This window comes from Clostridium sp. Marseille-P2415, from assembly GCF_900155545.1.
Taxonomy (GTDB): Bacteria; Bacillota; Clostridia; order Lachnospirales; family Lachnospiraceae; genus Lacrimispora.
This window is the reverse complement of record NZ_LT732526.1, coordinates 2,556,434-2,598,933: the sequence shown is the minus strand read 5'-3', so window position 1 is coordinate 2,598,933 and position 42,500 is coordinate 2,556,434. Positions and strand designations below refer to the sequence as shown.

Below are 42,500 nucleotides of genomic sequence, written 5' to 3'. Positions count from 1 at the left end.
GCGGGACTGATAACTGGGGTGAAGTCGTAACAAGGTAGCCGTATCGGAAGGTGCGGCTGGATCACCTCCTTTCTAAGGAAGAAGAAGTAGGCATTGAACACTTAACGAGGTATTACCGAGTTTAGTGTGAAAGCCCACCCGAACACTTAATGAAGCGAAGCTGAATTTAGTGAGAGTGGTGAGGGTTTTAGATACTGTTGAGTCTTATGTTCGCAAAGTGAGGAATGATTGCGGAGAAAGGTACAGAATGGAGTACGGGAAAGTTTACTTTTACGGACGGAAGGCTGTGACTTACTCCATAAGCATCGCAGATGCGACCGAGAAAACCGTAGGTTTTGGAGGTGCAATCATGGACCAGGCTAACTAAATAAAGAACACCAAGAAGACAAAATCTTTCTGGTGCCGATGCGCTTAGGGGAGACACCCGTTCCCATCCCGAACACGATGGTTAAGACTTAAGCGGCCGATGGTACTATGCTGGAGACGGCATGGGAGAGCAGGTGGGTGCCAGATTACATTAAAAAAATCACTCTCAGGAGTGTTTTATATAGAACGGACACGTTCCAATGGGTGGAGAAAAAGGCGAAGCCTGTGTGAAAGAATGTGTTAACCTGATCCAGCAGGGAAATGCTGTTTTATATAGCTGGTTTTTACCAGTGATTCGTGGGTTCAAACAGATTGAGCTTTCGAATGACTGATAAACTTCAGTCACAGTGGTGCTGTTAGAAGCGGCACCGCGCACGTACCTTGAAAACCACATATTGAAATATATCTAGATAGAGTCTTTATATATAAAGACAAAATCAAGACATCCGAGGTGTTACATCGAAAGATGTAACCAAACAATAACTCGTTAAAGTAACCGTAACGTACGGTGAAATAACAACCTAAGACCAGAGATACAACGCTATGTATCTTAGATCCAAGCCCGCACCCGCAGGCGAAGATCGATTGGTTAAGCTAATAAGAGCACAAGGTGGATGCCTTGGCACTAAGAGCCGATGAAAGACGTGATAAGCTGCGAAAAGCTTCGGGGAGGAGCAAATATCCTTTGATCCGGAGATGTCTGAATGGGGAAACCCAGCTGAGCAAACCTCAGCTGTCGTATGGTGAATCCATAGCCATACGTCGGGAACCCGGGGAACTGAAACATCTAAGTACCCGGAGGAAAAGAAAGAAAACTCGATTTCCAAAGTAGCGGCGAGCGAAATGGAAGGAGCCTAAACCGTCATGCGTGCATGGCGGGGTTATGGACTGCAATAAGTGAGACGATTTGTTACCAGAACGGTCCTGGAAAGACCGGCCATAGAAAGTGAAAGCCTTGTATGGGAAAGCAATAGTCAGCGAGCAGGATCCAAAGTACCACGAGACACGAGAAACCTTGTGGGAAGTCGGAGGGACCACCCTCCAAGGCTAAATACTACTTAGTGACCGATAGCGCATAGTACTGTGAAGGAAAGGTGAAAAGGACCCCGGGAGGGGAGTGAAAGAGAACCTGAAACCCTGTGTTTACAAGCTGTGGAACCACATTTTAAGTGGAACCGCGTACTTTTTGTAGAACGGTCCGGCGAGTTACCGTTACTGGCAAGGTTAAGCACTCAAGGTGCGGAGCCGAAGGGAAACCAAGTCTTAATAGGGCGATTANATGGGGTGTAGCTCAGTTGGGAGAGCACCTGCCTTGCAAGCAGGGGGTCAAGAGTTCGAATCTCTCCATCTCCATTCGGTGCTGTTACGAAGCGGCACTTCGAAAAGCTAACGCTTTTCTCAGTCACGGCGTTTTACGCCTATACAATGAAATACAAAACTGCTTATGAAAGCAAGCTTTCAACACAGTTTTCCATTCCATTGTGCACGCTTCTGGTTGCATCGCGCATGTACCTTGAAAACCACATATTGAAATATATCTAGATAGAGTCTTTATTAATAAAGACGACATCAAGACATCCGAGGTGTTACATTGAAAGATGTAACCAAACAATAACTCGTTCAATTACCGTGACGTACGGTAAACGAACAACCTAAGACCAGAGATACAACGCTATGTATCTTAGATCCAAGCCCGCACCCGCAGGCGAAGATCGATTGGTTAAGCTAATNGGAGCTGCCGAAGGCGGGACTGATAACTGGGGTGAAGTCGTAACAAGGTAGCCGTATCGGAAGGTGCGGCTGGATCACCTCCTTTCTAAGGAAGAAGAAGTAGGCATTGAACACTTAACGAGGTATTACCGAGTTTAGTGTGAAAGCCCACCCGAACACTTAATGAAGCGAAGCTGAATTTAGTGAGAGTGGTGAGGGTTTTAGATACTGTTGAGTCTTATGTTCGCAAAGTGAGGAATGATTGCGGAGAAAGGTACAGAATGGAGTACGGGAAAGTTTACTTTTACGGACGGAAGGCTGTGACTTACTCCATAAGCATCGCAGATGCGACCGAGAAAACCGTAGGTTTTGGAGGTGCAATCATGGACCAGGCTAACTAAATAAAGAACACCAAGAAGACAAAAGATTTCTGGTGCCGATGCGCTTAGGGGAGACACCCGTTCCCATCCCGAACACGATGGTTAAGACTTAAGCGGCCGATGGTACTATGCTGGAGACGGCATGGGAGAGCAGGTGGGTGCCAGATTACATATGGGCTTATAGCTCAGCTGGTTAGAGCGCACGCCTGATAAGCGTGAGGTCGGTGGTTCGAGTCCACTTAAGCCCATTGGATTATCACACTGTAGTAAACCAGATAAAAGTAAATATAGGGATTGCCTTTACAGGGTAGACCCGCATCCAAGTATTATGGGGTGTAGCTCAGTTGGGAGAGCACCTGCCTTGCAAGCAGGGGGTCAAGAGTTCGAATCTCTCCATCTCCATTCGGTGCTGTTACGAAGCGGCACTTCGAAAAGCTAACGCTTTTCTCAGTCACGGCGTTTTACGCCTATACAATGAAATACAAAACTGCTTATGAAAGCAAGCTTTCAACACAGTTTTCCATTCCATTGTGCACGCTTCTGGTTGCATCGCGCATGTACCTTGAAAACCACATATTGAAATATATCTAGATAGAGTCTTTATATATAAAGACAAAATCAAGACATCCGAGGTGTTACATTGAAAGATGTAACCAAACAATAACTCGTTAAAGTAGCCGTAACGTACGGTGAAATAACAACCTAAGACCAGAGATACAACGCTATGTATCTTAGATCCAAGCCCGCACCCGCAGGCGAAGATCGATTGGTTAAGCTATAAAGAGCACAAGGTGGATGCCTTGGCACTAAGAGCCGATGAAAGACGTGATAAGCTGCGAAAAGCTTCGGGGAGGAGCAAATATCCTTTGATCCGGAGATGTCTGAATGGGGAAACCCAGCTGAGCAAACCTCAGCTGTCGTATGGTGAATCCATAGCCATACGTCGGGAACCCGGGGAACTGAAACATCTAAGTACCCGGAGGAAAAGAAAGAAAACTCGATTTCCAAAGTAGCGGCGAGCGAAATGGAAGGAGCCTAAACCGTCATGCGTGCATGGCGGGGTTATGGACTGCAATAAGTGAGACGATTTGTTACCAGAACGGTCCTGGAAAGACCGGCCATAGAAAGTGAAAGCCTTGTATGGGAAAGCAATAGTCAGCGAGCAGGATCCAAAGTACCACGAGACACGAGAAACCTTGTGGGAAGTCGGAGGGACCACCCTCCAAGGCTAAATACTACTTAGTGACCGATAGCGCATAGTACTGTGAAGGAAAGGTGAAAAGGACCCCGGGAGGGGAGTGAAAGAGAACCTGAAACCCTGTGTTTACAAGCTGTGGAACCACATTTTAAGTGGAACCGCGTACTTTTTGTAGAACGGTCCGGCGAGTTACCGTTACTGGCAAGGTTAAGCACTCAAGGTGCGGAGCCGAAGGGAAACCAAGTCTTAATAGGGCGAATGAGTCAGTAAAGGTAGACCCGAAACCGGGTGATCTACCCATGTCCAGGTTGAAGCTGCCGTAAAAGGCGGTGGAGGACCGAACGCACATCCGTTGAAAAGGGTGGCGATGAGGTGTGGGTAGGGGAGAAATTCCAATCGAACCCGGAGATAGCTGGTTCTCCTCGAAATAGCTTTAGGGCTAGCCTCGTATTAGTCTGCCGGAGGTAGAGCACTGAATTTCCTAGGGGGCGTCAAAGCTTACCAAAGAATATCAAACTCCGAATGCCGGCCAGATGATGTACGGGAGTCAGACTGCACGAGATAAGTTGGGCAGTCAAAAGGGAAAGAGCCCAGACCACCAGCTAAGGTCCCAAAGTGCGTGTTAAGTGGAAAAGGATGTGGGATTTCAGAGACAACTAGGATGTTGGCTTAGAAGCAGCCACACATTCAAAGAGTGCGTAATAGCTCACTAGTCGAGAGGTCCTGCGCCGAAAATGTCCGGGGCTGAAACACGACACCGAAGCTGTGGAATCAGAAATGATTGGTAGAGGAGCATTCTTAACGCACAGAAGCATTACCGTAAGGAGATGTGGAGTGTTAAGAAGAGAGAATGCCGGAATGAGTAGCGAGATGGAGGTGGGAATCCTCCAGGCCGAATATCTAAGGTTTCCAGAGTAAAGCTGATCTGCTCTGGGTAAGTCGGGGCCTAAGGCGAGGTCGAAAGACGTAGCCGATGGACAACAGGTTGAAATTCCTGTACCGCATATCATCAGAACTGTGGGGACACAGAACCGAGGGAGAACCCGGGAATGAAAAGACCGGGGCAAGCATTGGACTGGTTAAGCCGGAAAATCCGCTTAGCAACAGGAAGGTGTGATGCGTACCGAACAAAAGTAGGGAAGTCTCTGTAGGGGCTGTCAAGAAAAGCCGCTATTGTGTGATATGTGCCCGTACCGTAAACCGACACAGGTGGATGAGGAGAGAATCCTAAGGCCGGCGGGAGAAGCATTGTTAAGGAACTCGGCAAAATGACCCTGTAACTTCGGGATAAAGGGTGCCTGGGAAACCAGGCCGCAGAGAATAGGCTCAAGCAACTGTTTAGCAAAAACACAGGTCTATGCAAAACCGAAAGGTGAGGTATATGGGCTGACGCCTGCCCGGTGCTGGAAGGTTACGAGGAGGGGTTAGCCGTAAGGCGAAGCTCTGAATTTAAGCCCCAGTAAACGGCGGCCGTAACTATAACGGTCCTAAGGTAGCGAAATTCCTTGTCGGGTAAGTTCCGACCCGCACGAAAGGCGTAATGATTTGAGCGCTGTCTCGACAATGCACCCGGTGAAATTGAAATACCAGTGAAGATGCTGGTTACCTGCGCCAGGACGGAAAGACCCCATGGAGCTTTACTCCAGCTTGATACTGGGATTCGGTACTGCATGTACAGGATAGGTGGGAGGCTATGAAGCAAGGACGCCAGTCTTTGTGGAGCCGATGTTGGGATACCACCCTTGCGGTATTGGATTTCTAACCTGCAGCCATGACCTGGCTGGGGGACAATGTCAGGCGGGGAGTTTGACTGGGGCGGTCGCCTCCGAAAGGGTATCGGAGGCGCTCAAAGGTTCCCTCAGAATGGACGGAAACCATTCGAAGAGTGCAAAGGCATAAGGGAGCTTGACTGCGACACCGACGGGTGGAGCAGGTAGGAAACTAGGACTTAGTGATCCGGTGGTATAAAGTGGGATTGCCATCGCTCAACGGATAAAAGCTACCCTGGGGATAACAGGCTTATCACTCCCAAGAGTTCACATCGACGGAGTGGTTTGGCACCTCGATGTCGGCTCATCGCATCCTGGGGCTGTAGTAGGTCCCAAGGGTTGGGCTGTTCGCCCATTAAAGCGGTACGCGAGCTGGGTTCAGAACGTCGTGAGACAGTTCGGTCCCTATCCGGCGTGGGCGTAGGATATTTGAGAGGAGCTGTCCTTAGTACGAGAGGACCGGGATGGACTGACCTCTGGTGTATCTGTTGGCGATCAAAGCCATGGCAGAGTAGCCAAGTCGGGAAGGGATAAACGCTGAAGGCATCTAAGCGTGAAGCCCCCCTCAAGATGAGATATCCCATCGCAAGAGTAAGACCCCTTGAAGACGACGAGGTAGATAGGGCAGAGGTGGAAGCATGGCAACATGTGTAGCTGACTGTCACTAATAGGTCGAGGGCTTAACCAGGTTGGTTTAGGTAAGAGGAAAAGAACGGATGAAGAAGATATATAACAATGTGTGGTTTTGAGGGTATATGCCCGACAAAAGAAGAAGATAAGATGTAATAAGCGCGAGTGGCTCAGTTGGTGGAGTACGACCTTGCCAAGGTCGGGGTCGCGGGTTCGAGTCCCGTCTCGCGCTCTTTAATTTTTTAATGTTTATTGGGAGGTCCAGGTTTTGGACCCCTCTTTTTGTTTACATAAGATAATTTAAACAGATTATGCAGACCGGGCAATGGAAGAAGGCCTTCATGTGATTGGTGGAAAGTGATATTACTGGATCAGAACGGCAAGTGGTAACGGAGCGGTAACGTCTGCACCAGATCATAATGAAGCACTGCAGTATTATGAATTAAAGGATTCAGAATTTTAAAGCATGGATATACTCATTTTCACACCTTGTCTTCCTGTCCCATATAATGTAATGTAATTATAATTGAAAGGGTATGAAATTTATGTGTTGCTTTAATTGCGGATTTTGTAGGTGTAATTGCAGGCGTGACCGTGATTGGGACCGTGATTGGGATCGTGACAGGGACCGTGACAGGGACCATGACTGGGATCGGGACAGAGATAGAGACCGGTGCAAACGGGAGAAAAAAGAAGCTTACTGGGCTGGTTTCAGAGATGGCTGCAGAAATGCTCCATGCCGTCAGTGGAATGAAGACGAAGATGATGACTGTGACTGCGATTAAGACAAGATGGGCTGGAGCCTTCAGGAGATTAAATCGTCCGTCTTGAAATATAGTGGATTAAGAAGGCTTTGGATTAGCGCCACGACAGATGTGCACTTTAATATTAGAACAATGGACAAGAAAATGTGGTAGATAATTTATGGGCAGACATCCTGTGTTTTGAGTACGGCTTTTTAATAAATTCGAGCGTATGGCACGAAGAATAATGTGTTTCACAGGGAAAGCGGCTGCCCTTTTATAGAATATAGAAATACCAGGAAATCACGTATTTACAAGGAATCTCGGTATTTACTGATATTATCGTTATTTCATGATTTCGAGTTCGGGTCCCGTCTCGTGCTCTTATTATTTTAAAAATCAGAAGCGAATTTCCAGGTTGGAGATTCGCTTTTTTAAGTGTGCCAAGCATGGCACTAATCTAGTCAGTGAAAGTCTGACCACGGGTATTTACCGCCAAGTGTAGCGGAGCGCAAGTTGGTGTCAGTAATGGCATAGATGAAGGAAGCGCATAGCAAAGTTCTTGAGCCTACGAACAGAAACTTGATAAGGCGATGAGGTGGGTAAGGTTGCTTAACAAACCGAAGCCCAAAAGGTAAACGTATAACCAAAATTGTAAATCAAGAGGTTGTGGAATGAAAGATTAGTGTCTTACCTTGGGAGACCCTACCCACACATTGAAAGATGTGGTCGAAAAAGGTTTAGGGAGGGAGTCAGATGATGTCATAGTAGGCGTAACAGCTGAAGGACTGAAACGATTTATAGTACAAATCGTTATTAAGAGAATGGTGCATAAACCAGAAATCAGATGGATGGGAAAAGTAGGAACGTAACCGAGGAATACTGTGTATATCGAGAGGGGTGCTATGCATAAATTTTGTAATAATCAGAGGAGTAACAACGAATGGAATTAATAGATGTGATTACATCAAAAGAAAATCTAAACAGAGCCTATAAGAAAGTAGTGGCAAACAAAGGGGCAGGGGGAGTTGATGGAATGATAGTTGAGGAACTTGGTGCATACATCAAGGAAAACAAAGATGAAATTGTCCAGTCAATCAGAAACCGAACCTATATGCCAAAGCCAGTACGCAGAGCTTATATTCCGAAAGATAATGGAAAAATGAGACCATTAGGAATTCCAACAGTCTTAGATAGAGTAATACAACAAGCGATTGCTCAGCCCATTATAGATATCTATGAAGAACTATTCAGTGAGTTTAGTTATGGCTTCAGACCAGGAAGAAGTTGTCATGATGCCATAAAACAAGCACTGGAGTATCTGAATGAGGGATATGAATGGGTAATAGACATTGATATAGAGAAGTTCTTTGATAAAGTAAATCATGACAAATTAATTCAAATTCTTAGAGAAGAAGTAAATGACAGTACTACATTGAACCTGATTCGGAAATACCTGAAAGCGGGAGCAATGGAAAAAGGACTAGAGAAAGCTACAACAAGCGGAGTGCCACAGGGCGGTCCCCTTTCAGTTGTACTATCTAATGTATATCTTGATAAATTAGATAAGGAACTGGAGCAAAGAGGACTTCGTTTTACAAGGTATGCTGACGATACAATGGTGTTCACCAAAAGTGAAATGGCAGCCAATAGAGTGATGAAATCCATCACAGATTGGATAGAAAGAAAACTTTTTCTGAAAGTAAATGCAACCAAAACAAAAGTAGTCAGACCAACAAGAAGTAAATATCTTGGATTCACCTTCCTGAATCACGGTGGTAAATGGAAAGTAAAACCTACCACAGAAAAGAAAAAGAAGCTAAAGCAGAAATTGAGTGAATATCTCAAAAGAAACAAAGCTATCGCACGTCCACTTGCAATAACCATTAAGCGAGTGAATGAAGTAGTCAGGGGATGGATTAATTACTTTAGAATCGGAATGATGAAAATGTTCATGCAAGAGTTTGGAGCATGGCTTAGGCACAAGATAAGAGTGATTGTTATAAAGCAATGGAAAACACCTAAGACAATATATAGAAATCTATGCTATCTCAATCAGAAGAATAAGAATGGATTCGATCATGAATCAATTTACAAAGTAGCAAATTCAAGGCTCGGTTGGTACAGACAAAGCGGAATGAATGTTGTGAACTTTATCATAAGTCCAGATTTGCTTGAAAATAAAATAAAGGACGGAGCTGGTTTGCTCAATCCTTTAAATTACTATCTAAGATAAGTTGGAATATAAGTTGTAGAGCCGTATACGAGACCCGTACGTACGGTTCAATGAGAGGGAGATAATTCTTAGCAATTATTTCTCTACTCTATTAGGATCATTGAATATTGGATTTAACTGTGACCCAGGTATTTGGTGATGTGATGTGCGATATTGTTTCAATTCTTGAAGCAGTAAAAATCCATTTAATTGCCATGTAAATGATTCGGTCTGAATTTTACAGAGAAAGATGGAATTCTGTAAAAAATAATCAGTATACTATAAATAATTGAATTCGTATCATGCTTCCCATTCTTTATCCCATAGTGAGATACCATAATTTCAGGAATTCCATAAATTAATGACCTATGTCCTGTATCTATGAAAGAGTTGGAGGCGTTTTATTTTTTATTTTTAAGAAAATAAATAAGAACAGCCATTAGTAGAATCAGTATTCCCGAAATGAGACAAAGAGGTATAAGGTCTCCCAGTTTTCCAGCGATAAAAATGCTTGTGGGTCCATCTGCCCCTCCAATTATTGAAATAGCCTGATTCTGCCAGTGCCTTTTAATAAAACATAATAGAAGAATCAACGCCAGTAGTGCTGCACCTGTTCCAGAGGTAAATTTATATTTTTTCATTTACGAAAAATCCTTTGAAATTTGTTTTTTCCGTATATTATAACATATACTGGAAATTTCATAAAGCAATAACTGTAAAATAATTCTGGTATGATGAGCATCCGGGAAATGTGGTATACAGGAATTTAAGAATGTGGTAAAATGCAGATGTAACAAGACAGATGAAAACGTATTGGAATCATGGAAGCCCTGCTTCTTAAAGCCCATTTTACAGCTGTGTTGAATGCAAAGAATATGATGGGGGAGATAAAGACGTTTGCTCAATAGAAGATAAGGAGGAGCGTATGTTGGAAAAGGTGATTACAATAAGCCGTGAATTTGGCAGTGGCGGAAGGGAATTGGGCATGAAGCTGGCAGAAAGGCTGGAGATCCCGTTTTATGATAAGGAGTTGATTTCTTTATCAGCGGAAGAAAGCGGTCTGGCAGAGGAGGCATTCCTTCATTATGATGAGCATATCCCGGTTCTGCTGGAGTCTTTGGAACTGAATCTTTATTCTCCATTTTCCTCTATATATGAAGTATCCATGTCGGATCAGGTTTTTCTGGCCCAATCCCGTGTCATCCGGAAGCTGGCGGACCAGGGCCCCTGCATCATTGTTGGACGCTGTGCGGACAGGATACTTAAAAACAGCGTTAACCTGTTTGTATTTGCCAGGCTGGAGGACCGCCTCAGAAGAATGAATTCTCTTGGGACCGGAGTGGAACCTGAGGTGATGGAAAGCAAAATCCGGGAAGTGGATAAAAAGAGAAAAGACTATTATCAGTATTATACCGGAAATGAATGGGGAAAGGCACAAAATTATCACCTGTGTCTGGAAAGCAGTCTGGCAGGAGTGGAAGGATGCCTAAGAGCTGTATTGGCTTATTTGAATTGTCTGCGTTAACGTAAGAGCAAAGGCAGTGTTTCAGATTCAGATTTGAGTAGAAATGTAAGAATATTGTAAATGATGGATTGGAAAATGGATGGTATAATGTTACAAAAAAGGAGTGTTTGGAATAATGACGTGTGCAGGAAAAAGAAATAAATGCCTGATAGCAATGGTATTTGCCATAGTTTTGGCTGTGTCATCTGGTATTACAGGGTATGCGGAACCTGTATCCGGACCTGGGGCAGGCATTGGTACTGCTAAATCCGTTTCGGTCAATGGCGTATCCATATATGTGAGTAAGAGGACCAAGACCCTGACCTTAAAACAGAATGGAGTTTTGATCGCAGAATATCCGGTTTCTCTGGGAGCTTCATCATCGGAAGGAAATAAAAAGGTGGAAGGTGACATGAGAACGCCCAGCGGGGAGTTCTATGTATGCACAAGAAACGATAAAAGCGTAGCTTATCTGGCATTGGGCCTTTCCTATCCTGCCATTAAAGATGCGGAAAGAGGATTTGCAGATGGAATTATTACAGAGGCTCAGCGGGATGAAATTGTAAAGGCCAATCTGGCAGGAGAGCAGCCGCCATGGGATACGCCTCTTGGCGGAGCCATAGAGATTCATGGATGCAGGGTTCCCGACGGAACCACACATGGATGCGTTGCGGTTGATAACGATGCCATGAATGTTTTATGGAGTTACTGCAATTTAGGCGTACCGGTTACGGTAGGACCATAAGAGAAAAATTCCCCAAATATGCGGTTTCAGGCCGTTTTTGGGGAATTTTTTTATGGCTGTCCTTGTATTATAACTGCCTTTGTACTATAATAACAAAGATTATGATAAATTACGGAAAGATAGAGGTGGAGCAGCCCCATGCAGTTTGCTGAAAGAATGGACCGTTTTGGAGAAGGCATCTTTTCAAAGCTGTTGGAAATGAAAAGACAGAAAGAAGAAAAGGGAGAGCTTGTAATTGATTTAGGCGTGGGTGCACCGAATATACCGCCGGCAAAGCATATTACAGATGCTCTGTGCCAGGCGGCGGCAGATCCGAAAAATTACGTATATGCCATCAGTGACCAGAAGGAACTCCTTGAGGCCGTGGCAGCATGGTATCATAGAAGATATGGCGTGGACCTGGATCCGGCTTTTGAAATCTGTTCTCTGCTGGGCTCTCAGGAAGGGCTGGCCCATATTGCTTTATCTGTTGCAGATGAAGGTGATGTGGTGCTTGTTCCGGACCCCTGCTATCCGGTGTTTGCAGATGGACCCATGATAGCAGGAGCCAGCATTTTTTATATGTCTCAGAAAAAAGAAAATGGATATATTATAGATTTTAATGATATTCCGGAAACTGTTGCGAAAAAAGCAAAATTTCTGATTGTTTCCTATCCCAATAATCCTACAACTGTTATGGCTCCGGATTCTTTTTACGAGAAACTTATTGTATTTGCCAGGGCAAATGATATTATCGTTCTCCATGATAATGCTTACAGTGAGCTGGTTTTTGACGGCAGGGAATGCGGGAGCTTTCTTAAATTTCCCGGAGCAAAAGAGGTTGGAGTGGAATTTAATTCCCTTTCCAAAACCTATGGGCTGGCGGGAGCCAGAATTGGTTTTTGCGTTGGAAATAAAGAGGTGGTAGGCAAGCTTAAGACTCTGAAATCAAATATGGATTACGGGATGTTCCTGCCAATCCAGAAGGCAGCCATTGCGGCAATTACGGGTGACCAGTCCTGTGTGGAGGATACCAGAAGAGCGTATGAAAGCCGGAGGGATGCTCTTTGTGACAGCATGACCCGGATCGGATGGAAGATGGAAAAGCCGGAGGCAACCATGTTCGTATGGGCCAGGATACCGGAAGGGTTTCAGGATTCAACTGAATTTGCCGTGGAGCTGGTGGAAAAGGCCGGAATTTTAGTGACGCCGGGAAGCGCTTTCGGACCATCCGGAGAAGGATATGTAAGACTGGCTTTGGTTCAGGATGAAGAAGTGCTGGTCCAGGCTGCTCAAATGGTGGATAAAAGCGGTATCCTGAGGAAACAGTCATGAAAAAGAAATATATCTGGACAGCAGTGACCGTGCTTTATGTACTGTTTGTATTTTCAAACTCCATGAAGCCAGCTACGGTTTCATCGGCAGACAGCGGAAAAGTGCTAAGCTTGGCCCGGGAATTTCTGGCAGCGTCAGGGATAAGCATTCAATGGCTGACGGAGCACATAATCCGCAAAACGGGGCACTTTTCAGAGTACACCTTATTTGGAGTTTTGTTATCCGGTTGTATCCTATCTCATGGTATTGGCGGAGAAAGACGGTGGTTTATCCATTTAACAGCGGGTTATATGGTTCCGTTTGTGGATGAAACCATTCAGCTTTTTGTGAATGGAAGATCCGGCCAGATATCGGATGTATGGCTGGATTGTTCAGGAGTGGCCTTTGGTACGCTGATCGTGGCTGTCATAATGCTGACGAAGAAAAGAATGGAGAAATTATATGATAAAAAATTACCGGATGGTACTGGAATATGACGGAAGCCGCTATGACGGCTGGCAGAAGCAGGGGAATACGGAACAGACCGTTCAAGGAAAAATAGAGAATGTCTTAGAGCGGATGGTCGGACAGCCTGTGGAGGTACATGGCTCAGGGAGAACGGATGCCGGTGTACATGCATTGGCCCAGGTGGCAAATTTCCTTGGGGATGTGCAGATGCCGGAGCCGGAGATTAAGGAGTACTTAAACAAGTATCTCCCGGAGGACATTGCGGTTAAATCGGTGGAGCGTGCACCGGACCGGTTTCACAGCCGGCTTCACGCAGAGGAAAAAACTTATCTATATCGGATCGAAATGGGTGAGAGGAAACAGGTATTTGAAAGAAAATATATTTATGGTCTTTTGAAGGCTCTTGATGTGGAGGCCATGGAACGGGCTGCAGCATTTTTCATTGGAGAACACGATTTTAAGAGCTTTTGTTCCAACCGCAAAATGAAGAAATCCACGGTGAGGACCATAAAAAAAATTGAATTTGAACAGCAGGGAAGCCGCCTCTTTATACGTTATACGGGAAATGGCTTTTTATATAATATGGTCAGGATACTTACAGGGACGCTGATAGAGGTGGGATTAGGACAGCGTAAGGCGGAAGAAATGAAGGAAATTCTGGCTGCAAAGGACCGGAATGCGGCAGGCTGCACGGCACCGCCGGAAGGTCTTTTTCTGGAACAGGTCCATTATAAGGAATAGAAAAAGAGTTGGGAAAGGAGTCGTATGACGGAGTTTTTGGTAAGGACATTTGTCAGGGATTATAAAAATACGGATGACGCACAGGTGCGGACAAGGTATGGACTTATGACCAGCACAGTGGGAATCTGCTGCAATGTGATCCTGTTCGGTGCCAAGCTTTTTATCGGTCTGCTGGTGGGCAGCATCTCCGTAATGGCAGATGCCTTTAACAACCTTTCCGATGCCGCTTCCTCCATTATTGGTTTTATAGGGGTGAAAATGGCCGGAAAGCCAGCGGATGAGGATCATCCCTTTGGCCATGGCAGGGTGGAATACATTTCCGCATTTATCGTGGCATTTATCGTTATTCAGGTTGGATTTTCCCTTTTTAAAACCTCGGTCGGGAAAATGATGCATCCGGAAGAGATGACATTTAAAGCCGTATCCATTGTTATTTTGCTTCTTTCCGTCTGTATAAAGCTGTGGCTTAGTCTTTTTAACAATACGCTGGGAAAAAGAATTCAGTCTGCGGTCATGAAGGCCACGGCAGCGGATTCTCTTGGAGATGTGGTTACCACTTCGGCTACCATACTCTCGATCCTGATTTACGGAATATGGGGACTTAACATTGACGGCATTGTCGGTCTGGTCGTTTCCCTTATCGTTATGTGGGCAGGTGTGAAAATTGCAAAGGATACTCTGACGCCTCTCATTGGGGAACCGATTGACCCGAAGCTGTATGAGGAAATGACTGATTTTGTGGAAAGCTACGATGGAATTATCGGAAGCCATGATCTGATCGTACATAATTACGGTCCTTCCAGAAGCATGGCGTCCATTCATGCAGAGGTGCCGAATGATGTAAATGTGGAGGTATCCCATGAGATCATCGATAACATAGAAAGAGAAGCTTTAAAAAGATTCGGCATATTTCTGGTCATTCACATGGATCCGGTGGAAACAAAGGATTCCAGAGTCAGGGAATTTGGCTGTATGGTGGAAAATGTGTTAGAGGAAATAGATTCCAGGGTTTCATTCCACGATTTTCGTATGATAGAGGGTAAAAATCAAATTAATCTTATTTTTGACCTGGTGGTACCGAGGGAATATGACAGGAAGAAAAGGGAATGGTTAAAGGAAGAAATCACAAAGAGGGTAACTGAAAGGGATAAACGGTGCTGTCTGATCATAACGGCGGAAAGCGGTTTTGGGGTGGAAAAATAAGGAAATAAAAATTTTTCCATATTATGCAATAAGATGACAGTATTCCGCATTAACTTAGTAGAAAGGAAATCGGATCCATGTTATTTATGGGATTGATGAGCCTTGGCAGGCCTGAGGATTACGGCCGTTTGAGCGACGAAGAGCTTCTTAAAAAAGTTGCGGATGGAGACCAGGAGGCCTTTCGGCAGCTATATCAGAATACAGACCGGACAATGTACAGCTTTATCCTGTCCGTTGTTAAGCACCCCCAGGATGCAGAGGAGATCATGCAGGAGGCATATTTAAAGATATGGACTTCTGCATCAGGCTATAAATCCCAGGGGAAGCCTTTGGCGTGGATGTTTACCATTGCACGGAATCTGTGTTACATGAAGTTCCGGGAACAAAAACATGATTCGGATGTTACATTAGAGGATTTAACAGGATCAGAAACAGGAGAAGTCTGTCCGGAGATTGAGATGGCGGCGGATAAGATGGTGCTTCTTGCCGCACTTCAGCTTCTTAAGGAAGAGGAAAGAGAGATTGTTCTGCTTCATACCTCTGCGGGGATGAAGCACAGAGAAATCGCTGCCAGCCTTAAGATCCCTTTGGCTACAGCTCTTTCCAGATATAACCGTGCTATGAAAAAATTGGAAAATTATTTGAGAGAGGAGTAGGCTTTGATATGGCAGAATTTAATGGCAGACAATTGAATAGACAACAGATCGAAGCCTGCCTAAAGTCTGCGGTCTGCGACTTGACTCCCAATGTTCTTGAACGGATCGATTTAAGCACACCACAGAAAAAGGAAGAGACAGCCAGAGTGGTTTTCGCCATCAGGCGAAGGGTGATCGGTGTACTGACTGCTGCATGCCTCTGCATGATTGCGCTGGCCGGCGGAACGTATACGTACCAGAATGGAAGAGTGGACTCGGTAATTGGAATCGATGTAAATCCCAGTGTGGAATTGACCGTGAACAGAAAGAATAAGATCCTGGCAGCAGAGGCCCTGAATGACGATGCAGAAAGCATTATGAAGGATATGGATTTAAAGGGTGTGGATTTAAATGTTGCGGTCAATGCCGTGATTGGCTCCATGGTTACCCATGGTTATCTGGATGATCTGGATAATGCCATTCTCGTAACAGTATCCAATGACAGCATCAAGAAGGCTTCAAGCCTTCGTTCCGAAGTGGTAAGTGACATTCAAAATACACTGGAGGAAAAACAGCTGAAGGCGGTCGTATATGACCAGCAGGTGATTGAAGAAGATGAGGTAAAACAGCTGGCAGGTGAATATAAGATTTCTTATGGAAAGGCTTATTTCTTAAAGGAGCTGATTGCGCAGAATTCTTCTTTAACTATAGAAGACATGAAAGAACTGGCACCTCTGACCATGGAGGAGATTGCAAAAGTAATCACAGAGCGCTCTTATGCGGTGGGCGGAAAGAAGAGCGTAACGGAGGAGACAGCCCAGACACATACATCGCTGTCTGCGGCCACGGCAGAATCCAAGACGGAGGTTTCTACGACGGTGGAAGAATCTGTTACAGAAGTGCTTCCGGCCGTGACGGAAAGTCAGACCGCCTTACAGCCCTCCCAGTCTCAGATCCAGCCGACAGCCGCAACTCCTGCTGCAACAGCACAGGAGACCTCTTCGGATCAGGAGGCCGTATCGACAGAAAAAATAAAAATTGATTATGTGGATTATGAGAACGGAGTCATAATGGTTCATTTTAAGACCAAGGTGAAGTGGAAAAATCCTACTGTATCTGTAAAGGATGGAGATGGAAATACCTATTCTGCCAAGGTTGGTGATACGGATTCCGATTATTGTGAAATCAATGTGACCGGGCTTGAGGGAGCTACGGAATATACCTTTGTCCTGGGGGGCATTTCTCCCAAAATCGGGAAACAGACAACCGTAAAGGGAGTTTTTGAAACCCCTGTGATCGGAGACGGAAATGCAGATCCGGATATGACGGAAGAAGAGAGTGAAGAGACGACGCAAGCGGAGCAGACGGACCCTGCCAGGGAAAGCTCGTCTGAGACGGCGGAGAATGTGACGGAGACCGGAAAAACCGTTTCCCAGGAAGAAACCCATACAACAAAAAATCAGGAAGAGCCTGCGAAAGCGGGAAGCTCTTCCTGATGAGCTTTTTGGGAAATAAATTGTAATAAATTGTAGAAAATGCTTGACCGGAATAAAAAGCTATAGTATAATACATTCGTTGCACTGATGGGCTATCGCCAAATGGTAAGGCAACGGACTCTGACTCCGTCATTTTCAAGGTTCGAATCCTTGTAGCCCAGTGATAAAAAAACCAGTAATTACAAGAAAAATCTTGTGTTTATTGGTTTTTTGTTAATTTATATGTCAAATTAATGCTTTGATAAGTGAAATCAGAGCTAATGCTTGTCCATAGGTCATGGTGCGGATGGCTATAAAGAGGAATATATTTTATGGGCAGAGAAATCGACTTAAAAAAGGCTTGACTAATGTAGAAAGATCTTGTATAATCTTTCTTGTTGTATTGATGGGCTATCGCCAAATGGTAAGGCAACGGACTCTGACTCCGTCATTTCAAGGTTCGAATCCTTGTAGCCCAGTATCAAAACGGAACCTTTCAGGTTCCGTTTTTTGCATTATCAAGAACTGTTAAATTACTGTTAAAAGCCGGGTTTTTGATAGAATTTCTCCGGAAGACGGGGGCAGGTCTTTCGGGTTAGTATGGACAAGAGCATGAAAATGCTTTATAATGTTATATAATTTTGATGAGAGGTGTGGAATGTATACATTTGGCAGCAGGGTACGTTATAGTGAGACTGATGAATATGGAAGACTGACATTGACAGGCATCATGAATTATCTGCAGGATTGCTCTACGTTTCAGTCAGAGGATAACGGTCTGGGGATATCCTATTTGACGGGCTGCCATAAGGCTTGGTGGCTTTCCTCCTGGCAGATTGTGGTGGATCGCTACCCGGTGCTGGGCGAGGAAATTGAGATCAGTACCTGGCCCTATGATTTAAAGGGCTTTTACGGATACCGGAATTTTACGATATGCGATAAGGCAGGAGAATATCTGGTAAGAGCCAATTCGGTATGGTTTCTGTTTGATACGGAAAAGGGGCGTCCGGTAAAAATCAGGCCGGAAGATATCCGGGGATATGGGTTTGGCAGGGAAGAGCAGCTGGAAATGGATTATGCTCCGCGTAAGATCGGGATGTCTGCAGTATATGATACAAAAGAGCCGGTTATGATTGGAAAGCATCATATAGACACCAACCATCATGTCAACAATGCCAAGTATGTGGAGATTGCCAGGGAGGTACTTCCGGATGAAGTGGAGGTGACGGAACTGAGGGTTGAATATAAGAAAGCGGCAGTCTTTGGAGATGCAGTTTATCCCTGTGTAAGTCGGACAGAGGAAGGGTACACCGTTTCCCTGTGTGATGAACAGGGGGCAGCTTACGCAGTCATCTGGCTGCGGGGAACAACAGAGAGGATATAAGATGATAGAATTAGGAAAGATGCAGACCCTGACCGTGCAGAGGGTCAAAGAGTTCGGCGTGTATGTGGGAGAGGAGGAAGGCAGTGAAGTATCCGTGCTGCTTCCTAAAAAGCAGGTACCGGAAGGAGCAAAGCCTGGAGATAAGGTTGCCGTTTTTATCTATAAGGATTCCGAAGACCGGCTGATCGCCACTACTGCAGCCCCCAGGCTTCAGGTGGGTGAAACCGCTGTACTTAACGTAAAAGAAGTGGGAAAGATCGGTGCATTTCTCGATATGGGGCTTGAGAAGGATTTACTGCTTCCTTTTAAGGAACAGACCCATAAGGTCCGGCCGGGGGAGAAGGTACTGGCTGCCCTGTACATTGATAAGAGCAAGCGCCTGGCGGCTACGATGCGGGTCTATTCCCATATGAGCAACCAGTCTCCATATAAGAAGGATGATCAGGTGACCGGAATCATTTATGAAATCAATGATACTCTGGGAGCCTTTGTAGCGGTAGATAATAAATTTTACGGACTGATTCCGAAAAAAGAAGTTTTTGAAAACTACCGGGAAGGCGATGAGGTTACTGCGCGGGTCACCAAGGTAAGGGAAGATGGGAAACTGGATTTAAGCCCCAGACAGAAGGCCTATATTCAGATGGATGCCGATTCCAGCCGGGTTCTTGAGATAATTGAAACACAATTTGACGGCAGTCTGCCGTTTACGGACAAGGCAGATCCGGAGATGATCAAGCGGGAGTTTTCCATGAGCAAGAATGCATTTAAACGGGCGGTGGGACATCTTCTGAAAGAAGGTAAAATTAAGATATCGGAAAACAAGATCGAAAAGATTAAATAGCGGGAAAGCGGAAAACAGGAGGATTATTTTGGACTCGATAGACTATTATAATAAGTATGCGGCAAAGGAATTTGAAGAAACAGTAAATCAGGATATGTCAGAGATCAGGAAGGAATTTCTGGATCTCCTGGAAGAAGGTGATACCATCCTGGATTTGGGCTGCGGATCAGGCAGGGACAGCCTGGCTTTCTATGACCTGGGATACGATGTAACGCTGCTTGACGCATCGGAGGAGATGTGCAAGCTGGCAGAAATCCATACCGGTCTGGAAGTGCTTCAGATGACATTTGAAGAAATGGATTTTGACAATGTTTTTGATGGAATCTGGGCATGCGCATCCTTACTTCATATTCCGAAAAAGGAACTGTCTGACATTCTTACAAAGATAGCAAGGGCCTTAAATGATAAAGGAATCCTTTATATGTCTTATAAGCTTGGGGATTTTGAGGGATTTCGTGGAGAACGGTATTTCAGCGATTTTACGGCGGATTCCATCACGGAGCTATTGAGGGATAACGGCCGCTTTGAAATAGTAAAGCTTTGGGAAACAGAGGATATGCGTTCCGGTCATTCTGACGTCAGGTGGCTGAACGCTTTGGTGAGAAAACAATAAAATGACATAAAAATCAACAAGGCGGAGTCAGCAATTTCGACACCGCCTTGTGGTTTATGACCAAAACAGAGGAGTATCCGTCATAGGCTATCGAATATAGACAGAAATGTCCGAGCCATTCTCTTGATATTTTGACGTTTCAGTCATTTTTTTTGATGGTTATACAAATTAGCCAAAAGGCCGAAATGGATTTTGGTAAATAACAATATGGTAAAAAAAAAACAATTCGGGTATGATGATTTCAGAAACAAGGAGCCGCAGCTGTGGGGGCTGTTGGTTCAGAACAGAGAATATACACTTTATTTTTAGGAGGATTAGTAAGATGGCTAGTTTATCACTGAAAAACATTGTCAAGAGATATCCGAACGGATTTGAAGCAGTTAAGGATTTCAATCTGGACATCGCTGACAAAGAGTTTGTTATTTTCGTTGGACCATCCGGATGCGGTAAATCTACAACCCTTCGTATGATTGCAGGCCTGGAAGACATTTCTTCCGGTGAACTTTACATTGACGGCAAATTAATGAACGATGTAGAGCCAAAGGACAGAGATATCGCAATGGTATTCCAGAACTACGCCCTGTATCCGCATATGACTGTATATGATAATATGGCGTTTGGCTTAAAGCTGAGAAAAACCCCAAAGGATGAGATTGACAAGCTGGTTCATGAAGCTGCAAGGATCCTTGATCTTGAGCATCTGTTAGACCGTAAGCCAAAGGCTTTATCCGGCGGACAGAGACAGCGTGTTGCTATGGGACGTGCTATCGTACGTAATCCGAAGGTGTTCTTAATGGATGAGCCGTTATCCAACCTTGATGCAAAGCTGAGAGGACAGATGCGTATTGAGATTTCCAAATTACACCAGAGACTGCAGGCAACCATCATTTACGTAACACATGATCAGACAGAGGCTATGACCCTTGGTACCAGAATCGTAGTTATGAAGGATGGCGTTATCCAGCAGGTTGACTCTCCTCAGAACTTATACGACAAGCCGGGCAACAAGTTCGTTGCCGGATTTATCGGTGCACCTCAGATGAACTTGATCGAAGCAGCCGTTGCTAAGAGCGGAAGCGATGTCACTTTAACCTTTGGCGGCAATACAATCGCTCTTCCGGAAGCAAAGGCCAAGAAGCTGGAAGGTGCCGGATATGTTGGAAAGACTGTTGTCTTAGGCATTCGTCCGGAAGATTTACATGATGAAGAGGCTTTCATTGAAACCTCTCCGGCAAGCGTAATCGACGCTACCATCAGAGTTTACGAGCTGTTAGGTGCTGAAGTTTATTTATACTTCGATGTAGAGGATGTAAACTTTACAGCAAGAGTAAATCCTCGTACGACTGCAAGACCTGGCGATACCATCAAGCTCGCCCTTGACTTAACAAAGATTCATGTATTCGATAAAGATACAGAGAACGTTGTTTTAAACTAAATTTTATGAAATTTTAAGCAAGCGGGTACTATACTCGCTTGCTTTTTTTTTATTTTTGCATTAATATAGAATAAGGTAAATTTACGAAAAAGGAGAATATGCCATGATTTCGAATCAAATACTTCAAACGACCATTGAAGGATTAAAAGGGATAACAAGAATTGATCTGTGTATTTGTGATACAGAAGGAAAGGTTTTGGCAACCACATTTCCTGATGCGGAAGATTATGAAAGTTCAATCCTGGCGTTCGTGGATTCTCCGGCCGACAGCCAGGTAATCCAGGGATATCAGTTTTTTAAAGTTTTCGATGAGCACCAGTTGGAATACATCCTCCTTGCCAAGGGAGGAAGCGATGATGTCTATATGGTCGGTAAACTTGCCGCTTTCCAGATACAGAGCCTGTTAGTTGCGTACAAAGAGAGATTTGACAAGGATAATTTCATTAAAAACCTCTTGCTGGACAACCTGCTTTTAGTGGATATCTATAACAGGGCAAAGAAGCTTCACATTGAAACAAACATCAAGCGGGTCGTATTCATTATTGAAACCCAGCATGAGAAGGATGTGAATGCACTGGAGACGGTCCGCAATTTATTTGCTGCCAAGACCAAAGATTTTGTTACTGCCGTGGATGAGAAGAATATCATCCTGGTGAAAGAGGTAAAGGAAGGCGAGACCTACGAAGAGCTGGAGAAGACTGCCAATACGATTCTGGACATGCTCAATACCGAGGCCATGACTCAGGTCAATGTGGCATTTGGTACCATTGTCAGCGAGATCAAGGAAGTTTCCAGATCTTATAAGGAAGCTAAAATGGCTATGGATGTAGGTAAGATTTTCTACAGCAATAAGAATGTAGTCGCTTACAGCAAGTTGGGAATCGGACGTCTGATCTATCAGCTTCCGCTGCCTTTATGCCGCATGTTCATCAAAGAGATTTTTGATGGAAAGTCACCGGATGAGTTTGATGAGGAGACTCTGACCACCATTAATAAATTCTTCGAAAACAGTCTAAACGTATCCGAAACTTCCAGACAGCTTTACATTCACAGGAACACACTTGTGTACCGTTTGGATAAGCTTCAGAAGAGTACCGGCCTGGATCTGCGTGTATTTGAGGATGCCATCACCTTTAAGATTGCGCTGATGGTAGTAAAATATATGAAATATATGGAAAACCAGGACTATTAGCGCCAGCCATGAGCAGTGTGAAAAGAGGCAGTAATGCATTTGCGTTGCGCTTGCGCAAAAGCAAATGTATTGCTGACTCTTTTCATAGGGCGAAGCCCGTAAACCGAGATGAAGCGAAGCGTAATCGAGGTTTCACTGCGGGGCAGAGGAAAACATCAATAAGATTCCCGGCGGTATAAAAAAACGCAACTCCTTCCTCCCCGCAGCACCCCTCCAAGCAAAAGTACGTAAAGCACAAAGAGTTAGAGGACTAAGATGATAGAACTTTGGAATGTAAGTAAAACATATGAGGCCGGAAACAAAGCGCTGCGCAATGTCAGTATGACCATTCAGGACGGTGAATTCGTATTTATCATTGGCCGCAGCGGCTCAGGCAAGTCCACTCTTTTAAAGATGTTATTAAAAGAAGTGGAGCCTACTTCCGGTAAGATTGTTGTCAATGACATGAATTTAAGTAAGATGCCGGGAAGATTTGTACCCAAATACCGCAGGAAGCTCGGTATGGTTTTTCAGGATTTCCGGCTCTTAAAGGATCGGAATGTTTACGAAAATGTGGCTTTTGCACAGCGGGTTATCGGAGCATCAACAAGAAGCATAAAAGAATCGGTTCCCGCCATGCTGAAGATGGTGGGACTTTCTTCAAAATACAAGTTTTTCCCTCAGCAGTTGTCCGGCGGAGAGCAGCAGCGTGTTGCCATAGCCAGGGCTCTGATTAACCGTCCGGAAATCCTTCTGGCGGATGAACCCACAGGTAATCTGGATGGGCACAATTCCATGGAGATCATGAAACTCTTAAATGAGATCAATAAGCTGGGGACCACGGTAATCGTAGTTACCCATAGCCAGGAAATTGTAGACAGGATGAAAAAACGGGTTATCGCGATGGATCGCGGAACCATTGTAAGCGACGAGAAAAAGGGCGGTTATACATATGAGGATTAGTACATTTTGGTATTGCCTGAAGCAAGGTGTAAATAATATATGCAGGAACATTTTGTTTTCTCTGGCATCCATTGCGACAGTTTCCGCCTGCATTTTTCTGTTCTGCCTGTTTTTTTCCATTGTCATTAATGTGCAGTATGTAGTCAAAAATACAGAAAGCACCGTAGGAATTACAGTATTTTTTAACGAAGGGCTGGACAATAACAAAATCAGGGAAATTGGCAATGAGATCAAAGCCAGAGAAGAAGTGAAGGAAGTGGAATTCACGTCAGCAGAGGAGGCGTGGGCGGAAGCGAAGAAGGAATACTTTGGCGATATGCAGGATCTGGCTGAGGGATTTGAAGAAGATAACCCCCTTGCCAATTCATCCTCTTATACGGTATTTTTAAAAGACTTAGTGGATCAGGATCAGATTGTCAACTGGTTAAAGGGAATCGAGGGAGTCAGAAAAGTCAATTATTCCAAGACAGCAGCAGAGGGAATGAACAGCTTGAGCAAGGTGATCGGTGTTCTTTCCATGTTGATTATCGGTGTGCTTCTGGCGGTTGCTATTTTCCTGATCAGCAATACCATTTCGGTGGCTGCTGCTTTCCGGAAAAATGAAAACCAGATCATGAAGCTGATCGGTGCAACCAATTATATGATCCGGGCGCCTTTTGTTGTGGAAGGAATCATCATTGGTCTGGTAGGAGCTTCAATTCCGTTGATTGCCATTTATTTTCTTTACCGCTCTACGGTCGAGTATGTGGTCACGAAATTCAGTATTTTATCGGGGCTGTTTCAGTTCCTTCCGGTAGAAGCCATTTTCCCGTATATGGCGTTAACAGCACTGGCTCTTGGCGTAGGGATCGGGTTCTTTGTGAGTTTCTTTACCATTCGGAAACATCTGAAGGTATAAGGGGAGATGTCCATGAGATTTGGAAAAAAGCTGTTTGCAGCAGGACTTGGTTTCCTGCTCGCCGTATCATGCATATTTCCTTCCTATGGTACAAAAACTGATATGGATGAGGCGAAGGAGAAAGCTTCTTCTCTGGAAGAGGAAAAGAAGGAGATCGAGACGACTTTAAAGGAGCTGGAAGGATTAAAGAACGATGCAGCAGCATATATAAATGGACTCGATGCGAATTTGGGTTCCCTGGAAAAGCAGTTGACTGCTCTTAATTCCCAGATCGCGGGGAAGGAAGCAGAGCTTGAAGCTGCAAATGCGGATCTGGAGGCGGCGAAGGAGGCGGAAAGCCGCCAGTACCGGAATATGAAGCTGAGAATTCAATATATGTATGAAAAGGGTGAGACGAATTATCTTGACTTGTTGTTTAAGTCAGCCGATCTCACCCAGCTTTTTAACCGGGCGGAATATATCAGCAGCATTGCTGCATATGATAGGAAAATGCTGGAGAGCTATGAAAGGTCCAGGGAAGAGGTAAGAGAAAGAGAAGAAAAGCTGTCGGCAGAGCATGCAGAGCTGGCCGCCTTTCAGACTGCTGCTGAAGAAAGGCAGCAGGATGTGGAACGCCTGGTAAGGGAGAAAAACTCGGAGCTTGCCAATTATCAAAAGCAGATCGCAGCGAATCAGGGTAGCTTATCCGAACTTCAAAAGGACATAGATGCTCAGGAACAGCGGATAAAGGCCATGGAAGCCGAAATGCGCCGGAAAGAGGAAGAGGCCAGGAAAGCGGCTGAACAGGCCGGAAAAACGTATAATACGGTGTCTATCGGGAATATTAATTTTATATGGCCCTGCCCATCCGGAAACAGGATCACCTCGAGCTTCGGTGACAGGGAGTCTCCTACGGAAGGGGCTTCCTCCAATCATCAGGGTATTGATATCAGCGCTTCCACAGGGAGCGGCATCGTGGCGGCAGCCTCCGGTACCGTGACGATATCTACATACAGTTATTCTGCCGGCAACTATATTATGATTCATCATGGCGGAGGTGTTTACACCGTTTATATGCACTGTTCGGAGCTTCTGGTATCGGCCGGACAGGAAGTGTCGCAGGGGCAGGTAATTGCAAAAGTGGGTTCTACCGGATATTCGACTGGGCCGCACCTTCATTTTGGAATCAGGGTAAATGGCAGTTATGTAAATCCGGCGAAATACGTTAGCCCATAAAGAGCTAGATAGGAGAATAACAGTGGAAAGTAAGAATAAATTTTGGAAGGGTGCTCTGGTCGGAGCGCTTCTGACCACTTTGGCAGGTCTTGTTATTGTAGGTATGTCATTGGGGATATTTCTGATTGGCAGAACCGCCATGGATGGGAACGGGCAGACGGCCGAATCCGCACGTGCGGAGAATCAGGAAGGAAGCTTAGACCTAAAACGGATTTCAGCGAAAATCCAGACAATTCAGGGAGTGATCGATAAGTATTATCTTTTTGATGAAGACACGAAAAACGTGGAGGACTGGATATACAAGGGGATGCTGTATGGGTTAGAGGATCCTTACACGGTTTACTATACCGCTGACGAGTATGATAAGTTAATGGAAGATACGGCCGGAGAATATTGCGGAATCGGTGTCATGGTCAGCCAGAGCGCTACCACCGGTATTATTACGGTTACCAAGGTATTTGAAGGAACGCCCGGCGCGGAAGCAGGGATGCTGCCGGGAGACCTGATCTACAAGGTCGGCGATGAAGAAGTAACCGGAATGGATTTGGAGCTGGTGGTGAAGGACCATATCAAGGGGGCGGAAGGAACACCGGTAACTGTTACGGTTTTGCGCCAGGATACGGGTGATTATGTGGATATGACGATGGAGCGCCGTCAGATCACTGTTCCTACCGTTGAGCATGAAATGCTGGCAGATCATGTGGGTTATATTTCCGTCAGTCAGTTTGATACGGTTACAGCGGATCAGTTTAAGAGTGCCATTGATGACCTGGAAAAACAGGGCATGGAGAAGATGGTTGTGGATTTAAGAAATAATCCGGGCGGAGTTGTGGATGCAGTTGTTTCCATGTTGGATTATATTCTTCCGGATGATCTGGTAATTGAGGGAGACCCGAACCTTGTAAGGACCAAGAAGAATAAGACACTTCTGGTTTATATGGCGGATAAGAATGGGGAAGGGGAGCAATATTACGCTTCCGACGGACACGAGCTTGATATACCGATTTCAGTTTTGGTCAATGGACAGTCTGCCAGCGCATCGGAGGTATTTTCCGGAGCCTTAAAGGCTTATGACAGAGCGAAGCTGGTGGGGACAAAAACCTTTGGAAAGGGGATCGTCCAGACGCTGTTTCCTCTTGATAACGGAACCGCGATTAAGATGACGGTGGCCCATTATTATACTCCAAGCGGGTTTGACCTTCATGGAAAAGGCCTGGAACCGGATGTTGCGGTGGAATTAAATGAGGATTTGAAAACAAAGATCAAGATAGAACATGAGGAAGATAATCAGCTCATGGAAGCCATAAAGGCATTAAAATAACGTATCATGATTGTAGAAAGCCCTCTGAGGGTTGGTGTATTTTACCGCCGGCCGTCAGCGGGCTTTTTAAATTAAATACCGGATTAACTGGAACAAACGGGAGGTTATGGCAAAGAAAATTTTTTCCCTTTTGGTCAATGGAATGACAGGGACTTTGTCATTTGATTCCAGGGAACCGTCTGGCTCCACCTTTAAGGAAGATGCGGCAAGGACGTCAATACAGGCTCCCAGCTGTCTGTTTAGTTCTTCTCCGTCGATTACGATTATGGTTTCGGTGTCAAGATATGTGCTACGCATGTCCAGATTGTAGGAGCCGATGAGGGATAAACGGTCATCTATAAGGAAGGATTTCCCGTGGGAAGACCGGTCTCCGAAATATTCGTACAGGGAGACTCCGGTATTCAGAATCTTTTTGCGGTTTCTTGTGTAGTCAGATGAGGCCATAATATTGTCCCCCACAGAAGTGGCGTTAAGCAGTAGCTTTACCGAGGGAACGTTTGATGCAATGGCTTCCATACCCTGATACATATCACGGCTTAATGCGGCATAAGGAGTGTGGATCATAACCTTGTTTTCGGCATGTTCCATCAGATACTGGACCTGATACCATACCCAGGGCTCTTTGGCAAAGATATGGATGGGGTTGGAGATCAGGGTAGCTTTGTTAATGGGGACGGTTTCTTTGGTATAATCTTTTCCCGGAGAAGTGAGGTCTGGATTTTTTGCAGCCAGAACGCGGTAATGGTCTTCTAATTGGTTCAAAGCTCCGGGGATCTTTTGTTTCATGAACCAGGAGGGATTTTTAAATACTGTCTTACAGTATTCGGAAGTCCAGATCTCTTCAAAATAGCGGTACGTCTGAGACAGTACGCCCGATTGGCCGGAGTTTTCTTTTCCTGGGGCATGATAAATGAGGACATCCCGGTCATAGCTTAATTTGTCCTGATTGTATTCTCCGAGAAAATAGTCATAAGTGTTACGGCCGCCTAAGAGCAGGAGGCTGTTGTCAATAATCAGGTATTTGTCATGCATCCTTCCATTAAAGGTCCAGGGCTTTAATGGATTGGGCACATTATAAAATTTAATCTCAATGCCCGGATGGGATCCTGCTGCATAGAAAACAGGATTCCCGCTCATATGGGCAACTCCGCTTAGTCCATCCACTAAAATCCGGACCTTCACTCCACGGTCCGCCGCTTCGACCAGGGAGGAGAAGATGTCCCGGCAGCTTTCTCCATCCCGGATGTCAAATGTGGTCAGGACGATGCGGTCTTTAGCCTGATGAATCATCTGGATCCGCGTATCCAGCGCATCCTGGCTGTCTTCCACAATGCGGGCCCTGTCTGTGCACGGGGAGCTGCCATAGAACGTTTCCGGCCGGAATCTCTTCTTAAAGTCTTCTCCTACCTGCCTGGTATGCATAAATGGCAGCAGGGCGCCAAGGATTATATAGGCCGGCAGAAGAAGGAGCAGTTGTTTAAAATGATATCGTCTCAGCATGCTTCCAGGTCCTTAATAAACTGACGGCAGGCTTCTTCGCCGGTAGCCCAGGAGGTGACCAGCCGGATGACGGTATGGCTGTCATCGATCCGTTCCTGAATGGAGAAAAGATAGTCTTTGTCCAGTTTTGCAATGACCTCGTCGGGGAAGATGGGAAAAAGCTGGTTTGTCATGGATTCAGAATGAAAAGCATAGCCGCATTTTTCAATTCCTTTCCTCAGGATGGCTGCCATCTCGTTGGCATGAGAAGCCAAATCATAGAAAAGATTGTTCTGAAACAGTTCTTCAAACTGGATTCCCAAAAGCCAGCCTTTTGCCAGCAGGGCACCGCGCTGCTTGATCATAAAGCGGAAGTCCGGCTTTAGATCCGGGTTGCAGATCACCAGAGCTTCTCCGAACAGGGCGCCGCCTTTTGTCCCCCCGATGTAGAATACGTCTGTAAGTCCGGCGATGTCTTCCAGGGTTAAGTCATTTACGGGACTTGTGAGAGCAGAGCCGATGCGGGCACCATCCAGAAACAGGTATAGATCCTTTTGACGGCAGATGCGGTGAAGGGCTTCAAGCTCTGCCTTGGTGTACTGGGTTCCGACCTCAGTGGAGTTGGAGATATAGACCATTTTAGGCTGAACCATGTGTTCATCGGTGTGGAGATCCAGAGCATTCCGGATGTGGGCAGGAGTCAGCTTTCCATCCCTGCATGGCATGGCTAAAACTTTATGACCGGTGGCCTCGATGGCACCTGTTTCATGGACATTGATATGTGCCTTGTCGGCGGAGATAACCGCCTGCCATGGACGAAGGGCAGTGCCTATGGTGATTAAGTTGGTTTGAGTGCCGCCTGCGAGGAAATGGACATCCACATCCTTTCGCCCGATTTCCTGTTTGATAAGTTTTTCGGCACGGATGCAGTGGTCGTCCAATCCATATCCGCTATTCTGGATTAAGTTGGCATTTATCATGGCCTCCAGGATTTTCGGATGTGCGCCTTCGCTGTAATCATTATTAAAGCTGTACATAGTAATTCCTCCTGCTGTTTGGTAGTCTAGGATGTATAATATACCAAATGCGGTTAAAATACAATATGATTTGAGAATGCAGGATTTCCTGTGTTATTTTGTAAAAGCTATGAGGATTGCCGGTTTAAGGAGTATTATGCCAAACAGTGGTACAGAGGGTATACGAATCTTCGGGCAGAACAGGAAACAGAACAGATGTTCCCTGAATGGCTATACATTTCAGCACATATATGATATAATTGGCGATAACAGTCAATGATATCATATATCAGTAGGAATCATCTGGTCCTACGGAGTGAGAAATGCTTTAGGTGGCCTTCTTATGGTCACCTCGGAGGTGAAATGATATGGAATTTAAATTACATTCGGAATATGCTCCTACCGGTGACCAGCCGCAGGCCATAGAGCAGCTTGTAAAAGGCTTTCAGGAAGGAAACCAGTTCCAGACATTGCTGGGAGTCACCGGTTCGGGAAAGACGTTTACCATGGCAAATGTCATACAGAAATTACAGAAGCCGACCCTTATTATTGCCCATAACAAGACACTTGCAGCCCAGCTTTACAGCGAGTTCAAGGAATTTTTTCCGGAAAATGCGGTGGAATATTTTGTTTCCTATTATGATTATTACCAGCCGGAAGCTTATGTCCCGTCTACGGATACGTATATTGAGAAGGATTCCGCCATTAATGACGAGATTGACAAGCTCCGCCATTCCGCGACGGCTGCTCTTTCGGAACGGGACGATGTGATTATCGTGGCATCGGTATCCTGTATCTATGGTCTGGGAAGCCCCATTGATTATAAGGAGATGGTTATTTCCTTAAGGCCCGGCATGATAAAGGACCGGGATGAGATCATTCACAAGCTGATCGATATCCAGTATGACCGGAATGATATGGACTTCAGGCGCGGGACCTTCCGGGTCAGGGGAGATGTGGTGGAGATATTCCCGGCCTATTCCGGCAGCGAGGCATACCGGGTTGAATTCTTTGGCGATGAAGTGGACCGGATCACAGAGATCGATACCCTGACCGGAGAGATCCGTGCAGAGCTTGGCCATGTAGCCATTTTTCCGGCTTCCCATTACGTTGTTTCCAAGGAAAAGATGGAGCTGGCTGCTCAGACGATCCTGGCGGAGTTAAAAGAGCAGGTGGCATATTTTAAGAGCGAAGACAAACTTTTGGAAGCGCAGAGGATTTCCGAACGGACGAATTTTGATGTGGAGATGATGAAGGAGACCGGTTTTTGTTCCGGAATTGAGAACTATTCCAGGCATTTGACCGGAAGCAGGCCGGGAGATCCCCCGTGCACCCTCATCGATTATTTTTCGGATGATTTTCTGATTATTGTGGACGAGTCCCATATTACGCTTCCTCAGGTCCGCGGCATGTTTGCAGGGGACCGTTCCAGGAAAACCACCCTTGTAAATTTTGGTTTCCGTCTTCCTTCCGCTCTCGATAACCGTCCTTTGAATTTTGAGGAATTCGAAACGAAGATCAATCAGATGATGTTCGTGTCCGCAACTCCTTCCGTTTACGAGGCAGATCATGAACTTTTGAGGGTGGAGCAGATCATCCGCCCTACGGGACTTCTGGATCCTGAAATTGCTGTAAGGCCTGTGGAGGGACAGATCGATGATCTGGTCTCCGAGGTAAATAAGGAAGTGGCTAAGAAAAACAAGGTGTTAATTACCACCCTGACCAAGCGGATGGCGGAAGATCTGACGGATTATATGAGAGAAGTGGGAATTCGGGTAAAGTATCTCCACTCCGATATCGACACCCTGGAACGTTCCGAGATCATTCGGGATATGCGCCTGGATGTTTTCGATGTACTGGTGGGAATCAATCTGCTGCGGGAAGGTCTTGATATTCCGGAGATCACTCTGGTGGCGATCCTGGATGCGGATAAGGAAGGCTTTCTCCGTTCCGAGACCTCTTTGATCCAGACCATCGGAAGGGCGGCCAGAAACTCGGATGGACATGTTATCATGTATGCGGATAAGGTTACGGACTCCATGCGGGTGGCGATCGAAGAAACAAACCGGAGAAGAGCCATTCAGCAGAAATATAATGAAGAGCATGGGATTACCCCCACTACCATCAAGAAATCGGTCCGCGACCTGATCGCTATTTCCAAAGCGGCTATGGAAGAGGAGAGGGACTTTAAGAAGGACCCGGAATCCATGGATGCAAAGGAACTGGAGAAGCTGGCAAAGGAGCTTACGAAGAAGATGCACCAGGCAGCGGCAGAGCTGAACTTCGAAGAGGCGGCAAAGCTGCGTGACCGGATGGTACAGGTGAAAAAGATGCTGCAGGATATGGACGATTGACGGCACCGGACAGCTTAAAAATAATTCCATCGGACGACCGGAATGGTATTGACAATGATTCTCATTAAGAGTAAAATCTCTATGGATGTAATCTATGGTAAGAGCCATAGCATGCCGGAATAAGGAAAGGCTGCATCCAGAGGAGATCATTATGAAGCTTCATGAAGGAGAAATCGGAAAAACCTACATTGTTTACAGTGTGATGGTAAAGGATGCCATCACAAGGCGGCTGGAAGCCCTGGGCGTCAATGAGATGACGCCTGTCACCCTTATGAACAAAAAGGGGAGCGGCACCGTGATCATCAAGGTCAGAGGTACCCGCCTTGCCCTGGGAAGAAAGATAGCAGAGGGAATTGAAATAAGGGAGGCCGCAAAACATGAGTGAAGATAACAGAGCGATTCGTGTCGGGTTTGTCGGAAATCCGAACTGCGGAAAGACAACCCTTTTCAATGCGTTTACAGGAGCAAAGCTTAAGGTAGCCAATTGGCCCGGTGTTACGGTGGAAAGAGTGGAGGGAGTGACCAGCTATAAGGGCCGTCCCATCAAGGTGATCGATACGCCCGGAATTTACAGCCTGACCTGTTATACCATAGAAGAAAAAGTAACGAGGAAATGCCTGGAAGATGGGGAAGTGGATGTGATCGTCAATGTAGTTGATGCTTCGTCTCTGGAACGGAATCTGTATCTGACCCTTCAGCTTCTGGAGCTTAAAAAGCCGGTGATTCTGGCGCTTAACATGATGGACATCGTAGAGGAACGGGGAATGGAGATCGATCTTCACCGTCTTCCTGAAATGCTGGGATCCATTCCGGTGGTTCCGGTATCCGCCAGGAAGCGGACCGGGCTTGATGTGCTGCTCCATGCGGTGGTCCATCATTATGAAGAAGGTCCTCAGGATGTCGTTGTAAATTATACACCTAAAATTGAAAATAAGATTTCCAAGGTGGAAACCGTACTAAAGGCCCACTATGGGAGCATGGATAACTTAAGGTGGCATGCCATTAAATTTCTGGAATATGATGAGGAGGTCTGGAACGACCATCCTGTAGATTTAAGTAACATCATTGATCATAATTATGAAAAGGAAATCATCAACCAGAAATACGATTATATAGAAGGAATCATTCACGAATGTCTGGTAAACAAAGAGCAGAAGGCCGCATTCACGGATAAGATCGACGAATATCTGACCCATCCGTTTTTGGGAGTACCGTTTTTTCTGGGGATCATGGCTCTGGTGTTCTTTTTGACCTTTACTGTGGGAGATTTTCTGAAGGGATATTTTGAAATCACACTGAATCTGATTTCCGTATCTATGCAGCAATTCATGGAAAGCATCCATGCATCCGGCTGGATTACGTCTCTGGTGGTGGACGGAATTGTGGCTGGTGTGGGAGGAATCCTTACGTTCCTTCCTAATATTTTCATCCTGTTCCTTGCCCTTGCATTTCTGGAAGACAGCGGATATATGGCAAGGGTCGCCTATGTTATGAATGAGATCATGGGCCGGGTGGGACTTTCGGGCAAGGCGTTTCTTCCTATGCTTTTGGGATTTGGCTGTACTGTCCCGGCAGTCATGGCGGCCAGGTCGCTGCCCAGCGAGAAGGACAGGAGGAGAACTATTTTAATAACGCCGTTTATGTCCTGCTCGGCCAGGCTTCCCATATATGTGCTGTTTTCAGAGATGTTTTTCCCGGATCATGCACTGGTGGTGGCCTATTCCCTGTATCTCATCGGGCTTGCGGTAGCCATTGCGATCGCTCATGTCACCCACCGTATGGCAAAAGCGGAAGATGAGGATGCCCTTTTAATTGAACTTCCTGAGTATAAGACGCCCAACGGGAGGACGGTAGCCATCTATGTTTGGGACAAAGTAAAGGATTATTTGAGCAAGGCGGGGACTACGATTTTTCTGGCTGCCATTGTTCTGTGGTTTGTGTTAAACAGCGGCCCCTCCGGTTTTGTTTCGGATGTTTCGGAAAGCTTTGCTGCTATTATCGGACGCGTTCTGGTCCCGGTGCTTCGGCCGGCCGGTCTTGGCGACTGGAGGATCGCGGTAGCCCTGATATCCGGACTTTCTGCAAAAGAAGTGGTGGTTTCCAGTTTTTCCGTGCTGTTTGGAATCGGCAATGTGAATTCGGCAGCAGGAATGGGAGAGCTTTCCAGAACGCTCGGAAGTTTTGGGTTTGGCGGCGTAAATGCCTATGCCCTGATGATCTTCTGCCTGCTGTATTCTCCTTGTATTGCAGCAGTCGCAACGATTAAAAAGGAGACGGGTTCCGTAAGATGGACCCTTGGCATGGTCTTTTTCCAACTGGCAGTGGCCTGGGCCGCTTCGGTGCTGGTGTTTCAGATCGGGAGTCTGATTTTTTAATTCAAATATAGAGGAATGAGCCTATGAATGATAAGCTGCTTGTGGAAACTGCAGTTCTGGCAGGTGAGATTATGTTGATAAGTGGTGCCGAAATTTACCGGGTGGAGAATACCATCGACCACATTTTACGAAAAGCGGGCCGGGACACGGCGGAAGCCATCGTATTTTCCACAGGCATCTTTGCGTCTTTAAACGATCCTTCCATTGAGGCCATAACAATAGCCAGAAGGGTGACGATCCGGTCCACCAATCTTAACCGGGTGTATCTGGTTAATGATGTATCAAGAAAGCTGTGTGTGGACCTGATGACCGTGGAGGAAGCCTACGGAAGGCTTAAGGAGATACGGAATACGATGCAGTACGGCAGAAGAGTGAAAGACATCGGGGTCGTGGGCGTAGCAGTATTCTTTACCCTTCTTTTAGGCGGAGGGGGAAAAGACTGTGCGGCAGCCGCGGTGACCGGGGCTGTTCTGGCCGGAGTCATGGAGGCATCGGTAAGAATCAGGCTCAATGATTTTTGTGCCAATGGGGTCTGTGCATTTCTAATTGCCGTTACCACCCTGCTTCTGCAACATTTTCTTATGCCTGGAATCAACAGCGACATCATCATCATCGGTGCCATCATGCCATTGGTCCCCGGAGTGATATTTACAACTGCCATCCGGGATACTTTAAATGGAGATTATGCCTCCGGTACAGCCAGAATGATGGAAGCAGTGGTAATTGCCCTGGCAGTGGCCGCAGGGGTGGGAGCAGGAATGGGCCTGTTTCAGTGGATGACAGGAGGTGGACCTGCATGGTAGTACAGACGGTTGGTGCTTTTCTGGCGGTGATCAGTTTTTCTTTAATTCTTGAACTGCCGAAGAAATATGTGGCTCTGGCGGGAGGGATCGGTGCGGCCGGATGGCTGGTTTATCTTCTGGTGGCAGCCGCAGCCGGGTCCGTCATAGCTGCGGCCTTTTTATCCAGCCTGCTGGTGGCTCTTTCCAGCCATATTTCTGCAAGGATTTTTAAAGCTCCGGTTACCGTGTTTCTGGTGGCAGGGATCCTGCCGTCAGTTCCGGGGGCTTCGATTTACCGGAGTGTTTCCTATGTAATCAGCAATGATCCGGAGCTTTCCAGCCATTATCTGGTGGAGACAGTTCAGATTGCAGGCGCCATAGCCATGGCTATCTTTATCATGGATTCTCTGTTCCGATTGGGACAAAAGAAGTGAATGCAATGGTCAGGCCATCGCTGCTTCTGGAGTAGTAATAGATGTGATTGGAGAGACGGTCTTCTTCCGGGACTTCTTCCTGATTGATGGAAAAGACCGTATCAGCTAATTCTTCAAAAGATATATCTTTGTTATATGGAATGATGAGGACTTCGTGAATGCTGGAGGGCAGGATGATTAAATCGCTGTCACAGCATGCTGCGAAGTCTTTTAATATGCCCTCATAAAATATGCAGCCTGCCCCGTTCATTCCGGTAATATTGGTCAGTACGTACATGGGAGGGGTGAGAGGAGCGGAATCGAAGAATTCATCCATGGCATCCTCTTCGATATCTTTCCCTGCAGATTTTATTGCGATGTCCTTTATGACTTCCGGCAGGGAACGGATGCGGGCCGGAAAAAGGTGTGGTGTGTTGGTTTTAGCTGCCTGTTCCAATTCTTCTGTGGACAGGTTCCACGCTTTTTTGTGGCTGTTGTGGATCAGAGCAGTCAGGAGATTGTCTTCTGTTTTTTGAAGCGACAGGCAGAATACGAGGGACAGATCCAGATCCGGGTAGGAAATATGTGGAACGTCTTTGAGCAGATCCTGGTTGGCGGTTTCATTGATAAGGCGAAAGATGATTTTGTCCATTATCTGATCCGGCAGTAAAAGTTCCTCGAAAGAAAAGTTTTCCGGCAGCTGACTGTTTTGATAGAGGGCCATAATGACGTCAATGATTTCTCTTAGCGGCTTTCCATTTTGAAATGCCTTGTAAAAGGCGTTAAGATAGATGGTAGGGGCCGTTTTTTCCTCTGCTTTTCCAATACAAAGTCCGTCAAGTATAAGTCCGTTGTTTTTGGTGACGGATTGGATTGCCAGGGTAAATTCTGCTCCAAGCCTTTCCTTCAGGGAATTTTTGACAGTTTCCAGAAATGTTTCGTATACCATAAGTATACCTCCTTAGATGTGATTTATGTAAACTGCATGAGGCAGATTACAGCAAGAACGGAATGATTTTGGTGGAAATAGGGTTCCGGAACCGGAATCAGAAGAATCCTTTTTATTATAGCGGAGTTGACGGCAAATGACAATATTATTTAGACATATTTCAAATTTTGTCGAAAAAACATTCAACTTAAAAGAATTGTATAATTACAAATTGGAAAATTGGTATTATGGTATAGACTGAAAAGACTGGAAAAGGGTGAATAAAGTGAAAACAAAGGAAAAAGATAAAAAGACCGGAAAAAATGCGCAGAAAAGAAAACGCTTAAACCTCATTGACTTAATCGTCAAAAAAGGCAGATGGATTGAAACGCTTTTTACGGCTGCAGTGATCATTTCTGCCATATGTGCATGTTTTGTCCATGTCAATTATGACTTAAGTGAATATCTTCCGGAATGGGCACCTGCAAAAAAAGGCTTAAACGTGATGGAAGAGGAGTTCGGTTATCCGGGCACGGCCCGGGTTATGGTCGGTCCGGTCACGCTGTATGAGGCAAAGGCCTACAAGGACCGGATATCGGAAATCGACGGCGTGGACATGGTTATGTGGGCGGATACCAAGACCGATGTTTATAAGGCGGATATTTTTATCGATTATGACGATATCCAGGACTATTATAAGGATGATTATGCAGTTATGGATATTATTTTTGAGGAAGGGGATTCCAGCAGCTTAACCAAATCAGCCATCAGCCAGATGCAGAAGCTGACCGGTGACAAAGGATATTTCATGGGCTCAGCCGTTCAGAACAAATCCTTAAATGAGACACTGACGAGGGAGATCAGTATTGCCATGGCAATGGGAGTTGTCATGATCGCGGCGGTGCTGTGCCTGACCACCACATCCTGGTTTGAACCGGTGCTGTTTCTCCTTATTATGGGCATAGCCATTATTATAAATATGGGAACCAACCTGGTGTCAGGAACCATTTCCTTTATAACATTCAGCGTGGCTTCTATCCTGCAGCTGGCTGTGGCCATGGATTATTCCGTATTTCTTTTGGACAGCTTTACCAAGGAGAGGGAAAAGGGAGCCGATCCGGTAACAGCCATTACCAATGCTTTACATAAATCCCTGCCGTCCATTCTGGCCAGCGGTGCCACCACCATCATCGGATTTCTGGTTCTTATGTTGATGCGTTTCTCCATTGGACGGGATTTGGGCTTTGTTCTGGCAAAGGGAATTGTGATCAGCCTGATAACGGTCATCTTTCTGATGCCTTCCCTGCTGCTTCGCTGGGGAGACAGGATCAAAAGGGCAGAGCACCGTTCCTTTATGCCATCCTTCCATGGCCTGGGGCGTCTGGTTTACAGGGTGCGGTACGGAGTGTTTCCTGCGGTGCTGCTTTTGGTGGTTCCGGCTTTTGTAGCCCAGAATATGAATGCGTTTACCTTTGGCAACGGTGCACTGGGTTCCAGTCCGGGAACCAGGGTATATGAGGATGAACAGGAGATCAACAGCCGGTTTGGAAAGAGCAATCTGATCCTCGCAGTGGTTCCCAACACAAACATGGTCACGGAAAGGGAACTGACGGATGCGCTGGAGGACCTCGATTACGTAAAATCAGCCACTTCCCTTGCAGGCACTCTGCCGGAAGGAATCCCGGAGAAAATTCTTCCAAAGAGTCTGACAAGCCTGATGCACACGGATGGCTTCAGCCGCATCATGATTTATGTGAAGTCATCGGATGAAAGCGATTTTGCTTTCCAGTGTTCCGATGAAATAAGAAATATGGTGAATCAATATTATCCGGAAGGAGCTTATATTACCGGAGTCATTCCCTCTACCCAGGATATTAAGTCCATTATTACGGAGGATTATAATTTCGTTAACATCCTGTCAATATTGGGGGTCGGACTGGTGGTTATGATTTCTTTTAAATCCATTGTAATTCCTGTTGTGGTACTGATTCCGATTGAAGTGGCGGTATTCTTCAATATGGCGCTTCCGTACTTCACAGGGGAAAATATATTGTATCTGGGTTATATTATTGTAAGCTGCCTCCAGCTTGGAGCCACAGTCGATTATTCGATCCTCATGACCAATAACTATATGGAGGCGAAGAAAAAATATCCGGAAAAGGCCAGAGCCATAAAGCATACGGTATCAAGGAGCGCTTTGTCCATTCTGACCTCCGGTACCATTTTGACCATTGTGGGTTACGGGCTGTACTTCATTTCCTCTGTGGCCGCCATTGCCGGTCTGGGACATCTCATTGGCCGAGGTGCATTGATCAGTGTCCTGATGGTGCTGTTTTTACTTCCGGTTCTTTTAACCATGTCAGATCCCCTTCTCATGTGGGAAGCGGGGAAACGTGAAAAAATAGCTGCTGCCCACCTTATGGTGAAACAAAAAAAGAAGGAAATGGGAAAACGGTTTTCTCTGAAGAAACAGGAAAAGGAAGAAGGGAACGATGATGAGAAAAAGAAGAAATAAAGCATACCGGCTGACGGCAGCTGCAGTGATCACTGCCATGATGGGAGGATCGGTGGCAGGAAGTGTATACGCCGGAACGCCTGCGGTATCCACCGATGAAGCGTTGTATGTAAATCTGGATTATTATGGGAGCCAGGTAGATTCCAGTGTGGTAAAGGGAGTTTCTTTAAACGGCCTGCGTTCCTTCACGGATTACGGTACCTATACGGATGTAACCAATATGACCAACTATGCCAAACCAGTCATACAGGAGGAGGGTGTGACCTGGCAGCTACCGGAGGATTCAAAGGAACGTTTTTACTATGAATGCCAGCTTAACAACAGCGATGTTGTCCTGCCCTGGAATTTTGATGTTTCCTATAAATTAAATGGTATGCCAAAAGAAGCTCAGGATTTGCTCCACGCCGACGGTCTGGTGGAAATAGACATCCACTGCATGCCCAATAAAAATGCAAGAGATTATTACAGGAATAATATGCTCCTTCAGGTTGGGACCATGGTGGATATGGAGGATGTCAGTTCGGTAGAAGCTCCCGGTTCACAGACTCAGTCGGTTGGAACTTATAAAGTCGTATTTTTTGCTGCAGTGCCAGGACAGGAAAAGACCTTTCATATTGAAATCAGCACCCATGATTTTGAGTCCAGCGGAATGATCATGATGATGGTTCCGGGAACATTGGATCAGATCGGTGAAATTGCTGATATTAAGGAAGCCAGGGATACCTTTGAAAATTCAACGGATGAGCTGCTGGATGGAATGAACGAACTGCTGGATACCTTACATAATATCAGCAATGGTATGGATGTGGCAAAAGAGGGCTTACAGCAGCTTCAGGGAGCCAGAGAAAACTTTGATGCATCCAAGGACGAAATCATAGCCAATGCCGATAACAGTCTGGACAGCTTAGAGGCTGCGAACCAGAAGATCAGCCAGCTTGCACCGGATATCAATGCCAATAAGCAGTCATTGGATGAGATCAACGGAAAGGTAAACGGGCTGGTGGAAACGCTTCAGGATTCCGGCGATGATTTTTATCATTTGTCTGATTCTTTAAGGGATTTAAAAGATTCCATCCGTGATTTGCAATCTGATCTGGAGGAATCCGATGCAGATGAAATTAAGGATGAGATCAGCAATGTTGAACAGCAGCTGGCCGCGATCGAAGCGGTTTTAAACAGAATCAACTCGGTATCCGGAGGTTCGGCTTCTTTAAGCGAGGAGGACGTGGAGGAGCAGGCGGAAGACATGCAGAATCTGATGGAGGATATGGATGGAATCCTGAATGACTTAGAGTTTGCTCTGGGCTCGGATGCGGTAAGTAAATTGCGCAGCCAGCTTGACGGCATTGAGGCGGACGGATTGGACGGGCAAGATGCTGCAGGTCTGATCCAGACTGCCGCCATACTTTCAAAAATCCTGTCTTCCATGCAGAATATCCTTTCCAGTGTCAGAACTGCCATTTCAGGAATCGATGTGGATGGGGGGCTTAAGAATGGAGGTTCCATTGCCAATGAATTAGCCGCAATCATGGATAATATCGATACGACCATTGGAGATGTAGTAAGCCTTAATAAAACAAAAAATGATAACAAGGCGGCATTTGATTTAATGTTAGATGATACGTCTGCTTCCATTGAGCAGATAAGTTCAGCGACAGACCAGTTGATTTCTTTATTCAGGAGCGTTCAGAATACGGTCAAAAATAACCGGAGCGCAGTGGAAAATGGTACGAAAAATACGTTGGACGGGCTGATCGATATTTTGGAAAAGGCAGCGGATACGTCCGGCACCACCGGTAAGCTTCGGGAAGCCAATGAAAGCCTTCGGAACAGCGTTAAGGATGAGCTGGATAAGATCGGTGACGATACCAATCTTTTGGAGATGAATGCGGATGAGGCGATGGTTTCCTTTACATCGGATAAAAATCCGGCACCTTCCAGCATTCAGATCATATTAAGGACTCAGGAAATCAGCGAGGAGGATGGAAATGACAACGCTGTGGATATTGAACCTTCGGCTGCAGATATTGGGGTATGGCAGAGGATTGCGAATGTGTTTGGGAAGATATGGAATGCGGTTACGGGGATTTTTCATTAGAGGGTTTGGGAAGGATCGGATGTAACGTGATGCGGCAGGGTGAAATGCAATTGTGCAGACGGAATCCTGCCGCAGGCACGAAAAAAGGATAGAATGCAGGTTTTAGGCATCTGTTAATTTGACAGGTGTCTTTTGCTTTGCCGGCACCGTAAAAGCTGAAATGGATTGGCTTTGGTAATGAGATACATGTAAAAAATAGAGATAAAAAGGGAAAGCTGGCATAAGTTTAATATTCGAATCATATGGATTTGAAAGTAGCTGTAATATCATAAAGGGAGTGTACGCTGTGCAGCTGGAATATCTGGTAAGGGATCATGTAACAAAAGAGATTCTAATGAAAAATGGTTTTGAGCCGCGTAAAGACACCTTTTTCTATCAAAGCTACCTTTACCGTAAAATAATTAAAGTGAAATTCACCATAGATCTGACAGAAAGATGCATGCACTGGTATATATATGACTGCACCAATCAAAAACCTTATTTTGCCTTTTATAATAGTGTGAATAAGAATAGAAACAAAGTTGCCATGGAGGTCATTGAACAATTTAATAATCTGATTAAAAAGTTTACGGAAGCAGAAATTATTGTAGGAGATTAACGATTATGTAAAGTATAGGGAGAGGATACCAGATCGGGTTTATTGAACTATGATGGAATGGCAGATTGAAATTGATGATTAATCATATATCATAGGAATGTCCGTTAAATTTGAAATGGAATGGTAGTAATGTGTATAATCCTGCTGCCAAGGGCATAATATATTATGTTAACTTTTTGATTCGAAACTGAGAATATGGTATTCTGATCGCATTACAGAAAATATAAGCTCAATTATAGAAAAATGATGACTGAGGTGTTATAATGAATGAAGAAAATAAGAAAGGAGAGATTAAGATGAATGCATCTTTAGGAGATTACACTACCTCATATCTCTATGGCTGCATTACAGACTTAACTAAAAAGAGTGCAGAGCCATTGATAATTTAACAGGCTTTACACTCTTTCATGATATCTATGCTTGTTTAGGTAAAATATTTTTTGCCTCAAGAACTGCGGTTAGTGTCTCTAATTGGTCGTTAATCTTCGTAAATTCCTTTTTATTGCTATGCTCCATACTGGCTTCACGAAACGTAAGATCTTCAAGTTTATGCGATGTAACATCTTGCTTGATTTCTAGAACCTCTATCATATCGGACAGATTGTGGATATCAGATTTCAGATCTCGTATGTCGTCCTTTAGCGGTTTAATTCTTTCGTCCATTAATTCCGCTATGGCTTTCAAATCTTCATTGGTCAATGCCATAATATCAGCCCCTTTTTTATGATTACCCTATTAGATATAAGGATTATATCATAGCAAAAGTGTAAAGTCTATTAAATTATCACTTGAGTTTCCACAGATTTATCCACAGAGGCTCGAATTTATGACTCCTTCTATAAACAACTTTAAAAAATGCTTAAAATATAAGGAATCTTCTTCCTTTTCATAGTAAAATTAAGCTGCAAAACAAAATCTTCACTAAACAAAAAAGAGGAGGATTCCTTATGGCTCATTTTACTACAAATACTTACATTTTAAAACGGGAAATATTAACTTTTTTAAATAAAATTTCCCGTAAGCTTT

General features: G+C 45.3%; 32 protein-coding genes, 6 tRNA genes, 4 rRNA genes and 1 other annotated feature (1 of these 43 cut by a window edge). Of the genes, 37 read left to right on the top strand and 5 right to left on the bottom strand.

Going from position 1 to position 42,500, the window contains the following annotated elements; all coding sequences use genetic code 11:
• The 10 genes from BQ9856_RS16775 to ltrA form a co-directional block, all read left to right on the top strand.
• Nucleotides 1–72, top strand: a 16S ribosomal RNA gene (locus BQ9856_RS16775); it begins 1,460 nt to the left of the window's first position.
• A gap of 323 nt (nt 73–395) precedes the next feature.
• Nucleotides 396–513 (top strand): 5S ribosomal RNA (rrf, locus tag BQ9856_RS16770).
• 454 nt (nt 514–967) lie between these two features.
• Nucleotides 968–1,511 (top strand) — a sequence feature (23S ribosomal RNA rRNA prediction is too short).
• Nucleotides 1,512–1,647: 136 nt separating this feature from the next.
• Nucleotides 1,648–1,719: transfer RNA gene (locus tag BQ9856_RS24920), tRNA-Ala, on the top strand.
• 786 nt (nt 1,720–2,505) lie between these two features.
• A 5S ribosomal RNA gene (gene rrf, locus BQ9856_RS16765) occupies nt 2,506–2,623 on the top strand.
• Nucleotides 2,624–2,630: 7 nt separating this feature from the next.
• A tRNA-Ile gene (locus tag BQ9856_RS16760) sits at nt 2,631–2,704 on the top strand.
• 82 nt (nt 2,705–2,786) lie between these two features.
• Nucleotides 2,787–2,858: transfer RNA gene (locus tag BQ9856_RS16755), tRNA-Ala, on the top strand.
• A 366-nt stretch (nt 2,859–3,224) separates the two neighbouring features.
• Nucleotides 3,225–6,111: ribosomal RNA gene (locus tag BQ9856_RS16750) — 23S ribosomal RNA — on the top strand.
• A gap of 101 nt (nt 6,112–6,212) precedes the next feature.
• Nucleotides 6,213–6,285 (top strand) — tRNA-Gly (locus tag BQ9856_RS16745).
• A gap of 362 nt (nt 6,286–6,647) precedes the next feature.
• Nucleotides 6,648–6,884: a hypothetical protein gene (locus BQ9856_RS16740; RefSeq protein ID WP_077612057.1), complete on the top strand. Its 237-nt coding sequence runs from the start codon at nt 6,648–6,650 to the stop codon at nt 6,882–6,884.
• A gap of 855 nt (nt 6,885–7,739) precedes the next feature.
• Nucleotides 7,740–9,032: a group II intron reverse transcriptase/maturase gene (gene ltrA, locus BQ9856_RS16735; protein ID WP_077612056.1), complete on the top strand. Its 1,293-nt coding sequence runs from the start codon at nt 7,740–7,742 to the stop codon at nt 9,030–9,032.
• A 380-nt stretch (nt 9,033–9,412) separates the two neighbouring features.
• Here ltrA and BQ9856_RS24600 read toward each other — a convergent pair whose 3' ends face one another.
• On the bottom strand, nt 9,413–9,652 hold the full coding sequence (locus BQ9856_RS24600; RefSeq protein ID WP_077612055.1) for a hypothetical protein: 240 nt from the start codon (nt 9,650–9,652) through the stop codon (nt 9,413–9,415).
• A gap of 284 nt (nt 9,653–9,936) precedes the next feature.
• On the opposite strand from BQ9856_RS24600, the gene BQ9856_RS16725 reads away from it, so the two are divergent.
• The 19 genes from BQ9856_RS16725 to BQ9856_RS16635 all read left to right on the top strand — a co-directional run bounded on the left by BQ9856_RS16725 (nt 9,937) and on the right by BQ9856_RS16635 (nt 26,916).
• A complete protein-coding gene (locus BQ9856_RS16725) occupies nt 9,937–10,536 on the top strand; it encodes an AAA family ATPase (RefSeq protein WP_442855539.1) in 600 nt (199 codons plus the stop codon).
• Nucleotides 10,537–10,651: 115 nt separating this feature from the next.
• Nucleotides 10,652–11,260, top strand: a complete 609-nt coding sequence (locus BQ9856_RS16720; RefSeq protein ID WP_235839237.1) for a L,D-transpeptidase family protein — start codon at nt 10,652–10,654, stop codon at nt 11,258–11,260.
• A 138-nt stretch (nt 11,261–11,398) separates the two neighbouring features.
• Nucleotides 11,399–12,574 (top strand): aminotransferase class I/II-fold pyridoxal phosphate-dependent enzyme, encoded by a 1,176-nt coding sequence (locus BQ9856_RS16715; RefSeq protein ID WP_077612054.1) that lies wholly within the window; start codon nt 11,399–11,401, stop codon nt 12,572–12,574.
• Entirely contained in the window at nt 12,571–13,050 is a 480-nt protein-coding gene (locus BQ9856_RS16710; RefSeq protein WP_077612053.1) for a VanZ family protein, read from the top strand. The genes BQ9856_RS16715 and BQ9856_RS16710 overlap by 4 nt, the downstream gene beginning before the upstream one ends.
• Nucleotides 13,016–13,762 (top strand): tRNA pseudouridine(38-40) synthase TruA, encoded by a 747-nt coding sequence (gene truA / locus BQ9856_RS16705; protein WP_077612052.1) that lies wholly within the window; start codon nt 13,016–13,018, stop codon nt 13,760–13,762. Before BQ9856_RS16710 ends, truA begins: the two co-directional genes overlap by 35 nt.
• Nucleotides 13,763–13,786: 24 nt before the next feature.
• Nucleotides 13,787–14,965: a cation diffusion facilitator family transporter gene (locus tag BQ9856_RS16700; RefSeq protein ID WP_077612051.1), complete on the top strand. Its 1,179-nt coding sequence runs from the start codon at nt 13,787–13,789 to the stop codon at nt 14,963–14,965.
• A gap of 77 nt (nt 14,966–15,042) precedes the next feature.
• Nucleotides 15,043–15,621 carry an RNA polymerase sigma factor gene (locus tag BQ9856_RS16695; protein WP_077612050.1) on the top strand — a complete coding sequence of 193 codons (579 nt, stop codon included), beginning with the start codon at nt 15,043–15,045 and terminating at the stop codon, nt 15,619–15,621.
• An 8-nt stretch (nt 15,622–15,629) separates the two neighbouring features.
• A complete protein-coding gene (locus BQ9856_RS16690; RefSeq protein ID WP_077612049.1) occupies nt 15,630–17,096 on the top strand; it encodes an anti-sigma-I factor RsgI family protein in 1,467 nt (488 codons plus the stop codon).
• 88 nt (nt 17,097–17,184) lie between these two features.
• Nucleotides 17,185–17,257, top strand: a tRNA-Gln gene (locus tag BQ9856_RS16685).
• 225 nt (nt 17,258–17,482) lie between these two features.
• Nucleotides 17,483–17,554: transfer RNA gene (locus BQ9856_RS16680), tRNA-Gln, on the top strand.
• Between the two features lie 179 nt (nt 17,555–17,733).
• A complete protein-coding gene (locus tag BQ9856_RS16675) occupies nt 17,734–18,459 on the top strand; it encodes an acyl-[acyl-carrier-protein] thioesterase (RefSeq protein ID WP_077612048.1) in 726 nt (241 codons plus the stop codon).
• 1 nt (nt 18,460) lies between these two features.
• The gene (locus BQ9856_RS16670; protein ID WP_077612047.1) at nt 18,461–19,300 is read left to right on the top strand and encodes a CvfB family protein; all 840 of its coding nucleotides are present in this window, start codon (nt 18,461–18,463) and stop codon (nt 19,298–19,300) included.
• 28 nt (nt 19,301–19,328) lie between these two features.
• Nucleotides 19,329–19,913, top strand: a complete 585-nt coding sequence (locus BQ9856_RS16665) for a class I SAM-dependent methyltransferase (protein ID WP_077612046.1) — start codon at nt 19,329–19,331, stop codon at nt 19,911–19,913.
• 322 nt (nt 19,914–20,235) lie between these two features.
• Nucleotides 20,236–21,348, top strand: coding sequence for an ABC transporter ATP-binding protein (locus BQ9856_RS16660; RefSeq protein WP_077612045.1), 1,113 nt, complete (start codon nt 20,236–20,238; stop codon nt 21,346–21,348).
• A 103-nt stretch (nt 21,349–21,451) separates the two neighbouring features.
• The gene (locus tag BQ9856_RS16655) at nt 21,452–22,540 is read left to right on the top strand and encodes a PucR family transcriptional regulator (protein ID WP_077612044.1); all 1,089 of its coding nucleotides are present in this window, start codon (nt 21,452–21,454) and stop codon (nt 22,538–22,540) included.
• Nucleotides 22,541–22,795: 255 nt separating this feature from the next.
• Nucleotides 22,796–23,482, top strand: coding sequence for a cell division ATP-binding protein FtsE (gene ftsE / locus BQ9856_RS16650; protein WP_077612043.1), 687 nt, complete (start codon nt 22,796–22,798; stop codon nt 23,480–23,482).
• Entirely contained in the window at nt 23,472–24,380 is a 909-nt protein-coding gene (gene ftsX, locus BQ9856_RS16645; protein ID WP_077612042.1) for a permease-like cell division protein FtsX, read from the top strand. The genes ftsE and ftsX overlap by 11 nt, the downstream gene beginning before the upstream one ends.
• 12 nt (nt 24,381–24,392) lie before the next feature.
• A complete protein-coding gene (locus BQ9856_RS16640) occupies nt 24,393–25,595 on the top strand; it encodes a murein hydrolase activator EnvC family protein (protein WP_077612041.1) in 1,203 nt (400 codons plus the stop codon).
• A 22-nt stretch (nt 25,596–25,617) separates the two neighbouring features.
• Nucleotides 25,618–26,916: a S41 family peptidase gene (locus BQ9856_RS16635; RefSeq protein WP_077612040.1), complete on the top strand. Its 1,299-nt coding sequence runs from the start codon at nt 25,618–25,620 to the stop codon at nt 26,914–26,916.
• Nucleotides 26,917–26,982: 66 nt separating this feature from the next.
• Here the strand turns inward: BQ9856_RS16635 and BQ9856_RS16630 are convergent, their stop codons facing one another.
• Nucleotides 26,983–28,416: a phospholipase D-like domain-containing protein gene (locus tag BQ9856_RS16630; RefSeq protein ID WP_077612039.1), complete on the bottom strand. Its 1,434-nt coding sequence runs from the start codon at nt 28,414–28,416 to the stop codon at nt 26,983–26,985.
• Nucleotides 28,410–29,432, bottom strand: coding sequence for a threonine aldolase family protein (locus BQ9856_RS16625; protein ID WP_077612038.1), 1,023 nt, complete (start codon nt 29,430–29,432; stop codon nt 28,410–28,412). Before BQ9856_RS16625 ends, BQ9856_RS16630 begins: the two co-directional genes overlap by 7 nt.
• A gap of 347 nt (nt 29,433–29,779) precedes the next feature.
• Here BQ9856_RS16625 and uvrB point away from each other — a divergent pair, with 347 nt between their 5' ends.
• From uvrB to BQ9856_RS16595, 5 genes are all read left to right on the top strand, one after another.
• Complete coding sequence (gene uvrB / locus BQ9856_RS16615; protein WP_077612036.1) at nt 29,780–31,765, top strand: excinuclease ABC subunit UvrB; 1,986 nt, start codon at nt 29,780–29,782, stop codon at nt 31,763–31,765.
• Nucleotides 31,766–31,916: 151 nt separating this feature from the next.
• Nucleotides 31,917–32,150, top strand: a complete 234-nt coding sequence (locus tag BQ9856_RS16610; RefSeq protein ID WP_077613413.1) for a FeoA domain-containing protein — start codon at nt 31,917–31,919, stop codon at nt 32,148–32,150.
• On the top strand, nt 32,143–34,140 hold the full coding sequence (gene feoB / locus BQ9856_RS16605; RefSeq protein WP_077612035.1) for a ferrous iron transport protein B: 1,998 nt from the start codon (nt 32,143–32,145) through the stop codon (nt 34,138–34,140). The genes BQ9856_RS16610 and feoB overlap by 8 nt, the downstream gene beginning before the upstream one ends.
• 23 nt (nt 34,141–34,163) lie before the next feature.
• Nucleotides 34,164–34,943 carry a threonine/serine exporter family protein gene (locus BQ9856_RS16600; protein WP_077612034.1) on the top strand — a complete coding sequence of 260 codons (780 nt, stop codon included), beginning with the start codon at nt 34,164–34,166 and terminating at the stop codon, nt 34,941–34,943.
• A complete protein-coding gene (locus BQ9856_RS16595; protein WP_077612033.1) occupies nt 34,937–35,356 on the top strand; it encodes a threonine/serine exporter family protein in 420 nt (139 codons plus the stop codon). The genes BQ9856_RS16600 and BQ9856_RS16595 overlap by 7 nt, the downstream gene beginning before the upstream one ends.
• Here the strand turns inward: BQ9856_RS16595 and BQ9856_RS16590 are convergent.
• The gene (locus BQ9856_RS16590) at nt 35,319–36,284 is read right to left on the bottom strand and encodes a DUF5688 family protein (RefSeq protein ID WP_077612032.1); all 966 of its coding nucleotides are present in this window, start codon (nt 36,282–36,284) and stop codon (nt 35,319–35,321) included. The two genes, BQ9856_RS16595 and BQ9856_RS16590, sit on opposite strands and share 38 nt — an antisense overlap.
• Nucleotides 36,285–36,549: 265 nt before the next feature.
• Between BQ9856_RS16590 and BQ9856_RS16585 the strand changes: the two genes are divergently transcribed.
• From BQ9856_RS16585 to BQ9856_RS16575, 3 genes are all read left to right on the top strand, one after another.
• Nucleotides 36,550–38,778, top strand: a complete 2,229-nt coding sequence (locus BQ9856_RS16585) for an efflux RND transporter permease subunit (protein WP_200801320.1) — start codon at nt 36,550–36,552, stop codon at nt 38,776–38,778.
• The gene (locus BQ9856_RS16580) at nt 38,756–40,876 is read left to right on the top strand and encodes a hypothetical protein (RefSeq protein ID WP_235839236.1); all 2,121 of its coding nucleotides are present in this window, start codon (nt 38,756–38,758) and stop codon (nt 40,874–40,876) included. The genes BQ9856_RS16585 and BQ9856_RS16580 overlap by 23 nt, the downstream gene beginning before the upstream one ends.
• A gap of 286 nt (nt 40,877–41,162) precedes the next feature.
• Complete coding sequence (locus tag BQ9856_RS16575) at nt 41,163–41,474, top strand: hypothetical protein (RefSeq protein WP_077612030.1); 312 nt, start codon at nt 41,163–41,165, stop codon at nt 41,472–41,474.
• A 414-nt stretch (nt 41,475–41,888) separates the two neighbouring features.
• On the opposite strand, the gene BQ9856_RS16570 is transcribed toward BQ9856_RS16575, so the two are convergent.
• Nucleotides 41,889–42,179 (bottom strand): hypothetical protein, encoded by a 291-nt coding sequence (locus BQ9856_RS16570; RefSeq protein ID WP_077612029.1) that lies wholly within the window; start codon nt 42,177–42,179, stop codon nt 41,889–41,891.
• Between the last annotated feature and the right edge of the window lie 321 nt (nt 42,180–42,500).

What these genes read in the sequence shown, in the direction of transcription:
- BQ9856_RS16590 (WP_077612032.1), bottom strand. Translation starts at nt 36,284, where the DNA reads ATGGTATACGAAACATTTCTGGAAACTGTCAAAAATTCCCTGAAGGAA.
- BQ9856_RS16595 (WP_077612033.1), top strand. Translation starts at nt 34,937, where the DNA reads ATGGTAGTACAGACGGTTGGTGCTTTTCTGGCGGTGATCAGTTTTTCT.
- BQ9856_RS16630 (WP_077612039.1), bottom strand. Translation starts at nt 28,416, where the DNA reads ATGCTGAGACGATATCATTTTAAACAACTGCTCCTTCTTCTGCCGGCC.
- BQ9856_RS16625 (WP_077612038.1), bottom strand. Translation starts at nt 29,432, where the DNA reads ATGTACAGCTTTAATAATGATTACAGCGAAGGCGCACATCCGAAAATC.
- BQ9856_RS16690 (WP_077612049.1), top strand. Translation starts at nt 15,630, where the DNA reads ATGGCAGAATTTAATGGCAGACAATTGAATAGACAACAGATCGAAGCC.
- BQ9856_RS16580 (WP_235839236.1), top strand. Translation starts at nt 38,756, where the DNA reads ATGATGAGAAAAAGAAGAAATAAAGCATACCGGCTGACGGCAGCTGCA.
- BQ9856_RS16675 (WP_077612048.1), top strand. Translation starts at nt 17,734, where the DNA reads ATGTATACATTTGGCAGCAGGGTACGTTATAGTGAGACTGATGAATAT.
- ltrA (WP_077612056.1), top strand. Translation starts at nt 7,740, where the DNA reads ATGGAATTAATAGATGTGATTACATCAAAAGAAAATCTAAACAGAGCC.
- BQ9856_RS16640 (WP_077612041.1), top strand. Translation starts at nt 24,393, where the DNA reads ATGAGATTTGGAAAAAAGCTGTTTGCAGCAGGACTTGGTTTCCTGCTC.
- BQ9856_RS16695 (WP_077612050.1), top strand. Translation starts at nt 15,043, where the DNA reads ATGTTATTTATGGGATTGATGAGCCTTGGCAGGCCTGAGGATTACGGC.
- BQ9856_RS16720 (WP_235839237.1), top strand. Translation starts at nt 10,652, where the DNA reads ATGACGTGTGCAGGAAAAAGAAATAAATGCCTGATAGCAATGGTATTT.
- BQ9856_RS16700 (WP_077612051.1), top strand. Translation starts at nt 13,787, where the DNA reads ATGACGGAGTTTTTGGTAAGGACATTTGTCAGGGATTATAAAAATACG.
- BQ9856_RS24600 (WP_077612055.1), bottom strand. Translation starts at nt 9,652, where the DNA reads ATGAAAAAATATAAATTTACCTCTGGAACAGGTGCAGCACTACTGGCG.
- feoB (WP_077612035.1), top strand. Translation starts at nt 32,143, where the DNA reads ATGAGTGAAGATAACAGAGCGATTCGTGTCGGGTTTGTCGGAAATCCG.
- ftsE (WP_077612043.1), top strand. Translation starts at nt 22,796, where the DNA reads ATGATAGAACTTTGGAATGTAAGTAAAACATATGAGGCCGGAAACAAA.
- ftsX (WP_077612042.1), top strand. Translation starts at nt 23,472, where the DNA reads ATGAGGATTAGTACATTTTGGTATTGCCTGAAGCAAGGTGTAAATAAT.
- uvrB (WP_077612036.1), top strand. Translation starts at nt 29,780, where the DNA reads ATGGAATTTAAATTACATTCGGAATATGCTCCTACCGGTGACCAGCCG.
- BQ9856_RS16670 (WP_077612047.1), top strand. Translation starts at nt 18,461, where the DNA reads ATGATAGAATTAGGAAAGATGCAGACCCTGACCGTGCAGAGGGTCAAA.
- BQ9856_RS16570 (WP_077612029.1), bottom strand. Translation starts at nt 42,179, where the DNA reads ATGGCATTGACCAATGAAGATTTGAAAGCCATAGCGGAATTAATGGAC.
- BQ9856_RS16715 (WP_077612054.1), top strand. Translation starts at nt 11,399, where the DNA reads ATGCAGTTTGCTGAAAGAATGGACCGTTTTGGAGAAGGCATCTTTTCA.
- BQ9856_RS16660 (WP_077612045.1), top strand. Translation starts at nt 20,236, where the DNA reads ATGGCTAGTTTATCACTGAAAAACATTGTCAAGAGATATCCGAACGGA.
- BQ9856_RS16710 (WP_077612053.1), top strand. Translation starts at nt 12,571, where the DNA reads ATGAAAAAGAAATATATCTGGACAGCAGTGACCGTGCTTTATGTACTG.
- BQ9856_RS16655 (WP_077612044.1), top strand. Translation starts at nt 21,452, where the DNA reads ATGATTTCGAATCAAATACTTCAAACGACCATTGAAGGATTAAAAGGG.
- truA (WP_077612052.1), top strand. Translation starts at nt 13,016, where the DNA reads ATGATAAAAAATTACCGGATGGTACTGGAATATGACGGAAGCCGCTAT.
- BQ9856_RS16725 (WP_442855539.1), top strand. Translation starts at nt 9,937, where the DNA reads ATGTTGGAAAAGGTGATTACAATAAGCCGTGAATTTGGCAGTGGCGGA.
- BQ9856_RS16610 (WP_077613413.1), top strand. Translation starts at nt 31,917, where the DNA reads ATGAAGCTTCATGAAGGAGAAATCGGAAAAACCTACATTGTTTACAGT.
- BQ9856_RS16600 (WP_077612034.1), top strand. Translation starts at nt 34,164, where the DNA reads ATGAATGATAAGCTGCTTGTGGAAACTGCAGTTCTGGCAGGTGAGATT.